Origin of the sequence: Nitratireductor alexandrii, assembly GCF_004000215.1 — a bacterium.
Classification (GTDB): domain Bacteria; phylum Pseudomonadota; class Alphaproteobacteria; order Rhizobiales; family Rhizobiaceae; genus Mangrovimarina; species Mangrovimarina alexandrii.
In genome coordinates this window covers 678,375-736,045 of the sequence record NZ_RBVY01000001.1, presented here as the reverse complement: position 1 = coordinate 736,045, position 57,671 = coordinate 678,375, and the positions used below count along the sequence as shown (strand labels likewise).

Here is a 57,671-nt window from a genome sequence, read left to right as displayed (position 1 = left end):
GTCGACGCGCCGGCCGCCAAACGCGAGGCGACGGCGGGTTATGGCGCGCGCGTGATCCTGAGCGAGCATGGCGCGCGTCCGCGCGAGGAGGTCGCCGCCGAACGGGCCGCCGCCATCGCCGCGGAAGAAAATCTGGTGCTGCTTCATCCTTTCGACGACCCCGAAATCGTCGCCGGACAGGCGGGCGCCGGGCTGGAGGCGCTCGAACAGCTTGCCGACAGGAACGCCCGCGCAGACTTGGTGCTGTGCCCGGTCGGCGGCGGCGGACTGATCGGCGGGGTGGCGCTCGCCTTTCACCACCTTGCGCCCGACACGAAACTCTTCGCCGTCGAGCCGCAGGGCTTCGACGGCATGGGACGCTCGCTCGCCGAGGGCGCGATCGAGCCGCGTCCGGCCGGTGCGGCGACGATCTGCGACGGGTTGATGGCGCGCGCGCCGGGCGCGGCCCCCTTCGCCGCGGCGGCGGCGGCCGGCGTCACCGGATTGGCCGTCGCCGACGCGGCCGTGCGGCGCGCCATGCGCATCGCCTTCGAACGGCTGAAGCTGGTTCTGGAACCCTCGGGGGCTGCGGCCATCGCCGCGCTCCTGGAGGCCGGGCTCGACCTATCCGGCAAGACGGTGCTCGTCATCGCCACCGGCGGCAATGTCGCGCTCGCCGATTTCACCCGGCATGTCGGCGATGCGTGAAAGCCGGCATCGCCTCTCGCCCCAACCTTGCAGCGGGAGTATCAGCGCCAATGCTTGAAGCCGATTACGTGATCGTCGGGTCCGGTTCGGCCGGCGCGGCACTCGCCTACAGGTTGTCGGAGGACGGGCGTCACTCCGTGATCGTCATCGAATATGGCGGCACCGATATCGGCCCGCTCATCCAGATGCCGTCGGCCCTGTCCTTCCCGATGAACATGAGCCTTTACGACTGGGGCTACGCCAGCGAGCCGGAGCCGCATCTGGGCGGACGCGTTCTGGCCACGCCGCGCGGCAAGGTGCTCGGCGGCTCGTCGTCGATCAACGGCATGGTCTATGTGCGCGGCCATGCCCGCGACTTCGACCATTGGGCCGAGACCGGCGCGACCGGCTGGAGCTTCGCCGACGTGCTGCCCTACTTCAAGCGCATGGAAAATTCGCATGGCGGCGAAGCGGGCTGGCGCGGCACGGACGGCCCCTTGCATGTGCGCCGCGGCGCGCGCAGGAACCCGCTCTACGCGGCCTTCATCGAGGCCGGCAACCAGGCCGGTTTCGAACTCACCCAGGACTATAACGGCGCCAAGCAGGAAGGCTTCGGCGCGATGGAGCAGACCATTCATCGCGGCCGGCGCTGGTCGACGGCCAATGCCTATTTGCGGCCGGCGCTGAAGCGCAAGAACGTGAGTCTCGTCAACGGCTTCGCGCGCAAAGTGATCATCGAGAATCAACGCGCCACCGGCGTCGAGGTCGAGCTTCGCGGAGCGATTCAACAAATTAAGGCGAAGCGCGAAGTCGTGCTCTGCGCCTCGTCGATCAACTCGCCCAAACTCCTGTTGCTGTCGGGCATCGGGCCGGCCGCGCAGCTGGCCGAGCACGGCATTGATGTCGTCGCCGACCGGCCCGGCGTCGGCGCCAATCTGCAGGACCATCTCGAACTCTACATCCAGCAGAAATCTCTGAAGCCGGTCACGCTCTATTCGGTGCTCAATCCGCTTTCCAAGGCGCTGATCGGCGCGCGCTGGCTGATGTTCAAATCGGGCCTCGGGGCGACCAACCATTTCGAGGCGGCCGCCTTCGTGCGCTCGCGCGCCGGCGTCGACTATCCCGATATCCAGTATCATTTCCTGCCGGCGGCGATCCGCTACGACGGCAAGGCGGCGGTGCCCGCGCACGGTTTTCAGGCTCATGTCGGACCGATGCGCTCGGCCTCGCGCGGCACCGTCACCCTGCGCTCGGCCGACCCGCGCGCAAAGCCCGTCATCCGTTTCAACTATATGGCGCATGATCAGGACTGGGTCGATTTCCGCCACTGCATCCGGCTGACCCGCGAGATTTTTTCGCAGTCCGCCTTCGACGAGTTTCGCGGCGACGAGATCGCGCCGGGCAGCCACGTCGAAAGCGACGCCGAACTCGACGACTTCATCCGCGAGCATGTCGAGAGTGCGTATCACCCCTGCGGCACCTGCCGCATGGGGCATGCCGACGATCCGATGAGCGTGGTCGATCCCGACTGCCGGGTGATCGGCGTTGCGGGGCTGCGCGTCGCCGATTCCTCGATCTTCCCGCGCATCACCAACGGCAATCTCAACGGTCCGTCGATCATGACCGGCGAAAAGGCGGCCGACCACATTCTGGGGCGCGCGCCTCTGCCCCCCTCGAACCAGGAACCGTGGATCAATCCGCGCTGGCGCGACTCCGACAGGTGATCGGTCGGCGATCCGACAGAGCCCGCCGCGCCGTTCCGTTCCGATCAGGCCGAGCGCCCAGGGCGTCTGTTCGCCGCGCCCCCTCGCGCCGGACGCCCGGAAACGATAAGGGAAGGCCAACGCAGGCCCCGCCAAAAGGATCAGACCATGAAAGCTCAACCCAAGGCGTCGCACTACATCAACGGCAGCTATGTCGAGGACCAGGGCGGACAGACGCTGGACGTCATCTACCCGGCCACCGGCGAGGTGATCGCCCGCCTGCACGCGGCCACCGACAATATCGTCGAGCTTGCCATCGAGGCCGCCCGTGCCGCGCAGGGGGCCTGGGCGCGCATGAGCCCGACCGAACGCGGGCGGGTTTTGCGCCGCGCGGCCGACCTGCTGCGCGAACGCAATGACGAAATCGCCCGGCTGGAGACGTTCGACACCGGCAAGGCGATCCAGGAAACGCTGGTCGCCGATCCCGCCTCGGCCGCCGACGCGCTGGAATTCTTCGGCGGCGCGGTCGCCGCCTATAATGGCGATTATGTCGATCTCGGCGGTCCCTTCGCCTATACGCGGCGCGAGCCGCTCGGCGTGTGCGTGGGCATCGGCGCTTGGAACTATCCGATCCAGGGCGCGGGCTGGAAGGCCGGCCCGGCGCTCGCCATGGGCAACGCGATGGTGTTCAAGCCGTCCGAAAACACCCCGCTCTCGGCGCTGGTCCTGGCCGAGATCTTCACCGAGGCCGGGCTTCCCGACGGGTTGTTCAACGTCGTCCAGGGTTTTGGCGATGTCGGCGCCGCGCTCGCCGGCCATCCGGTGGTGGCCAAGGTGTCCCTCACCGGCTCGGTGCCGACCGGCCGCAAGGTGCTTTCGCTCGCCGGTTCGCAGATGAAGCACGCCACGATGGAGCTCGGCGGCAAGTCGCCGCTGATCGTGTTCGACGACGCCGATCTCGAAAACGCCGTCGGCGGCGCCATGCTCGCCAATTTCTACTCCACCGGCCAGGTCTGCTCCAACGGCACGCGCGTCTTCGTCCAGGACGGCATTCGCGAGCGCTTCCTTGCGCGGCTGATCGAGCGCACCAAGAAGATCCGCATCGGCGACCCGCTCGATCCCGAAACGCAGATGGGACCATTGATCAACAAGGCCCAGCACGACAAGGTGTGCGGTTATATCGAGATCGGCAAGGCCGAGGGCGCGACGCTCGCTCATGGCGGCGGCGTGCCGAAACTCCAGGGTTTCGAAGGCGGCTTCTTCGTCGAGCCGACCGTCTTCACCGAGGTCAGGGACGACATGCGGATCGCCCGCGAGGAGATTTTCGGGCCGGTGATGAGCGTGTTGTCGTTCAGCGAGGAAGCCGAGGCGATCGCGCGCGCCAACGACACCGAGTTCGGCCTGTCGGCCGGCGTGTTCACCCGCGACCTGGCCCGCGCCCACCGCGTCATCGCCGACCTGCAAGCCGGCACGTGCTGGATCAACCACTACAATCTGTCGCCGGCCGAGATCCCGTTCGGCGGCGTCAAGCAGTCGGGCATGGGACGGGAGAACTCGCTCGCCGCGCTCGGCCACTACTCGCAGATCAAGACGGTCTATGTGGAGACCGGCGACGTCGACAGTCCGTATTGAGGTCGCGGCGTCACGCCTTGCCCGAAGGGCGGAACCGGCGCGCGGCCTACCCGGCCGCCTCGTCGGCCCCGTCCGTCTTGTCCAGATAGCGCGTCAGCGCGAACACCAGATGGTAAAAGATGCTGGCGGGCACCTCGCGCGCCACCGAGCGCCCCTTTTCGTCGACCCGGTCGATCCACAGGCCGGTCGGCGCGGGATCGATATGCCAGCGGAACAGCCGCCCGACACGCGCCTCGATTTCCGGCTTCAGGTCCGGACCGCCGGCCCCGTCGAGCGCCATCGCCGCCTTGATCGCCTCGGCCTGCGGCCATGAGCGCGACAGCTGGTCGAGCGGCATGCCCGAGCGCGACACCGCGGCATAGGCAAGCCCGGTCGCCCGGTTCAGCCCGTTGGCGACCGCCGAGGCGTAGAGCTTGCGGGCGATGCCGACCAGATCGCCCTGCCCGGTCTTGTCGGCGAAATCGACCAGCAGCGAGGCCCATTCGAAATGGTGGCCCGGCTCCGTCCACTGGCCCTTTTCGCCCGCGGCCGGAGTGAAATCGTCGTCGAAAAACTCGCCGACCGTCCAGCTGTCGGGATCGAAGAACCGGCTGCGGAACAGATCGATGATGCGCGAGGCGCGGCGCAGGTGGACGCGCTCGCCGGTCACGTCGTACCAGGCCAGGAACGCCTCCAGAAGGTGCATATGCGGGTTCGACCGGCGCAGGCCGTTGCCGCCGGGAAACTCCAGAAACCCGGTCAGCCGCTCGTCCTCGAGATGGGCGTCGATGAAGGCGAATGTCTCCGCGCCGAGCGCGCGCGCGGCCTCGTTGCCCGACAGATGGGCATGCGCCAGCGCAAGCAGCACGCAGGCATGGTCGTAGGCGTCCTCGACCGGGTCGACCACCGCGCCGTCGACGCCGATCGCGCGCACCCAGCCGCCGTTTTCGCTGCGGCCCCTGGCGGCGATGAAATCGATGCCGTGGGCGATGATCCGGTCGGCCGGCCCGTCCCAGCCGCGCGCCTTGGCGACGGCGAAGGCATAGATCTGGCGCGCCATGGTGCGCATGCGCTTGGGCTTGCCGAGCGGCCGGCCGGCGAAGTCGAGCGCCTCGTGGAAGCCGCCGCCGACCGCGTCGACGCCGGCCGTCGCCCATAGAGGCAGGGTTTCCTCGAACAGCCAGTGACATACCCGCCGGCGATGCGCGCCGACGACCAGAACCCGGTCGTGGCTGGGGGTGAACCGCGTCTCCAGCCGACCGCTCTGTTCCAGCCGCTCGACGATCTTCTTGACGTTCTGGCTCTGGGCCACCGGCGCGACGAAGGTTGCGTCCTGGGTCGCCACGATGGCGACGTCGCGCATGCCGATCACCGACAACAGCCGGCCCTCGCTGCGCAGATAGGAATGGGCGGTGTCGAAGGCGACGACGTCGCCGATCACCACGTTGCCGTTCTCGTCGGAGGCGCCGACGTCGAGCAGCGATTGCCACGAGCCGAGATCGTTCCAGCGGAAGCCGGCCGGTACCATGGCGATGCGCGCCGCGCGCTCCATGATCGCGTAGTCGACCGAGATCGCCGGAATGTGCTCGTAGAGGTCGAGCGGCAGATAAAGCCCCGACAGATCGCTGGATGCCGCGGCGAGTGCGCGCTCCGCGCCCGCCCAGATATCGGGCGCGAACTCCAGGAAGGCGTCGCGCATGGCGCTTGCCCGAAACAGGAAGATGCCGGTGTTCCAGTAGAAATTGCCAGCCGCCAGATAGGTCTCGGCCGTTGCAAGGTCGGGTTTTTCCACGAAACGCAGCACGTCGCGCACCGCCTCGCCGCCATCGCCGGCAGCCTCGATATAACCGTAACCGGTCTCGGGTTGGCTCGGCTTGATGCCGAACACCACCAGGCGCCCGTCGCGCGCTGGCTTTGCCCCGGCCGCGATCGAGGCCCAGAACTGGGTGTCCGTGGTGATGGCGTGGTCCGAGGGCACGACCAGAACCAGCGCGTCGCCATGATCGGCCAGGGTCTGCAGCGCGGCCACGGCGACGGCGGCGGCGGTGTTGCGTCCGATCGGCTCGAAGATCGGCCGGCCGCCCGAAAGGTCCAGTCCGGCGAGATCGGCGCGCAGGCGCTCGGCGTGGCGCTCGGAGCCGATCAGATAGACCGGCCAGCCGCCATCGCCCCCCGCCTTCAGCCGGCGCAGGGTCTGGGCCAGCATCGAACCGGCGCCGGACAGGTCGTGGAACTGCTTGGGGTTGTCCTCGCGCGACAGCGGCCACAGCCGGGAGCCGACGCCGCCGCTCATGACGAAGCTGACGATCTTTTCAGTCATGGCGTCTCCGGCCCGCTCGCGTCGTCACAGGGTCTGGTTGTAGGCGCCCACCTGCGGGTGGGCGCGCAGCACGGCGTCGAGCGCGGCGAACATGTCCCGCTTGCGCTCCTCCGACACGGGGCTTTCGACCACCACCACGAGTTCCGGCTTGTTCGACGAGGCGCGGATCAGCCCCCAGGTGCCGTCCCGGTTGGTGATCCGCACGCCGTTGACCGTCACCATGTCGGCGATCGGCTGGCCGGCGAAATGCGCGCCGCTGTCGCGCAGCCCCTCGAGCTGGGCAACCACCTTGTCCACCACGGCGTATTTTTCCTCGTCGGCGCAGTGCGGCGACATGGTCGGCGAGCCGAACGTGTGCGGCAGGTCGCGGTAAAGCTCGGCCATCGACTTTTGCGGGTTGCGGTCGAGCATGTGGCAGACCGCGATCGCCGTCACCAGCCCGTCGTCGTAACCGCGCCCGATCGGCGGGTTGAAGAAGAAATGGCCGGATTTCTCGAAGCCCGCGATCGCGTCCAGTTCCTTGACCCGGCGCTTGATGTGGGAATGGCCGGTCTTCCAGTAATCGGTCCGCGCGCCGTTGGCCTTTAACACCGGATCCGTCAGGAACAGGCCCGTCGACTTCACGTCGACGACGAAGCGCGAGCCGGCATGTTCGCCGGAAATGTCGCGGGCAAGCATCACGCCGACCTTGTCGGCGAAGATCTCGCCGCCCTCGTCGTCGACCACGCCGCAGCGGTCGCCGTCGCCGTCGAAGCCGAACCCGACATCCGCGCCGGTGCGCAGCACCTCGTCGCGAATCGCATGCAGCATTTTCATGTCTTCGGGATTGGGGTTGTAGCGCGGAAAGCTGTGGTCCAGGTCGCAGTCGAGTTCGATCACCTCGCAGCCGATGCGCCTCAGGACTTCCGGCGCAAAGGCGCCGGCGGTGCCGTTGCCGCAGGCCGCCACCACTTTCAGTTTACGAGCGATTTTCACGCCCGAAACCAGATCGTCGACATAACGCTGGCGAAAATCCGGCACGAATTCGTAAGCGCCGCCGCCGGACAGGTCGAAATCGGCGTCGAGCACGATCTTTTTCAGCGCGTCCATCTCGTCGGGACCGAAGGTCAAGGGCCGGGCCGCGCCCATCTTGACGCCTGTCCAGCCGTTTTCGTTGTGCGAGGCCGTCACCATGGCGACCGAGGGGGCGTCGAGCGCGAACTGGGCGTAATAGGCCATCGGCGACAGCGCCAGGCCGATATCCTTGACCCGCGCGCCGGCGGCCTGCAGCCCCGACACCAGCGCCAGCTTGATCGCCATCGAATAGGAGCGGAAATCGTGGCCGACGACGATATCGGGTCCGGCGCCGAGCCGCCTGATCAGCGTCCCCAACCCGATGCCGAGCGCCTGAACGCCGATCAGATTGATCTCCGGCGCCTTGTCGGACCCGGGATGGCCGAACCACCAGCGCGCGTCATATTCGCGAAACCCGGTCGGCTTGACCAAAGCTCTGGTTTCGAAGGCAAAGCTGTTCGGTGTCGCGTCGGCGAGCGGTTTTTGCATGGCGATGGCGTGGCTCCGGTCACTGGTGATGGCGCCAACCTAGCAGCGATCGCTTACCGTCGGCTTAAATCGTCGCCGGGGCCGGACCGGTGGCGACAGGGCACGGTTTTCAACCCGCTCTGCCCGCCATCCACCAAGCGCGAATTCGCTGCCGTTTCATGCTTGCAGGATCGCGGCACGAACGCTATAGACCGCCGGTCTGGTTTTGCGGAGTGTAGCGCAGCCTGGTAGCGCACCTCGTTCGGGACGAGGGGGTCGCAGGTTCAAATCCTGCCACTCCGACCAGACGGCGCACAAAAAACGCGCACAGCCCCCCTGAATCCCATCCTCCCAGCAGCGTTCTGCCCTCCACAGATGGAGACAGACGATGCGCATTATTTCGTCAAAGGAGACGGCCGGGGCACTCTTGTCGCCGCCGTAGATGATGCCAAGCACCGCGCCGCTGCTGTGTTTGGCAACACGGGAAAAACACTGATCGATATGATTTCTCGCCAGGATTGGGATTGGTGGGACGCCAGCGGTGAAAAACCCAACGTCGGTGACCGATCAGGATCAACCGCAGCCCCCCTCGCCCCTGTCGAAGGCGCCTCTTGGAGCTCGACCGGCCGGTGCAAGACGGGGAAGATCGTGCAATGTCCCAAATGCAGGGCGATTGCAGCGTTTTAGCCGGTGAAAGACATGGACCATGTATGAGAAAGCGCTTGTGTTTGCGACCACGGCCCATGCGGCGGTTGGACAGCAACGAAAATATACCGGGGAGCCTTACATCGTCCATCCGATAGCGGTAGCCGAAATCGTAAAATCGGTGCCGCATACGCCCGAAATGGTCGCAGCCGCCCTGTTGCATGATGTCGTCGAGGACACCCTTGTCACAATCGAAGAAATCGAGGCCCAGTTTGGCGCGAAGGTTGCCGAGCTTGTCGGTTGGCTGAGCGATGTTTCGAAGCCGGAGGACGGCAATCGTGCAACGCGCAAGGCGATGGACCGCGACCACATCGCCAAGGCTCCACCAGAAGCCAAGACGATCAAACTCGCAGACCTGATCGACAACACGGCATCGATCAAGGCGCGCGATCCCGATTTCTGGAGGGTCTACAGGCGCGAAAAGACAGCGCTGTTGAATGTGCTTCAAGAAGGCGACAAGAGCCTTTGGGAGCGTGCCGCCTTCCAGTTGGAGGACAATGACGATCCACACGCTCGTAACTCGGATGGATAGAGCGGCGGAGTCCCAGTCCGCAGGCCGCGGGTTCAAGTCATTCTATCCCCGCCATTATCTGACCTCGCGCTGTCGCCCTTCGGGCTTCGCTCCAGTCGGGGCCTCGCATCAGCTCGGACGGCCCTTTGCCTTGCGAACCCTGTAGGTTCGAAATGTCTCCCCAATCGCCGCTACTCCGACCGGATTTCCAAAAAATATCAATGAATTGATCGATCATTCCAACCCCAGTTCCTCGACCATCGCCTTGCGCATGAGGAATTTCTGCGGTTTGCCGGTCACCGTCATCGGCAGTTCGGACTTGAAGCGCACATATTTGGGGATCTTGTAGTGGGCGATCTGGCCGCGGCAATGGTCGCGGATCTCGCCCTCGCTGGCCTGCTCGCCCGGCTGCATCACGATCCAGGCGGCCAGTTCCTCGCCATAGGTCGGGTCCGGCACGCCGAACACCTGCACCTCGGCCACCTTGGGATGGCGGTACAAGAATTCCTCGATCTCGCGCGGATAGAGGTTTTCGCCGCCGCGGATCACCATGTCCTTGACCCGGCCGACGATGCGGCAATAGCCGCGTTCGTCGAGCGCGGCGAGATCGCCGGTATGCATCCAGCCGCCCGGATCGACCGCCTCGCGGGTGCGCGCCTCGTCGTTCCAGTACCCGCGCATCACCGAATAGCCGCGCGTGCACAATTCGCCCTGCGCGCCGACGGCCACCGTGCGGCCGTCCTCGTCGACGATCTTGACCTCGACATGCGGGTGGATGCGGCCGACCGTCGACACGCGGTCGTCGAGCGCGTCGTCGGGGCCGCTCTGGAAGGAGATCGGGCTGGTTTCCGTCATGCCGTAGCCGATCGTCACCTCGGGCATGTGCATGTCCTTGACCACGCGGCGCATGACTTCGATCGGACAGGGCGCGCCGGCCATCATGCCGGTGCGCAGGCTCGAATAGTCGCGACTGGAGAATTCGGGATGGTCGAGCATGGCAACGAACATGGTCGGCACGCCGTAGACGGCCGTGCAGCGCTCGGCCACGATCGCGTCCAGCGTGGCGCCGGCCTCGAAGGCCTCGCCGGCAAACACCATCGCCGCGCCCGCCGTCACGCAGCCGAGCGTGCCCAGCACCATGCCGAAACAATGATAGAGCGGCACGGGAATGCACAGCCGGTCGGCCTCGCCGAACCCCATCGCGCGCACGGTGAAGGCGGCGTTGTTGACGATGTTGTAATGCGTCAGCGTCGCGCCCTTCGGCGCGCCGGTGGTGCCGCTGGTGAACTGGATGTTGATCGGATCGTCGGGATCGAGCGCGCGGCTGATCGCGTCGAGGCGCATCATCTGCGCCGGCCCGGCGAGGGTCGGCACCGCGTCGAAGTTGAACATGCCGGGCGATTTCTCCGCACCCATGCGAATGACGATCTTCAGCGCCGGCAGCTTTGCCGCGGCGAGCCGGCCCGGCGCGCATGTGTCGATTTCCGGGGCCAGCGTGCGGATCATGCCGAGATAGTCTGACGATTTGAACGCGGCGGCGGTGACCAGCGCCTTGCAGCCGACCTTGTTGAGCGCGTATTCGAGCTCGGAGAGCCGGTAGGCGGGATTGATGTTGACCATCACCAGCCCGATCCTGGCGGTGGCGAACTGGGTGATCAGCCATTCCGGCCGGTTGGGCGACCAGATGCCGATGCGGTCGCCGCGCTCCAGCCCGAGGCTGAGCAGGCCGGCGGCGAACGCGTCCACCGCCCGGTCGAGGTCGTAATAGGTGTAGCGCTTGTCGAACTGGCGAAACACCGCCGCCTCGCGCGGTCCGAACCGCGACACCGTGTCGGCGAACATCGCCGGAATGGTGACATGGCGCAGCGGCATGGTGCGTTCGCCCGAAACGTAGGACTTGCCGTCGCGCGGCGCGATCTGCGCCGGCGCCGGTTCGGTGGCGTCGTTGGCGTCCCACAGGCTTTGCGAAAGCCTGCCGGCCAGGGATTCCGACAAGATCGTCATCGCACGCTCCCCTTCACATGGCACGCCAGTCGCCGAGGCTTTCGAAGGCGGACGCCGCCCGGTAGATCGTGCTTTCGCCGTAATTGCGGGCGACCAGCATCATGCCGACCGGCAGCCCCTCGCTCATCGCGCACGGCACGTTCATGGCCGGATAGCCGGAGGCGTTGAAAGGCGCGGTGTTGCCGACCATCTCGAAGGCGCGCTGCACGTAGAGATCCAGCGGCGCGTCGGCGGGCGGGATCGGCTGCGCCTTCATCGGCAGGGTCGGCATCAGCACCAGGTCGTATTTGGCGAACACGGCGTCGTAACGCATCGCCAGCCGGCGCATCAGGTTCTGCGCCTTGCCGTAGAAGCGGCCGCGATAGCGCGTCTGGAAATATTCGCCGAGGAACATGCAGATCTTGAGGCTCGCCGACAGCTCGTCGGCGCGGCCCCGCCAACTGGCGAAATGGTCGACCATGGACGGCAGGAACAGGCCGCGATAATTGGTGCCGGCGCAGTTGCCGTGCATCATGAAATCCTGCAGCCCCTCGACGGTGATCGCCGTCCAGTAGTCGGGCGCGGCCAGATGCTCGGGCACGGAGATCTCCTCGACCTCGGCGCCCAGCCCCTTGAAGGCGTCGGCCGCCGCCCTGACCTTCAGGTCGACGTCGGGCTCGCTTTCGGGCCGCGCGAACCCTTCCGCCAGGACACCGATGCGCAAGCCCCGGCAACCGCGCCCGACCGCGTCCGTGTAGCGCTCGACCGTGGGTTTGTACTGGCGCGGATCGAGCCCGTCCTCGCCGGCCAGCACCTCCAGCAGCAGCGCGTTGTCGGCGACGTTGGCGGTCACCGGGCCGACATGGTCGATGGTCTGCTCCACCCCCATCACGCCCGAATAGGGCACCAGGCCGTGCGTCGGCTTCATGCCGTAAGTGCCGCAATTGCTCGACGGGATGCGGATCGAGCCGCCCTGATCGCCGGCGATCGCCATGTCGACCTCGCCGGTGGCGACCAGCACCGCCGAGCCGCTCGAGGAGCCGCCGGCCATGTAGCCGTGCTTGTAGGGATTGTGCACCGGGCCGGTGGCGCTGGTGTGGCTGCCGCCCGACAGGCACAGATTTTCGCAGGTCGACTTGCCGACGATGATCGCGCCGGCGTCGAGCATGCGCGTGACGATGGTGGCGTCGATCTCCGGTACGTAGCCCTCCATGACCGCCGAGCCGTTCATCATCGGAACGCCGGCCACGCACACCGTGTCCTTGACCACGATGCGCTTGCCGGCCAGCGGGCCGGTCGGCGCGCCGCGGATCTCGGTCTTGTAGTACCAGGCGTTGAGGGGATTGTCGGCCGGGTCGGGGCGGTGGCCGGGCGCGCGCGGATAGTTCACCTGCGGGAGGAAGTCGGGCGTGGCGCTCAGCCGGTCATAGCCTTGCAGATAGGGCTCCATGACGGCGAGATAGCGGGCGAGCTCGTCGTCGGCCATCGAGAAGCCGAGCGTGTCGCGCATGGCGCGCATCTGGTCGAGGCTGGGTCGTTTCACGGTCATGGCTTGTGCTTTCGCCGGGTCCCTCGCCGGGACGGGGTTGGGGATGGACAATGCGGGCGCACGGGTGCCGCCCGGCACCCGCGGCAGGGCCGAGGCCGGCACGGCGTGGCGCAGCGGCGCGTCGAAAACGCGCGCGGCAGCCGCCGCCGGCGGGCGCGGCGCGTCGACCGCCCCGGCCGGGGGAGCGCTGCCTGGGCGGGTGCGGCGCGCGGCGCCAAAACCCAGAAACGCTTCCACCTGGCGCGGATCGGCGAGGGCTTGGGCGTCGATCTCGGCCTTGATGGCGCCGCGTTCCAGCACCAGCACGCGGTCGGACAGGGCGGAGATGAAATCGAAATTCTGCTCGACCAGGAGGATGGTCAGGCCCCGTTCGGCGCGCAGCCTGGCCAGCGTCTCCTCGATCTCCTCGATGATCGAGGGCTGGATGCCTTCCGTCGGCTCGTCGAGCAGGACAAGCCAGGGATCGGCGATCAGGCAGCGGGCCAGCGCCAGCAATTGCTGCTCGCCTCCCGACAGCGAGCCGCCCGGCCTGTCGAGCAGGCGCTCGATGCGCGGAAAGTCGCGCAGCACCCCGGCAAGCGCGTCGGGCTCGCCCGCCTCGCCATAGTCGCGCCAGGCCAGCCGGAGATTGTCGCGCACGCTGAGTTGGGGAAAAATCCCCCGGCCCTGCGGCACGTAGCCCAGGCCGAGCCGGGCGCGTTCGTGCGGCGACAGGGTCGTGATATCCGCCCCGGCCAGGCTGACCGAACCGCCGGTGGCCGGCAAGAACCCCATCACCGCCTTCAAAAGCGTCGATTTGCCCATGCCGTTATGGCCGAGAATGCCGACGATCTCGCCCTCGCCGACCGCAAGGTCGATGCCGTGCAGGACGGGAATGCGGCCGTAGCCGGCGGCCAGCGCCCTGACCGAGAGAGCGTCGGAAGCGTTCGCCATGCGCTATCCCTTCTTGCCCAGATAGATGTCGCGCACCCTGGGATCGGCCATGACGGCGTCGACATGGTCCTCCATCAGAATGCGGCCCTGCGCGAACACGGTCACGGTTCTGGCGATCGCGCGGATGAACTGCATGTCGTGCTCGACGATGATGATGGCGGCCTGCCTGCCGATCTCGGCGATCACGGCGGCCAGCCGCTCGATCTCGTCGGCCGTCATGCCCGCCGCCGGCTCGTCGAGCAGCACCAGCCACGGACGGGCGGCGATCACGATGCCCAGTTCGACGCGCTGGCGCTCGCCATGCGCCAGCCGTCCGACCGGGCGCGCGGCCAGATCGCCGAGATCGAGCCGCTCGAGCGCGTCGGCGACCGCGCCGTCCGCTCCCTGCCGCCCAAGCACGCGCAACGCCGCCAGCCAGATGTTCTCGCGCACGGAAAGCCCGTCCATGACGCTCGGCACCTGGGTCTTGATGCCGATGCCCAGCCGGGCGATCTCGTGCGGATGCCAGCCGGTCGTCTCCTGGCCGTCGATCAGGATTTCGCCGGCGCTCGGCGTCAGCATGCCGGCCAGGCATTTGAAAAACGTGCTCTTGCCGGCGCCGTTCGGACCGATCAGGCAGCGCAGCTCGTCGCGGCGCAGCGAAAAGTCGACCCCGTCGACGGCGTTGACGCCGCCGAACCGCATGGTCACGCCGCGGGTCTCAAGCACGATGTCAGCCATCGGCGCCTCCCCGGGCGGGGCGCAAACGGCGCCGCGGGGCGCGCCTGGGCCGGCGCCGGCGCGCCAGGCCGGCCCACTGGCCGAGCGTCGGCACCACGCCGCGCGGCAAAAGCAGCACGGACAGAACCAGAACCAGGCCGAGCACGAGCGTGTTGTCGATCAGCGCCTGCTGGCCGAGCGCGAATTTCAGATAGCCGAGCAGCATCGCGCCGACGAACGGGCCGACCAGCGTGCCGAGCCCGCCGACGATGCACCAGATGATGATCTCGGCCGACTGGCCGAGCGAAAACAGCCCCGGCGTGACGATTTCGGCCCAGTTGGCAAACAGCGTCCCGGCCAGGCCCGCCACCGCGCCGCCGACGGCAAACAGCGCCGTCTTGCGCAGCCGGGCGTCGTAACCCATCAGCTCGACCCGCGCCTCGTTCTCCCGGATCGCGACCGCGACCCGGCCGAACGGGCTGGCCAGCAGCCAGCGCAGCAGGGCGTAGACGACGAGGACGATCGCCACGACGAGATAATAAAAATCGTCGCCGAAGATATAGGCGTCGGGATCGCCGGGCACGTTGAGCGTCTGATAGCCCGGTATGCCGTTGAAACCGCCGAGCCGCGCCTGGCCGATCGCATATTCCGGGCCGGCGGTGGAGTTCATGAATTTGAAGAAGATCAGCGTGACGACCAGCGTGATGACGCCGAGATAGACGTCCGACAGGCGCCCGTAAAACATCATCGCGCCGAGCACGCCGGCGAACAGGAACGGAACCACAATGCCGAGTACGAAGGGCAGCGTGCTTTCGCCGAGATTGATGGCGGCGATCGCGTAGCTATAGGCGCCCAGCCCGTAAAACGCCGCCTGGCCGAAGCACAATATGCCGCCGAATCCCCAGACCAGGCCGAGGCTCATCGCCAAAAGACCGTAGATCAGAAGGATGGTCAGCGTGTAGGTTTCCAGCACGGCCGGCGCGACCAGCGCCAACAGGGTAAAGACGACGAGCACGGCCAGCGTCGCGCCGATATCCGGACGCCCGCTCACAGGCGCCCCCTGAAGAAACGGCCGGTGATGCCCTGCGGCAGAAGCCGCAGCAGCACGACGGCGGCGACCAGCAGCGCCACCTCGCCGACCACCGGGCTTGCGGCGAAGGTGAAGAGCTGGGACACCAGCCCGAACAGCGTCGCGCTCGACAAAAGCCCGACGATGATCGACGCGCCGCCGGAGATCACGGTGATGAAGGCCTTGGCGATATAGGTGCCGCCGGTGGTCGGCACGAGACCGACGAGCGGGGCGAGCAGGCCGCCGGCGAGGCCCGAGAGCGCCGAACCGCAGAAAAAGGTGACCATGTAGACCCGGTCTGGACTGTAGCCGAGCGCGGCGGCCATGTCGGCGCGCTGCATGGTGCCGCGCGCGACCAGCCCGGCCCTTGTGCCGGCCAGCAGCGCGTACATGGCAACGAGCAGCAGCGCAGCGACGACGATGATGAAGAAATTGTAGCCGTTGACCTGGTAGCCGCCGATGGCGAAGCCGGCGATCGGCGGCGAGATGCCGGTGGTGGTGTTGCCGAAGATCATGGTGGCGAGCCCGATCATCACCAGGCTCAGCCCCCAGCTCGCCAGCATCGTGTCGACGAGGCGACCGTAGAGATGGCGGATGACGAGGCGCTCGACCACCAGGCCGATCAGGCCGACGACGAGCGGGGCGACGATCAGCATGGCGACATAGATGTTGATGCCGGCATTGACCGCGACGATGGTGGCGTAGCCGCCCGCCATCATGAACTCCCCATGCGCCAGGTTGATCACGCGCATCATGCCGAACACGACCGCCAGACCGGCGCTGATGACGACCAGCACGGCGATCGAATAGAAAATTTCGACGATGAGGACCGTTGCGAGGTCCATGCGGGCCCGCTCCCTTTTCGCGTTGTCCTGCCCGGCCGGCGGCCGCAGCGGTCGCGACCGGCCCGATCGGCCGGCCGCGCTCGCGTCAGATCTTGATTTCGTATTGCGTGTTGTCGTCGGGGTTGGCGACGAGATCGCACACGCCCTGGGTGTCGACGGGCTGGCGCTGGGCGAAGCTTTCCAGAACCTTCAGCTTCTGGCCGGCGAACTCCATCAAATGCACGTCGAGCACGGCATGGTGGGTCTTCGGGTCGATGGCGACCATGCCGCCGGGACCGTCGATCGACAGACCCTGCGTCAGCGCGGCGATCACCGCGTCGCGGTCGAGCGTGCCGGCCTTGCGCACGCCCTCGGCCCACACATGCACGCCCTGATAGTTGGAGACCGCGATCTCGTGGATCAGGCTGGTGTCGCCGTATTTGTCGGTCCAGCCCTTCAGGAACCGCTCATTGGCCGGCGAGGCGATCTCGGGCGAGTAATTATAGGCGACCAGAATGCCGTCGCCCTCCTCGGCGGTCAGCACCTTGTGCTCGTTGCCGACCCCGAGCGTGGTCGAGGCCATCGGGATCTTCGGCTTCATGCCGGCGGCGGCCCATTGTCGGTAAAACGACAGATGCGCACCGCCGACCAGCGCCGAGACCACGATGTCGGGCGCCGCACTCTGGATCTTGGCGATCGTGGAGCCGAAATCGGCGACGTCGAGCGGAAAGAAGTCGGTCCGCACCACCTCGCCGCCGGCCTCCGCGGCATATTTCTGCATCCAGCGCGCGGTGATCTGGCCGTAATTGTAGTCGGCGGCCAGGATGTAGATCTTCGGCCCCCATTTCTTGATCGCGGCCGGCACCACGATCTCGACCTGCTGGGCCGGGGTGACGCCGGTGACGAACAGGTTGCGGTCGCACACCCCGCCTTCGTAGAGCACGTTGTAGAAATAAAGAACCTCGCTCTTGCGCAGCGTCTGGCGGATCGCCTCGCGCGAGGCCGACAGGATGCCGCCATGCACGACGTCGACCTTGTCGCGGCGGGCCAGCTGCTGGCCGAACTGGGTGTAGAGCGCCATGTCGGACTGGGTGTCGTAGGCGGTGACCTCGACCGGACGGTCGAGCAGGCCGCCGGCGGCGTTGATTTCGTCGATCGCCAGCCGCATGGCCATGTCCATCGGCTTGCCGTAAGCGTCGAAAATGCCCGACATGTCGAGGATCGAGCCGAACTTGATCGGGTCGGCGGCGCGGGCGCCGGGCACGGCGGCGAACAGGCCGCTCGCGGCCAGGGCGGCGCTGCCTGCAAGGAATTCGCGTCTGCTGGTCATCTTTCTCTCCCCTGTGGTGGTCGCGGCGGCGTTCAGCCGTCTTTCTTGGGCCGGGTCGCAGCGGCGGCCCGTCCGGCGGCGTCGGCCGTGCGGCCGGCAAGCTGGGCGTCGAAATCGAGACCGATCTCGTCGCCGAGCTTTTTCATGAAGGGCAGTTGCACCGACATGCCCAAAATGGAGTCCAGCGCCTGGCCGAACGGCGTGCCGTCGCCCTCGCCGGCGCCGTTGCGGCCGCCCAGACCGCCGATCTGGTTGATACGGATCGAGTCGATCTTTTCGACCGGCTTCATCATCTGGGTGGCGATCTCGGGCAGACGGTCGATCTTGTGCATCTCAACGCGGGCCCGCAGCACGGCGTCGGATTGCTGGTTGTCGGCCTGGATTTCTGCCGAGCGTCCCTCGGCCTCGGCCACCAGCCGGTCGCGCTCGGCCGCGGCGCGCAATTGCACGGCCTCGCTCTCGGCCTTTGCCGTCGACAGGATCGAAGAGACTTTCGATTTCACGCGGGCATCGTCGGTCTCGCTGTCCTGCTGCGCCTTCAACTGGGCCAGCTTGCGGCTGCGGTCGGCGGCCGCCAGGTCGCGCGAGGTCTGTACCTGTTCCTGCGCCTCGATCAGCCCAACGCGCGCAGCCTCGGCTTTGGCCTGTTCCTCGGTCTCCTCGCCGCGCTTGGCCGCGATGCGGATCGCGTTGTCGATCTTTGCCGCTTCGACCTCCAGCAGCGCCTCCATCTCGCGCCGGCGCAGGGCCAGGTCGCGGTCGATCTCGGCCTGTTTGAGGTCGCGCGCCTTGGCGATGCGCTGCTCCTCGGCGAGCCGTTCGGCTTCGGTCCGACTGGTTTCCAGCTCGCTGTTGTGGCGGATGCGCTGGCGCTCGATCTCGAGCTTGCTGACGATCTCGAATTCCTGCTGCTCGCGCTCGATGGCGAGCCTTTCCTTGGTCTGCTCGAGCTGGCGCCGCCTGACCGTCGTGTCGGCCTCGGCCTCCACGTCGACGCGCGCCTTGCGGTTTTCCGCAATCGTTTCGGCGAGGCGGCGCATGCCGACCGCGTTGAAGGCGTTGTTGTCGTCCAGATCCGAAAACGGCGTCTGGTCGAGATGGATCAGCGACACCGAATCGACCACGAGCCCTGACTTGGCCAGATTGGCGGCGAGCCGCGCGGCGACCGCCTCGGAAAAGCCGCCACGGTCGACATGCAGCGCGTCCATGGTGCGGCGCGCGACCTCGGCCTGGACGGCGTCGACGAGCTTGCCTTCCATCAGCGCCTGCATCTCGTCCTCGCGAAAGGCCTTCGAGCCGAGCGCCTGGGCGGCGGTGGCGATGCCGTCCGGCGTCGGGTCGACCCGCAGGTGGAACTCCATCGTCAGATCGACCCGCAACCGGTCTTCCGAGATCAGGGCCCGGCCGCCGGTCCGCTCCACCTGCAGGCGCACCGAACGCATGTTCATGCGGTCGACGCGGTGCAGGATGGGCAGCGCCAGGGCGCCTCCGTCGATGATGATTTTACGGCCGCCGGCGCCGGTGCGGATCAGCGCCGCGTCGCGCGTCGACTTCACGTAGAACCGGTTGAGAAACAGGATCGCAACCGCCGCCACGACGATGATGAGAATGATACCAAGCAGCCAAGCCACGCGACCCTCCCCGGCCTTGCGTGCGATTATTATTTGAATTGGAAAATATCCTAAGACGATTTATTTTCCAATTCAAGTAAATTTTGACATCAGGTCCGGCTGGGCGAGCGTCCCGCCGGCGGCCCGGAGCGGACGCGGCGCAAACCGCGACAGGCCGGGATCGGTCAGGACAGGCGGTCGAGGATCGAGAACTGCAATCCGTCGGCGCGCGCGAGATAGGTCGGACAGACCTTGCGGTCATTGGTGTAAAACACCCCGCCTCGGGCGCTGGCATAAGAAATCGGGCCGGGTGCATCGCTCTCGCGCCGGCGCATCAGGCCGGCATAGAAGCTGATGCCTTCGTACATGGACTGGCCGAGCGAATTGAGAGCGGGCGCGGCCCCGTCGTGGATGGCGTGGTAGCGCTCCTTGAAAGACAGGTTCTGCTCGGTCGCCAGCGCCGAAAAATACGACGCCGCGGCGAACAGGCGCTTGGTGTTGGCCGCGCCCGTCGCCATCAGCACGTTTTCCTCGATCGCGGTGGAAAAGCGGAAGACGCTGCGGTCGAGTCCCATGTCGCCAAAACAGCGATTGAATTCGACCGCGTCCTGCCCGACCAGCGAGATCAGCACGATATCGGGTTCGGTACGCATGATGCGTTCGACCAGCCAGGCCGGCTCCTCCAGGCCGAACGGCACGTAACCCTCGAACGTCACCGTCCCGCCCTGAGCGGCGATGCAGGGCTTGGCGATCGCGTTGGAGGCGCGCGGCCACACATAGTCGTTGCCGATCAGTGCCCAGCGCCGCGCCGACAGCATGTCGGACAGCCGCGCGATCGCCGGCACGAGCTGGTCGCTGGGCGTCTCGCCGATGGCGTAAACGTTGGGGGTGTGCTCATGGCCTTCATAAAGCGGCGTGTAGATATGCGGCACGCGCCCGGCGAGCACCTTGTTCAGCCGCTGGCGCACCGAACTGACGCTCATTCCGACGATGCCGGCGACCACGCCGTCCTCCACCAGTCCGCTCAGCTCGTATTCGAGATCGCTCACCGAGCTGTCGTCGGAATTGAGGAAAACCGGTTCGAGCGCGACCCCTGCGATGCCGCCGCCGGCATTGACCTCCGAAATCGCCAGTTGCGCGCAGGAAATGCACGACGGGCCCCACAGCCCAGCCGAGCCGCCCATCGGCACCAGAACCGCGACACGATGCGTCCGCGTTCCGCCGATCGGCGACAAGCGATCCAGATCGCCCGGACAAACCAGGCCGGGCGGCGGAAAGGATTTTCCCCTCAACTCGATCATTCTCGCCGCGGTCAATCCTTCTTGCCTCCCAGCAATTGACCCGCTTCATTTTCCAAGTAAAATAACGGAATAAAGCGGTCAAATCAATCGCCGCGAAAGCGCACGCTTCGCGCACAACGATTTTCCGGACGAGGACGGGACCAGCGACGTGCCGACGCCTTCCATCGAGATGTATTTGACCTACCAGCTCGCGCGGGCGCATCGGCGCCTGCATGCCGAGCTCGAAGCGCGGCTTCAGGCCGAAAAAATCTCGGTGGAGCAATGGCGCGTGCTGGAAATCCTCGCCGACCGCGCCGGCCGCTCGATGGGAGCGCTCGCCGAACAGGTGCTGATGAACCATCCCGCTCTGACCAAGCTTGCCGACCGGATGGTGGCGAGCGGGCTTATCCACCGCGTCGCCGACCCCGACGATCAGCGCCGCGTGCTGGTTCATATCACCGACCGGGGCCTGGCCATTCAAGCGCGGCTGCGCCCGATCGCCGACGCGCACGGCCGGCGGATCGAGGAGACCTTCGGCGCGTCCAAGGCGGCTGCCCTGCGCGCGCTTCTGGAAGACTTGGCCGACGGACACGAGGCCCTGGCGCGCGGCTGAAGCGGTTTCGTCGGGTCGCGCGGTCGAAAGCCCGAGTTCGGCGGGGCAGAGACACGTTGCGCGTTTCGAGGCTCCTTTAGGCGGAGGCGGGTTGCGCGGTCGCCGCGTTTGGCGCGCAGGCCTTGCCCGGCTTCGAGCCCGGCGCACCAGCGCCCGAACCGGCCGCCGGCGCCGGCGCCGGTGGGACAGCCATACACCTGCGAGCCAGCCCAGGTTGTATCAGCCATTAGCATTGCGTGATGGGCTGCATGCTCTAGTGGCGCTATGTGTACCCTGTGCGCCCCTCTCGCATTTCGCCGCCTCGCCGCCTGCCGGTCCGGGGCCACGGCCGTGGAGTTCACCATCCTGGCGCCGCTGTTCCTGGCCATGTTCCTGGGCATGGTGGCGTTCGGCATCCATCTCGCCGCCGCCCACTCCCTGCAGCAGATCGCCGCCGACGCCACCCGCACGGCGATCGCCGGGCTCGATCTTACCGAACGGCGCGCTTTGGCGACCAGTTTCGTCGACGCGAACGCCAGTTCCTATCCGTTCATCGATCGTGACAGCCTGGTCTTCTCGGTCGTGGAAAACCCCGCCAATCCGAACCAGTTCACGGTCTCGGTGCTTTACGACGCGCGCGCGCTGCCGATCTGGAACCTGATGAAGGGGCTGCCGATGCCGCCGGCCGAGATCCGGCGGGTTTCGACCATTCGCGTCGGAGGGTTATGAGATGGCGTCGTCGCGCCCGAAGCGTCTGCGCCGCGCCGCCGGTTTTCTGACCGACCGCAAGGGCAATCTCGCCACCATGAGCGCCTTTCTGGCGCCGCTGGCGCTGGCCATGGCCGCCTTCGCCATCGACGCCGGCGCGCTCTACAACGAAAAGCGCGAGGTGCAGACTTTGGCCGACATCGCCGCGATCGCCGGGGCCAGGCGCCTCGATGCGGCCGAGGACGCGGTGATCGCGGCGCTTCGCGACAATCGTCTGGGCTCGATCACGGTGATCCGCGACGGCGAGCACCCCGACATTCCCGCGGCGGGCGAAAACCTGCTCACCGTCGAAACGGGCCTTTACAAGCCCGACCCCGATCTGCCGGTGTCGGTCCGCTTCGAGCGCGATCACGCCAACCCGAACGCGGTGCGGGTCACCCTGACCCGCACCGGCAAGCGCTTCTTCGCCGAAACCCTGATGGGCAGCCCGACGATCGCCGTCACCTCGACCGCCAGCGCGACGCCGAAAGCCGCCTTTTCGATCGGCTCGCGGCTCGCAAGCCTGAATGGCGGGCTGGTGAACGATCTTCTCGGCGGGTTGCTCGGCACCAATCTGTCGCTGTCGGCGATGGACTACGACGCCCTGCTCGACGCCGACGTGTCGCTGTTCGGGTTCCTCGACGCGCTGGCCTCCGAAATCGACCTCGATGCCGGCACTTATTCGCAATTGCTGGCCACCGAGGCCACGATCGGCGACATCGCCAAGGCGGTGGCGGCCACCGACGGTGCGAACCCGGCGCTCAGGACGGCCTTGCACACCATTGCCACAAGCCCGAACGCCGCCACGATCGAGGTGCCGCTGTCGCACATGATCAATCTCGGCGAAGCCGCCTCGCTGGCGCTCGGGAGCGGACGCGGCGCCTTCGACGCGACTTTGGGCGTGATGGAGCTGATCACCGGCAGCGCGGTCGCCGCCAACGGCCAGAACCAGGTCGCGCTCGACCTCGGCGCGGCCATCCCCGGCCTGGCGCGGGTCACGGCCGCCGTGGCGATCGGCGAACCGATGCAGCAAAGCGGCTGGTTCGCGCTCGGCGAACACGGCACGGTGGTGCGCACGGCCCAGACGCGGGCGCGCATCGACGTCCAGATCGGCGGAACCGGCATTTTGCGCGGCGTCGCGATCAAGCTGCCGCTGTTCCTGGAGGTCGCCTACGCGGAAGGCCGGCTGAAACGCATCGCCTGCCCGGACGGCACCGCCTCCAGCGCCCAGGTCACGGTCGCGACGCGGCCGGGCATCGCCGAACTGCGCATTGCCGAGACGTCGAGCGCCGGTTTCGCCGACTTCACGCGAACGCTCTCCTTCCAGGACGCCGACATCGTCTCCGTGCCGCTGATCAAGGTGCGCGGCCAGGCTCGGGTCAATATCGGCAACGGCCGGTCGACCGATCTGCGCTTCAACGCGACCGACATCCGCAACGCGACGGTGAAGACCGCCTCGACACGCGACATCACCAGCTCGCTGACGGCGTCGCTGCTTGGAGAGCTCGACCTGGAGGTGCGCGTGCTCGGCCTCGGTCTCGGCCTGGGTGCCGTCACCAACACGCTGGCCGGCATTCTGGGCGCGGTGACGCCGGCGATCGACAATCTTCTGGCCGACCTTCTCGGCGTGCTCGGCGTGCGTCTCGGCGAGGCCGACGTCAAGGTCAGCGGCGTGCGCTGCGCCCGTTCCGTCCTCGTCCAGTAGGTCCTGGCCACGGCCCCGGTCGCCAGTTCCCGCCCGGCGCGAGAAACATCGCCCGGCCATCTCCAGCGCCCGGCCTTGTGCGCTTGCCGGCGCGGCAAGGATTGTCGAAAGGCCGATTGCCGGCATAAGGTCGAGCGCCGGCGAGCCGGCGAAACTGCGAGACCTCGATGATCCTGTGCTGCGGCGAAGCGCTGATCGACATGCTGCCCCGACCCGTCGATGACGGCGCCGTCGCCTATGTGCCGCAGGCCGGCGGAGCGGTGTTCAACACCGCCGTCGCGCTTGGCCGGCTCGGCGTTGCAACCGGTTTTTTCGCCGGCCTTTCCACCGATCCGTTCGGCGCCCTGCTCGACGGCGCGCTGCGGGCGAGCCGGGTCGACACGCGCCACGTGCGCCGCTCGGGCCGGCCGACCACGCTCGCCTTCGTCACGCTCGGCGACGGTCAGGCGCAATATCTGTTCTATGACGAAAACACGGCCGGCCGGATGCTGGAGCTACAGGATCTGCCGGTCCTCGATGACGCGGTCGAGGCCTTGCATTTCGGCGCGATCAGCCTGGTCTCGGAGCCGTGCGGATCGACCTACGAGGCGCTGATGGCGCGCGAACGGACGCGCCGGGTGATCGTGCTCGACCCCAATATCCGTCCCGATTTCATCGCCGATCCGCAGCGCCACCGGGCGCGCCTGCGGCGCATGATGGCGATGAGCGACATCGTCAAACTGTCCGACGAGGATCTTGCATGGCTCACCGGCAGCGACAGTGACGACGCCGCCCGCGGCCTGCTCGATCTCGGCCCCAGCCTGGTGGTGGTGACGCGCGGCGCAGCCGGCGCGAGCGGCCATGTCCGCGACCGCACGGTCACGGTCCCGGCGCGACCGGTTTCCGTTGCCGACACGCTCGGCGCCGGCGACACGTTCAATGCCGGGCTGCTGGCGTTTTTGTCGCAAAACGGGCTGCTGTCGAAAGCCGCGCTGTGCGGGCTCGGCCATGAAGCGCTTATGGGCGCGCTTGGCCTTGCCGCACGCGCGGCCGCCGTCACCGTATCGCGCGCGGGCGCCAATCCGCCCTGGCGCGCAGAAATCGGCTGAGCCGGGCGGAGGTCCTTCGCGTGCGCCGTCAGCGGCCGGGATCGGCCGGCAACACCGCCCCGCCCATGGCGATGAACCAGGGATTGGCCCATTCCTCGCCCCGCACCGGCCGTCGCCCATAGGCGAGATCGCCACCGCCAACCTCCACGGTGCGCCCCCCGGCCGCGCGCAGCACCGCGTCGCCGGCGGCCGTGTCCCACTGCATGGTGCGCGAAAAGCGCGGATAAAGATCGGCCGCGCCCCGGGCGAGCAGGCAGAATTTGAGCGAGGAACCGACCGAGACGGTCTCCGTCGCGCCGCAGGCCGCGATATAGTCGGAGGTTTCCCGGCTGAGATGCGAGCGGCTCGCCACCACCAAAGGCGGCTCGGCCGCCGGCCGCACGGCGAGCGGCGCGCGCGCGCCGATGGCGCCGTCGGCGGCGATGCGCGCATGCTCGGCATGGCCGGGCCTGGCCGCGTAGAGCTCGCCGGTGGCCGGCGCCGCCACCACGCCGATCACCGGTGCGGCGTTTCTGATCAGGGCGATGTTGACCGTATAGTCCGGGCGTCCGCAGACGAATTCCTTGGTGCCGTCGAGCGGATCGACCAGAAAGAAGGTCTCGCCGGTCTCGGCATCGGCGAGACCCGCGCTCGCCTCCTCCTCGCCGATACAGGCAATTGCGGGAAAAGCCCGGCGCAATCCGTCCAAAATGGTCTTTTCGGCGCGCCGGTCGGCCTCGGTCACGGGCGAAGCGTCTTTTTTGCGTTCCGTCACGATCCCGCGCCGCGCGACATCGAGAATGTCGCGGCTGGCGAGAACCGCCAGCCGTTCCATCTCGCGCAGAAGCTCTTGGTCGTCCGCCATGATGGGACGGCTCTAGCGCGCCCCATGCGGCCGCACAAGGGCACAGGCCTCGACATTCCCCGCGACGGGACACAGCTCTTGGCCGTTGCCACGCGGGGCCGGGCTTCGTAAAGCTGTCACCACGGACCGCGCGTTCCGGCCGCCTGGCTGCCCGGACGCGCCGAACCCCTGGCGGCGCGCAAGCGGGGCGGCCATCGGGGAGCGCCCCTGCCCCGCGGAGCCGGGCCATGCGCGTGGCGAACCGAAAGAGAGTGCTGGTCACCGGCGGCGCCGGTTTCATCGGCTCGCATCTGTGCCAGAAACTGCTGGCCGAGGGCAGCGACATTCTGTGCGTCGACAATTTCTATTGCGGCGTGAAGGACAATCTGGCCGGCTTCGCGCAGGATCCGCATTTCGAGCTGATGCGCCACGACGTGACCTTCCCGCTCTATGTCGAGGTCGACGAGATCTACAATCTCGCCTGCCCCGCATCGCCGGTCCACTATCAGTTCGACCCGGTCCAGACCACCAAGACCAGTGTTCACGGCGCGATCAACATGCTGGGGCTCGCCAAGCGCACCAAGGCGCGCATCCTGCAGGCCTCCACCAGCGAGGTCTATGGCGACCCGGAGATTCATCCGCAGCCGGAAACCTATTGGGGCCACGTCAATCCGATCGGCGTGCGCTCGTGCTACGATGAGGGCAAGCGCTGCGCCGAAACGCTGTTTTTCGACTATCACCGCCAGCACGGCGTCGACATCAAGGTGGTGCGGATCTTCAACACCTACGGTCCGCGCATGCACCCCAATGACGGCCGGGTGGTCAGCAATTTCATCGTCCAGGCGCTGAACGGCGCGGACATCACCCTTTATGGCGACGGCTCGCAGACGCGCAGCTTCTGCTATGTCGACGACCTGGTCGACGGCCTCACGCGGATGATGGCCGCGCCGGCAACGCTGATCGGGCCGCTCAACATGGGCAATCCGAGCGAGATGTCGATCCGCGACCTGGCCGAGAAAATACTCAGCCTGTGCGGCGGGCGTTCCAAGCTGGTGTTCAAGCCGCTGCCGCATGACGATCCCAAACAGCGCCAGCCCGACATCGCCCAGGCCCGCGACCGCCTCGGCTGGCAGCCGCGGGTCGGGCTTGAAGACGGGCTGAAGGAAACGATCGCCTATTTCAAACGGCAGATCGCGGCGTGAGGTTTCCGCCCGACTATTGCCTGTTAAACGACAGGCACTTTCAACGACCGGCTCAGCGTATCCTCGTTGACGGAAGTTGCGTACCGTGTCAATTGACAGCCCTCGGGTGGTCAACCTGCACGATAATTACCCGTAATCGGAATCATCTGCCGCCTTCTGTCCCTGTTGATATAAGGCATTGTGCGCTGCGCTCTTAAACACCACCGGACAAAATCATGACGATGGATACCCAGGAAAGGCCCCGAAACCAGCCCGACTGGTGCCCACGTATTTCGATTGTTTGTCCATTCTACAACGAGGAACAAATCATCGAGCGAGCTACACTCGACATGTGCAAGCGCCTGCAAGCAGATTTCCCCGGTGATTTCGAACTCATTATGGTGAATGACGGATCCACAGACGCGTCACATGAGCACCTGATTAAGGCATTGCAGGCCGCGCCCCCCAGCCCGATCCGAGTGCTCAGCTATCCCTTCAATCAGGGTCGTGGACGCGCGCTTAAAACAGGCATCGATGCGGCCCGTGGCGACATCATCGTAACGACCGAGGCGGATGGTTCCTGGGGCGAGGATATAGTGGAGCGTCTGGTCTCCTTCCTCGATACATATCCTGCCTACGATTTCGTAGTCGCCTCGCCGCACAGGAAAGGTGGCGCGCTCGTAAACGTCGATGCGCGCCGCGCCTTTCTCAGTCGCGCCGGCAACTGGCTGATCCGTAAGCTGTTCGAAAGTAATGTGACGATGAACACCGGCATGACACGCGCCTATCGGCGAAGTGTGATCCAGCCTTTGGTGGTGTTCGAAAGCGGCAAGGAATTCCACCTGGAGGTTCTCCTGAAGCTCCTTGCTCTCAATTTCGTTGCGGGTGAGCTTCCGGCCGTGTTGACTTGGCAGACGCACCGGCTCGCCCGAGACCCTAACGCCAAACGCAAGTCATCGACGCGCATCCGGCGCACGATCTTCACCCATCTGCGGTTTTTGGTGATGGCACAGCCTGTGCGCCACTTTGCCGTTCTCGGCGCTGCCACGTCGCTGCTGAGCCTGATCTTCCTCATCCTGGCAACGCGCAACCTCTTCATCGGCGAACCGTCCGGATTGTTCGCGCTCGTCGGCCTGAATCTTATCCTCTTCACGCTGATGCTGATTGGGACGGCGGTGACGCTCTATCAGGTTCGCGAGGTGATGATCGAAAACTGGATGAAATATTACCCGAAACCCCATCCTCCATCCGCACGCCCGCTCGAAACCGAGCACGTTTTCACGGCCGACTGACGCGGGAAAACAATGTGTGGAATTGCCGGATACGCGGGAATTGACGACCCCGAACTGATCGGACGCATGTGCGCCGCTCTGGTGCACCGCGGCCCTGATAACGGCGGCTCGGCTGCGTTTCCGGAAGCCGGTTTCCATATCGGCATGCGGCGCCTTGCCGTTATCGATCTGGAAACCGGCGATCAGCCGATGTTTGCCGCGGAAGGTCGGGTCGGACTGGTTCACAATGGCGAAATCTACAATTACCGAGAGGTCCGCCACGAGCTGCTCGCGCTCGGGCACGACTTCGTTACCACCAGCGACACCGAGGTCGTGCTGAAGGCCTATCTCGCCTGGGGAGAAAAGGCATGGTCGCGCTTGCACGGCATGTTCGCGATCGCGATCGCGGATCTCCGCGACGGAATGCCTGTCCTCAAGGTCGTCCGTGATCGCGTCGGAATAAAGCCGCTCTATTACGCTGTTGATGCCGACCGTTTCCTGTTCGCCTCCGAGATCAAGGCCTTGATGACATGGGATGGCTTTGACCGGACGGTCGACCTCGCAGCCGTTACGGACTACCTCGCGCTGCGATATGTCCCCGGCCCCCGCTCGATGTTTCGCGGCGTACAAAAACTTCCGCCGGGCCACGAACTCGTCTTCGCCGGCGGGCAGGCCCATCTGCGCCGCTACTGGTCTCCTCCGGGACCCGGCGTCCAGATAACCGATCGAGCCCCCGCCGACGCGGTTGCCGATTTCGGTGAGGCGATGCGCGCGTCGGTGCGCCGCCATATGATCAGCGATGTCCCTGTTGGCGCCTTCCTGTCCGGAGGGGTCGATTCCAACACGATCGTCGCGCTGATGGCGGAACAGAGCGGAGAGCCGGTGCGAACGTTCTCGGTCGGCTTCGCCGGGCATCCAGACGCCGATCTGCGCCGCGCCGCGGCCACCGCTCGAATGATCGGCGCGCGTCATACGGAGATCGAATGCGGAATCGAGGACTTTCTGTCTCTGCCGGATATCTGCTGGACTCTTGACGAGCCCCTCGGCGATGCGATTGTTGTGCCGATGTCGGTACTGGCGCGAGAAGCCCGCAAGCAAGTCACCGTTGTCCTGTCCGGAGAAGGCGCCGACGAATTGCTTGGCGGGTACATGTTTCACCGAAAAATCGTCGACCTCTGGCACTGGCGCAACCGCCTGCCCCGGCCGGCTTGGTCCCTTGCTTCGGCCCTGGTCGAGCGGCTGCCGGTCACCCTTCTCGACCGCGCTTTCGACTATCCCGGCAAGCTGGGCAGCTCCGGTCGGAAAAAGATCGCCGATCTCGTCCGACATACCGGCAGTGGCAATCTGGCCGAACTCTATCGCGCGTCGATCTCGCTGTTCGACGCCAAGGACATTCTGCAGGCAGCTGGTTCGGCGCTACCCATGCCGGCGCCTCTTGCGGCTCCGCCAGACAATGGCACCGTCCTGCAGCGCCTGCTCGGACTGCAATACGCGCACTGGCTGCCCGACGACATTTTGATGAAGTCTGACAAGATCACCATGGCGCATTCGCTGGAATGCCGCGTGCCGTTCATGGATGACCTCGTGATTCAGGCGGCCGCCCGATGTGCGGACGACGTCAAGCTACGCGGCGGCGAAAACAAATGGGCGCTGCGCCGTTTCGGCGAGACATTGCTAGGCCCCGAGGCGGCAGCGGAGCCGAAGCGGGCCTTCTACGCACCGCTCGACCAGTTCATGCGCGACCGTCGCTTTCGCGATATGCTGCGCGGTATGCTTGATCCAGAACGACTGAAACGGCGTGGGCTTGTTGACCATCGCTATGTCGCTCAGCTGCAAGGCGCTGGGGAAGACGACGGCTTTTTGCTGGAGAAACGGCTTTTCGCGATTTTCATGCTCGAATTGTGGTTTGAAAAATTCGCGCCCGATGCAAGCTGGGCATAAAGGAAAAATTACGTGAAGATCGTTGTCCAGAATTTCAAGACGGGTGTGTTGTCCGTTTCCGACGCGCCGCCTCCCTCCTTGTCCTCAAACGGCGTTCTGGTCCGTGTTCATACGTCTCTGATCAGCGCCGGAACCGATCGCGCCATCATCGGATTGGGCCGTAAATCCTATCTCGGCAAGGCGCTCGACCGACCTGACCTTGCGCGAAAAGTTATCGACCGCGCACGCACAGAGGGGCTCTGGCCGACCTACAAGGTCGTCAAGAACCTGATCGCCGAGCCCATTCCGCTCGGCTATTCCCTCGTCGGAACAGTGATCGCCATCGGACGCAACGTCAACGACATCGCGATCGGCGACAGGGTCGCCGGGGCCGGCCTCGGCCATGCCAACCATGCCGAAGTGGTGTCGGTGCCGCGCAATCTGGCCGCCCGCGTCCCGAAGGCGGTCAGCGACGACCAGGCAGCCTACGTGACACTGGGCGCCATCGCCATGCACGGCATCCGCCAGGCCGACCAACAGATCGGCGCGATCGTCGTTGTCGTCGGCCTGGGACTGGTCGGTCTGGTCACGCTTCAGATCGCCGCCGCCGCTGGTCTGCGCGCCATCGGCGTCGACATCGATCGGCAAAAGCTGGAGCTTGCCCGTGCCAATGGCGCGACGGACGCGTTCTTGATGTCGGATCCCGCGCTCAAGGCCACGCTGGGCGAAATGACGAGCGGCCGGGGCGCGGACGCTATTCTTTTAACAGCCGGATCGCGCAAGTCAGGTGCGGTTTTCGAAGAGGTCGCGGAGCTCTGTCGCGACCGGGCCCGAGTGGTGGTGGTCGGCGACGTCAAGATGGACCTGTCGCGGCGCAGCTATTTCGAGAAAGAAATCGAGATCCTGCAGTCCCGCTCCTACGGGCCGGGCCGTTACGACCCGGAGTACGAATTAGAAGGTAAGGATTATCCGATCGGCTATGTCCGCTGGACGGAACGCCGCAATCTGGAAAGCTATCTGCAACTCGTTGCCGACGGCCGGTTCGACCCAGCCAAGCTGACGACCCATCGCTTCCCGATCGAAAAGGCCGTCGAGGCATATTCCCTTGTAACTGGCGAAGCCAAGGACGAGGGGCTGAGCGTCGGCATCCTTCTCGACTACGACCGGACGAGCACGGTCGACGAGACGCCTCCGGCGCCTGCGGTCAAACGCGCGGTCAAGGCCGACAGGATCGGGCTTGGCCTCATCGGCGCCGGCCAATTCGCCAAGGGAATCCTGCTTCCGGCGATGATGGAGTCCGGAGCGTTCACCCTGCGCGGCGTATCATCGGCGCGCGGACTTTCCGCGATCTCCGTCGCCGAGCGATACGGCTCCGACTACGGTGTCTCCGACAGCGACAAGGTGCTCGACGACGACAATATCACGGCGGTTTTGATCACGACCCGCCACGACAGTCATGCCCGCTACGCGGTCGCTGCGCTCGAAAGAGGAAAGCACGTTTTTGTCGAGAAGCCGCTGGCTCTGACAGCGGGGGATCTGGCCGCTGTCGAGGCAGCTTGCAGAAACTCCGCCGGCACTCTCACGATCGGCTTCAACCGGCGCTTTTCTCCGATGGTCACTCAGGCCGCCGCGCATTTTGCCGACCGCCGTGAACCGCTCAGTATGCTCTATCGCGTCAATGCCGGGCGCGTTCCGCTCAAATCCGAGATGGGGTGGGTGCACGATCCGGCCACAGGCGGTGGGCGTATAATCGGCGAAGGTTGCCACTTCATCGATACCTTCCAGGCTATAAGCGGCGCCTCCCCGGTCGAGGTCTCCGCCGTTGCGGCCAATCCGCGGAGGGCGACGCTATCGGGCGACGACACGGTGAGTTTCACGATAGGATTTGACGACGGCTCGATCGGTACAGTGCACTATTGGGCCAATGGTGACCCGAGCTATCCGAAGGAATATATGGAAATCTTCGGCGGCGAACGGGTCGCGATCCTAAACAATTTCCGGCAACTCGACCTTGTCGCTGGCGGAAAGACGAAACGGACGAAGAGCTTGAGCTCCGACAAGGGATACAATGCCGAGGCGCGCGCCTTCGCGGAGGCATGTCGAACCGGGGTACCGTCCATCGCGCTCGAAAGCCTGTTGGCGACGACACGAGCGACATTTGCTGTCAAGGACGTGCTCCGCGGCCTGTCGTCCAGCATGGATACGGATAACGGATAGACCGGCGATGCAGACCCCCACTCCTTTGAAGCCGCGCCCAGACGAAGACCCGATGTGGGCGCTCTGGCAGGCCAAGGCGCCCGAGATCTACGAACGAATATATTACCAATCCAACCCGGTGGTGGCCGCCATCAACCTTTCGGGCCATAGGTTGATCGAGCGGACCTATCCCAACGGAACACATTTCGGGCGCGTCCTTGAGGTTGGAGCTGGTACCGGCATCCATCTCGACTTCGTCCGTCACTCTTTCGACGACTACCTTGTTACGGACATCAATGCGGACCTCCTCGACAAGGCCAGAGAGCGCCACGCCGGCGACCCGCGTCCGATTAACTACGAAATCGCGGATGCGCTGGCGCTACCCTATCCCGATGCTTCTTTTGACCGGGTCGTCTCCGTCTACAATCTCGAGCATTTGCCCGAGCCACACCGTGTCCTGGAAGAGTGGCGACGTGTTTTGAAGCCGGGCGGCGTGCTGTCGGTCGCCATACCGGCGGAAGGCGGAATACCCTGGAACCTTGGCCGTCACCTGACCACACGACGCTCATTTGCCCGCGAAGGCCTCGATCTCGACTACATCATAGCGCGCGAACACATCAATGCGTGCTACAGACTTGTATCGCTCCTACGACACTATTTCGAAGACCGGGACGAACGTTGGTATCCGGTGCGCATTCCGACCCCGCACCTCAATTTAGTTTTTGCCTGCAACTGCCGTACCAAGGTTAGTGGCGCACCGGCAGACCCGTTCCACGCCACCCGGCCAGAACGCACGGGAGTGGCCTGACCGTGTCGAACCTGGCTCTGGTAACCCTCGTCGGTGTATGCATCGGCTTCGGCCAATTTTGCTTCGCCCTGTTCGTTAGGGGATTGCCACCCACGCCGGAACTGGTTCCGCTTGTCGTCGCGACGTTGCGTTCGCCGTGGCTCTACGGCACCGTCGCGCTCTATGGCAGCGGTGTCGTCTTCTACGGATTGCTGCTGCGCCAAGCGACGCTGATTTCCGCAAACATCTCGATCATCGTGATCGTCGCCGCGTTGAGTTGCGTCTTTAGCCTGATGCTTGGAGAAAAGCCGAGCATGGCGCAATGGATCGGCGTCGGCCTCGCGATCCCGAGCATCGTATTATTGAGAGGGTAAGCGTTGAGCACGGTCTACCTCGACGCGATCAAGCCCCTGCTGGGACGAACCCTGTCCATGCTTGACTGGGAGCCGACCTCGCCCTCTCATGGCAGTTTCGACCGAACCTGGTGGTGCTGGAAATTCACCGACTTCTCTGCGTCACGCTTCCAGGAAGGCGCTTACCTTCTGGCCTGGCTCTTGACCTCGCCGCACGCGCCAATACCCGTCCACGGACGCGAACGTCTTCGCGACGGCGCCGCCGCGGCGATCCGTTTCTGGAGAAGCCTGCAGCACGCTGATGGCAGCTTCGACGAGGCCTATCCGTTCGAGCGCAGTCTCGCCGCCACAGCCTTCACAGGGTTCTATGTCGGATGCGCGGTCGAGCGGCTTGGCGACCTGTTGAATGTGGATGAACGCGAGCACGCCCTGGCCGCGCTCGAGCGCGGTGCCCGGTGGCTTGCCGCAAACGGGGAATATCATGGCATCCTATCCAATCACCTCGCGGCGGCGGCGGCGGCGCTACAACTGGCTGGCGACCTGACCGGCACCGACCGCTTCCAGGCCGCTAGGGATCGCTATCTGGAAACGATTCTGCGCGAGCAGCAACCGCGGGAAGGCTGGTTGCGCGAATATAGCGGCGCCGATCCCGGATATCAAAGCCACGCCATGTTTTACCTCGCGGAAATCCAACGCCGGACCGGCGACGACATCCTGCTCGACAGCCTTTCCAAAGCGTCCGACTTCCTGGCCTGGTTCGCCCATCCCGACGGCACGCTGGGCGGCGAGCATACGAGCCGCGGAACCAAGTTTTTCTATCCCGCCGGTCTGGAGATGCTGGCCAAGCGAATTCCGTCCGCAGCCGCGATAGCCGCCCATGCCCGCGCATCGCTGTCCAAGGGTCGCGGTGTCGGCGCGGCCGAAATGGACGCCTGGAATCAGTTTCCGCTCCTCAACAACCTTTTGTTTGCCGCCGAGGCAGCCACACCACTTGCAGACGCCCCGCCTCTTCCCTGGCAAGCCCCAGGCGCGCGAAAGACCTTTCCCGAAGCCGGGCTTGCCGTCGCCCGTCGGGGTGATCGAGTGCTTGTCGTCGGCGCCAAGGCGGGCGGCGTGGTGAAATTGTGGAAAAGCGACGGCGACCTGCTATACGAAGATTGCGGCTACGTGGTCGAAAACGCTGGCGGCTGGACCGCAAGCCAGGGCGCGTCTACCTGCCTCGTTCGAGAGGCCTCCGCCACCCTGACGATAGAGGTGAAAAGTGACTTCGCATGCCTAACGGCAGAGCGGCTTGCGCCATCACGCTTCATTGCCTTTCGACTTTTCACCACGACGATCGGCAGGCTTCCGGTGCTCGCGCGCTGGTTGAAATCGCTAATGGTAAAAAAACTCGTCTCGACACGAGCCAAGGCCAACGGCACTCTCCACCGACACATTATCTTCCAGGAGGATGGGACTCTGGTCGTCGAAGACAACGTCGAAGGCGTCGCCTCTATGCCGCAACCGGCAAGCCGGCTGGTGCCCTTTCACATGGGCTCTTCACGATATGCGGACGCTACCGATGCGTTGGGCGCGAAGCTGGCATGCCCGCCGCTCGAAGAGGCTGGCAAAGGGCGCTTTCATCGTCGCTTCGTGGTTTCGACATCAGGACTCTCGCGACGATGATCATTCCGCTTTCGCCAAAACAAGAGCGACTGACGATCATTGCAATTGCGGTCACCTGGTACATTTTTCACCTGCACGCGCTCAATGTTGTCCCGCTGGCTGGAGCAGACGAAACGAGTCTTCTCAATATCCCGTTCCGGTTCGTCAAACTCGGCGACTGGCGCTATCCGCTCATCTATTCAGACACCTACAATGCCGGAGACGTCAGGGCGTATCCGTTCCTGCTCTCCTTTGCGCCGCGGGCGTTGTTTCACGAACTGATCGGGTTTTCGCCCGGACTGTCCCGCTGGTTTTCCGCGCTGTTGATACTCGGAACGGCGATGATGACAGTGGTGTTGGCGGTACGTCATTCCGGCTCGCGGCAGATCGCACTCGCCATCGCGGCCGTATTCGCGGCGAGCCCCACCATATTCCATCTCTCGCGTAGCGTGCGGTTCGAGCAGGAAACCGTCTTTTTCGGCGTCGCCAGTGTGGCCCTGCCATTCCTTCTGTTAAACCGCGCCCACAATGCGGGCGCGACCCCACGGCCCTGGCGCGGGGCATTTGTCTGGGGTTTGGCCTCCGCCTCGTGTGCGCTTGCCGCCGGCGCGCACCCGCTTCCGCTCGGTTTCGGACTGCCCCTCGCCGTCAATATCTTCCTAGGCCACGCCTACTGGGCACCGCGTGACGGCCTGAATAGGATTGGCCGACTTGGCTGTGTTCTCGCGGGCGGACTTCCATTCGTTCTCGCTTCGGTGGCTCCACTCACCTACGTGAACGGCGGCTACGCCAACTATCTGGCAGCGATGGCGGGCTTCGTCGAACAACGGAACAACACCTTTATCGACCTTTACGCGGCTATCACGCCGAGCTTCTTGTTTTTGCTGGGTCGTTCCGCCGCAGTTGAGATCACCGCGATCGCCGAGACTACCTTTGCCTGGCGGAACGAGATCAAGGTGTTGTCGCTCGGCGCTAAGATCAGCCCGTTCATCATCATCCCCATCTTGCTCACCGCCGCTTTCAAGTCCCAGCGACGTTTGCTGCGTGCCGACGGCCTGCCTGGGCTTGTCGGGCTTTCCACGCTTGTCGGACTTGTCGCGGTCAAGGTGCTTTATTCACCGAGCACGCACTACGGCGTCTATGTCGCAGTGGGGTGCCTGCTCGCCTCCGCCATGCCACCGGCGATAATTGTCGACGGCCCCATCATCTGGCGCAAATTGCTGTTTGGCGCCCTTGCGCTGACGGGAGCGAGCAGTTTCCTCACCTCAATACCGCATGCAGGAGACGTCATAACGGCCAAGCTATGGAATGCGTTTACCCTCGATCGCAAACTCGCTTTTTTGCGCGAAGAGGGTGAAAGGACCTTCGGCCCGATCCAAAACGCCTCGCAGCATTCACCCCAGCTTTATACCGATACCGTCGCCTGGATGGCCGCCTTTCCACAGGAGCATTCCTACCTAGAAATCCTTTCCGGTACCAACACGGGCCCGGTCGACGGCGTCGCCGTCGACGTGGTTTCGCTCGACTGGTTCCTGAAAAACCTTCCAGTGGCAGAGGGAACTGCGGCGGCGCAGGAACTCAAGACCGAGCGTTTCCTTTCAGCCATCAGGCCGCTTCAACTGGCGACCATCATCCATGCACGCCCCTATGGGGAGGATACGCTGCTTTACAGCCGGGGCCTCAATATGAACACGCCACTGCGGCTGCGGTATATAACCGGAAACGGGGACATTGCCCTTGAGGCCGACCTATCATTCCCGCTTACTCGAACCGGAAACGAATGGGTTTTTCCCGACAGCGTAGCGCCGGGATGCTATGTTATTGCCGCTCGTCCGTCCGGTATCGATCCGTATCCGCCGACAATGATCGGTGCGACAGTGCCGGACGAGCCCGAGCAACTTGCTCCACTCGGCATGGGCCTTAGGACAGGTGTCGACATGCTCTTCACGCTTGTCATCAGCAGCACTACGCCACCCCGTTCCCTATCCGCGCCGGGCATCGAACGGATCGACGCATATCGCCTTTCGCCTGCCCCTACAATCTGCGCGAAGCTGTAAGACCGCACCAGCTATCAGAGGTGGTGCCGCCTGGTGAGACAGCTTGGCAGCCTGGCTAAGGTGGATCGGTTTCGTTTCTACGCCGCCAGTTGCGTCATCGTTTCTGCCGTAGCATAGACCTCGTCGGGTGTCCTGCCGGTGAAGGTCGAGTGCGGGCGTCGCCGGTTGTAATAGTCCACCCAGGAACCGATGCCGCTGCGGGCGTCGCTGCCGGTCTCGAAGGCATTAAGGAACACGCACTCGTATTTGAAGCTACGCCACAGCCGCTCGATGAAGACATTGCCCATCCAGCGGCCGCGCCCGTCCATGGAGATGCGGATACCGGCGTCCTTCAGCGACGCTGTGAAGGCGAAGCTGGTGAACTGGCTTGCCTGATCCGTGTTGAAGATGTCGGGCCTGCCGTGTCGGGCAATCGCCTCTTCGATGGCGGCGACGCAGAAGTCGGCCTCCATCGTGTTCGACAGCCGCCAGGCGAGCACCTTGCGGCTGAACCAGTCCATGATGGCGACGAGGTAAAGGAAGCCGCGCCGCATCGGGATGTAAGTCACGTCGGCACACCAGATCTGATCGGACCGCTCGATCGCCAGATGCCGTAGCAGGTAGGGATAGATGCGGTGCTGCGGATGCGGCTCGCGGGTCTTCGGGGCCTGGTAGATCGGCGACAGGCCTCTTCTGCGCATCAGCCGCCGGACCCGCTTGCGGCCGCGCACCAGCCCTGACACCGCAGGCGCCGCGCCATCTGCCTGGAGCCATACCAGGGCGTCTCAATGAAGACCTCGTCGATGAGACGCATTAGTTCGAGGTTATCCAGGTTCTCGCCGGCGGTCTGTCGGTAGAACGAGGCCCGCGAGATCGACACCAGTTCGCACTGGCGGCGGATCGAAAGCCGTTCATGATCGGGATTAATCATCATTCTCCTCCGATCCAGGCTCAGCGATCGAAGGCTTTGGCCAAAAAATCGCGCTCGACGACGAGCTGGCCGATCTTGGCGTGCAGCTTCGTCACCTCGGCTTCCCGGCCGGCCTGCACATCCGAAGCCTTGTCGTCGAACGCCTTGGCCAGGTTCTCGACGGCCTGCCGCTTCCACTGCGTGATCTGGTTCGGGTGAAGCTGGTGCTTCGTCGCCAGTTCCGAAATCGTCCGCTCGCCGCGGATCGCCTCAAGCGCGACCTTGGCCTTGAACTCGGCCGTAAACCGTCTGCGGGTCTTCATGCTGGATCGTCCTTTCCATCGGGCGATCCACCTTATGCCCCTGTCTCAGAAACCGGCACCACCTCTCTGCGCCTCTTGATCCGTGTTGAAAATCTCAGGCCTGCCGTGCCGGTCGATCGCCTCTTCATGCGCGGCAACACAGTATTCGTCATCCATCGCTTTCAAAAAGAAATCGTTCACAAAATGGGAAATTCTGGTATATTTCAAATATATAATATAATATATTTAAACATTGTTTTATCCCTACCATTCACCTTGAAATACGGCGCGAATCCCCTCATTCTACTATTGGTGGGATTGCCATGGAAAACTGGACCTATGTCGTGGCGTTCTTGGCCGGTCCAGCAGTGGGGCTGGGTTTAAGCTGGCGCGTTCGGGACGTTCCTGCACAAACAGCCTTTGTATGCGGCTTGTGCGTTTTCGCGCTGCTTCTGGCGGCCAAACTCCATGCGCCTTTCGTCACCGACCTTCCCGATGAATGCGTGTTCGGGCTGTTTCAGACCAGCGACAAAACGCGCTGTCATGCGACGACCTCGTCCGTCGATCACCGGCAAGCGCGGCGCAAACGCCAATGATGATGCCCTGGCGGTGAAGACGCGACGCCGCCTCCATTGGCGGTCGAAGGGCGATTCGGCGACGCGGCGCGACCGGCGGCGACGCCGGCCCTTGGGCCGCGCTTGACGGTTTTTTGACGCCCGGCATGCGGCTGGAACCGGGCGCGTTGCGGGCATTCAGCACGTTCTAATCCACAGTTACGGCAGCGGCACCGGCGCGCGCGGTTGCCCTGATGCTGTTCAGTGTATAAACAATCTTCAAGGTGGCGTCCGCCGCCGGCTGTCTCCGACGCACCAGAACAGCGCCTCGCTCACGAGCCCTTCGGGCTTCGGGGCTGCGGGAGACATGACGCGCCGCACCCCGTCCGCGATGGGGTGCGAGACAGGGAAAAATCATGGTGAAGCCTCACTGCTGATTTCGATATCTCGGCGTTTTTGCAAAGCCGTTGCCGCGCCGGGCGAACGGCTGGCGGCGCTGCGCACCTGACCGTCAGTTTTCAACCAACCGAAAAGGAGAGTTCGTTGCTTAAATCAATCATCAAGGTGGCCCTGGCCGGCATCGCGGGCAGCCTCGTGGCCGCCACCGTTCAGGCCGGCCCCCTTGCCGAACGTATCGAGGCGGGCGAGCCGATCCGGCTGGGTTTCGCCGCCGCACCGCCATGGGCGTATCCGGGCGAGGACGGGTCCGCCCAGGGCTTCGTCAACGGCATCACGATCGATGTCCTCAAGAAGATGGGCTACACCAATATCGAACCCGTCCTGACCGACTGGTCGGCGCTGATCCCCAGCGTGAACGCCAACCGGGTCGATATCGTGACCGGCGGCATGTACGTTCTTCCCGCGCGCTGCGCGAACATGGACTTTTCCGATCCGATCGGCGCGTTCGGCGACGTGTTTCTCGTGCCCGCCGGCAATCCGAAAGGCATCGAGACCTATCAGGACCTGATCGACCAGGACCTGACGATGGTCGCGACGGCGGGCTACAACACGATCGCGGACGCGAAGGCGGCCGGCGTTCCCGACAGCAAAGTGATGGTGGTCCCCGATTCGACGGCGGCCCTGGCCGCCTTGCGCGCAGGCCGGGCCGATGCCCTGGCCACGACGATCCTCGAGGCCAACGACATGGCCGGCAAGGCCGACGGGATCGAGGTAACCGATCCCGATGCGTTCACCGGACGCAAGAAACAGGTGGTGGCGGTCGGCTTCCGCCCCGCCGACGACGATTTCCGTCAGGACTTCAACAAGGCGCTCGCCGGTTATATCGGCTCCGACGAGATGATGGAGACCGTCGCCGCCGACGGTTATGTCGACACCTACCTGCCCGGCGATGCAAGCACGCAGCAAGCCTGCCAAGCCGACTGACGCACACTGAAAACAGGATCGGGAGCCGGGCAGCGATGCCGTCCGGCTCCCTCAACACGTCAGGCCCGCGAAGGGCGGCTGGGAATTGATGTCTTATCTGGAGTTTCTAAACACATATGGCGAGGCGCTGATCGGCGGCTCGCTGATGACGGTCGCGCAGTTCGTGCTGGCCGCGCTCGTCGCCGTGGCGGCCGCGCTCGTCGCCGGGTTGATGAAGCTTGCGCCGGTCAAATCCGTGCGCGGCATCGCCACCGTCTATATCGAGCTGTTTCGCGGCACCTCGCTGCTGGTGCAGCTTTACTGGGTGTTTTTTGCGCTGCCGCTGTTCGGCGTGAGCCTGCATAAATTCACCGCGGGCTTTCTCACGGTCGGACTGTGTTTCGGCGCCTATGGCGCCGAACTTGTGCGCGGGGCGGTCGCGTCGGTGCCGAAGGGGCAATGGGAGGCGGCATTGGCGCTCAACCTGTCGCCGGCGCGACGGATGTGGCGCATCATCCTGCCGCAGGCCTTCATCATCATGCTGCCGCCGTGGGGCAACCTGATGGTGGAGATCCTGAAGGGCACGGCCCTGGTCGCGCTGATCTCGGTTGCCGACCTGATGTTCGAGGCGCGCCAGATCAACAGCGCCACCTATCTTTCGGCCCAGGCCTTCGGCACGGCGCTGATCCTCTACTACATCTTCGCGCGGTTTACGGTCACGCCGCTGATGCGCTGGCTCGAGCGCACCATGGCGCGCCGGATCGGGAAGGGTTGAGACATGCTCGAATGGAAATGGGATTTCACCTGGACGATCCTGCCGCGCCTGATCGAGGCGACAGGCAAGACCGTGCTGGCCGCCGGCGGCGGCTTTGCGGTCGCGCTCGTGCTGGGACTGGTGCTGACCTTGGCGCAGCGCACGCGTTTTCGCCCCTTGACCGTGATCACGCGCGAACTCGTCGAACTCGTCCGCTCCACGCCGCTGCTGCTGCAGGTCTTCTTCGTCTATTATGTCGGACCGCAGTTCGGCCTGCGCCTGTCGCCGTGGACGGCCGGCCTGATCGCCATCGGCCTGCACTACGCCGCCTATCTTTCGGAAGTCTATCGCGGCGGCATCGAAAGCGTGCCGAAGGGACAGTGGGAGGCCGCCAAGGCCATCAACCTGTCGGTGATCAAGACCTATCGCCGCATCATCCTGCCGCAGGCGCTGCCACCCGCACTGGCAGGCGTCGGCAATTATCTGGTCGGCATCCTGAAGGATACGCCGATGCTGTCGGTGATCGGCGTGGCGGAGCTGATGCACACCGCCAACGCCATCGGCGCCGAAAACTATCGCTATCTGGAGCCCTACACCATCGTCGGCCTGGTCTTTCTGGCGCTCTCGCTGCCCCTGGCCTGGCTGTTTCGCCGTTTCGAAACCACGGTGCGGCGCAAACTTGGATTGATCAAATGACGGAAGACATGACCCAATACCCCTTGAGGCTGGAAGGCGACGACGCGCCGATGATCCGGTTTCAGAACGTCACCAAGAAATATGGCGACCTGACCGTGCTCGACCGCCTCGATCTCGACGTGGCGGCAGGCGAGATGGTGACGATCATCGGGCCTTCCGGCTCGGGAAAAACCACCGTTCTGCGCATGCTGATGACACTCGAGCAGATCGACGCCGGCGTGATCTATGTCGACGGCGAACCGCTCACCCACATGGAAAAGGGCGGCCGGCTGGTGCGCGGCGACGCCCAGCATCTGCGGCGCATGCGCGGCAAGATCGGCATGTGTTTCCAGCATTTCAACCTGTTTCCGCACATGACCGCGCTCGGCAATTGCATGGAAGGCCCGGTGCAGGTTCTCGGACTGTCGAAAAGAGAGGCCGAGGAACGCGCCCTGGAACTGCTGGACATGGTCGGCATGGCGGAAAAACGCGACGAGCATCCCTCGCGGCTGTCCGGCGGACAGCAGCAGCGGGTGGCGATCGCCCGCGCGCTGGCGATGCGCCCGCAGGTCATGCTCTTCGACGAGGTGACGTCGGCGCTCGACCCGGAGGTCATCAGCGAGGTGACCAGCGTGATCCGCGCGCTGGCCGATCAGCACCAGCTGACCATGCTTATGGTCACCCACCAGATGGGTTTCGCCAAGGAGATTTCCGACCGCGTGGTGTTCTTCTACGACGGCAGCATCGAGGAACAGGGAACGCCCGACAAGCTCTTCGACAGTCCGGACAAGGAACGGACCCAGCAATTCCTCAGCGCCGTCCTGGAGGCGACCTAGACGGGGTTTGCGCAAGCCGGTCGCGCTGCCGGGGCCGTCGCGACCGGGCCGGCGGCTGGCCGCGGCGATGTTTGGGTTTGCCGGGACCGACGGTCCTGCTACAGCAAGTCCGGCATGGAAGCGAGCGACCCAAGCGCATGGCGGAAACGGATATAGTCGAAGGAACGTCCGAGGGTGCGGACGCGCCGCTTGATCCCGGCAAAGCCACGATCGGCATAATCGGGCTCGGCTATGTCGGCCTGCCGCTCGCCGTGGCGTTCGGCAAGCGCGGCCGGGTGATCGGCTTCGACGTCAACCCGGAGCGCGTGGCCGACCTCAACGCCGGACGGGATGCTACCCGCGAGGTCGACGCGGCCGCGCTCGCGGCGGCCCGCCACCTCACCTTCACCAGCACGGCGGACGACCTCGCCGCCTGCTCCGTCTTCGTCGTGGCGGTGCCGACCCCGGTCGACGCGGCCAACCGGCCCGATCTCAGCCGGCTCGAACAGGCCAGCGAGACGGTCGGCGGCGTTTTGAAAAAGGGCGCGCTGGTCGTCTACGAGTCGACCGTCTACCCAGGCTGCACGCGCAGCGTCTGCGCGCCGATCCTGGCACGGCGTTCCGGCCTCGTCCCCGACCGCGACTTTTTCGTCGGCTACAGCCCCGAGCGGATCAATCCGGGCGATCCGGCGCGGCGCCTGGGCGACATCGTCAAGGTCACCAGCGGGTCGACGCCGGCGGCCGCCGACGCCGTCGACGCGCTTTATGCCGCGATCGTGCCGGCGGGCACCCACAAGACGTCCTCGATCGAGGTCGCCGAGGCGGCCAAGGTGATCGAGAACACCCAGCGCGACCTCAACATCGCGCTGATGAACGAGCTGGCCATCGTCTTCCACCGGCTCGGGCTCGACACGAAAGAGGTCTTGCAGGCGGCTTCGACCAAATGGAATTTCCTGCCGTTCACGCCCGGACTGGTCGGCGGCCACTGCATCGGGGTCGACCCATATTATCTCACCCACCGGGCCCAGGAGGTCGGCTACCATCCGGAGATCATCCTGGCCGGCCGGCGCATCAACGACCGCATGGGCGGCCACGTGGTCGAGCGGGTGGCGCGGCTGATGATGAAAAACCGCCTGCCCGTGGTCGGCAGCCGGGTTCTGGTGATGGGGCTCGCCTTCAAGGAAAACTGCCCCGACGTTCGCAACACACGCGTGATCGACATCGTTCGCGGGCTCGCCGAGCTCAACGCCGACGTCGAGGTGTGGGATCCCTGGGTCGATCCCGCGACCGCGCAACGGGAGTTCGGGCTTGAAATCCTAACGAGCGCGCCGCAAGAGAGGCATTATGACGCCATCATCCTCGCCGTTGCCCATCGTGACTTCGTCGACCTGGGGGCGGCGTGGCTGCGCGCGCGCGGCAGGCCGGGCGCGGTGATCTTCGACGTCAAGAGCGTTTTTGCCAAACACGACAGCGACGGACGGCTCTAGACCATGAACGTGCTCGTCACCGGCACCGCCGGCTTTATCGGTTTTCACGTCGCCAAACACCTGCTGGAACGCGGCGACACCGTGGTCGGCTTCGACGTCGTCAACGATTATTACGACCCGTCCCTGAAAGAGGCCCGGCTCGGCGTCCTGGAGGGGCTGGCAGGCGCCCGGCAAGGATCGTTCCGGTTCGTGCGCGCCGACCTCGCCGACGCGACGGCCGTCGAGGCCTGTTTTACCGAACACCGCTTCGACCGGGTCATCCATCTCGCCGCGCAGGCCGGCGTGCGCTATTCGCTCGACAATCCGCGCGCCTATGTGCACAGCAACATCGTCGCCTTCACCAACCTGCTGGAAGCCTGCCGGTACGCCAAGGTCGCGCATCTGACCTATGCCAGCACGAGCAGCGTCTACGGCGCCAACACGGCGATGCCGTTTTCCGAAAACCAGGCCGCCGTGCATCCGCTGCAATTCTACGCCGCCACCAAGCGCGCCAACGAATTGATGGCCCATTCCTACAGCCATCTGTTTGGGCTGCCGACCACGGGCCTGCGCTTCTTCACCGTCTACGGTCCGTGGGGGCGGCCCGACATGGCGCTGTTCAAATTCACCAAAAACATCCTGGCCGGCGAACCGATCGAGATTTTCAACAATGGCGACCATATGCGCGACTTCACCTATGTCGACGACATCGTCGAGGGCGTGGTGCGCACCAGCGACCGGATCGCGGCGCCGGATCCAGGCTGGGACAGCGACGCGCCCGCGCCCGACAGGAGCAACGCGCCCTACCGGATCTTCAATATCGGCAACAGCCAGCCGGTGAAGCTGCTCGACTATGTCGAAGCGATCGAGGCGGCGCTGGGCAAAAAGGCCGAGCGTCGCTTTCTGCCGCTGCAGGCCGGCGACGTGCCGTCGACCTGGGCCGATGTGAGCGCGCTGCAGACCGCGGTCGGCTACCGTCCCGCGACCTCGGTGCGCGAGGGCGTTGCCCGTTTCGTGGCCTGGTATCGCGACTATTACGGCGTTTGAGCGAGCGCGCGCACGCGCGCGCGACACTCCTCGTTTCGCTCAGATGCCACCGCCGTCGCCGAAATGCTGGCCGGAAATGTCGCGCGCTGCCAACCAGCGCTCGATCTCGGCGATGGCGTCGTCCGGCCGGCTTTCCTGGGTGCGAATATGGATATCGGGGGCGTCCGGCGCCTCGTAGGGCGACCCGATGCCGGTAAAATTCAAGATCTCGCCCTTGCGCGCCTTGGCGTAAAGCCCCTTGGGATCGCGCGCCGCGCAGTCCTCGAGCGGCGTATCGACGAATATTTCCGCAAAGGCCACGTCGCCCATCAGCGCGCGCGCCATGGCGCGCTCGGCCCTGAAGGGCGAGATGAACGACACCAGAACGATCAGCCCGGCATCGGCCATCAGCTTCGCCGTCTCGGCGACCCGGCGGATATTCTCGACCCGGTCGGCCTCGGAAAAACCGAGGTCGCGGTTCAGCCCGTGGCGGATATTGTCGCCGTCGAGAATATAGGTGTGCCGCCCCTCGGCATGCAGCTTGCGCTCGAGCCGGTTGGCGATCGTCGACTTGCCCGACCCCGACAGGCCGGTGAACCACAGCACCGCCGGCTTCTGCCCCTTGATCGCCGCGCGCGCGCCGGCGTCGACGTCGAGCCCTTGCCAGTGGATATTGTCGGCGCGGCGCAGCGGATGCGCAATCATGCCGGCGCCGACCGTGGCATTGGTCATGCGGTCGATCAAGACAAACGCGCCGGTGGCGCGGTTTTCGCCGTAGGGGTCGAAGGCGATCGGCGCCTGGGTGGCGATCTCGGCCACGCCGACCTCGTTGAACGCCAGCGTTTTCGCCGGCTGGCGGGCAAAGCTGTTAATGTCGACCCGCGCCTTGAGTGCGCTGACATGCGCCGGCACCTCGTCGGTCTCGGTACGCAGCAGATAGGAGCGGCCGGGCACCAGCGCGCTTTCGCCGAACCACACGATATTGGCGGCGAACCGGTCGGCGACATGCGGCCTGGCCGTCGGCGCAACCAGCATGTTGCCGCGCGAGACCTCGACCTCGTCGGCCAGCACCAATGTGACGGCCTGGCCCTCGCGGGCACTATCGAGATCGCCGTCGCGGGTGACGATGCGCGCCAGCGTGGAGGCGCGGCCGGATTTGGCCACGACGACCTCGTCGCCGACGGCGACCGAGCCCGAGGCGATCGTGCCGGCAATGCCGCGAAAGTCGAGATTGGGCCGCACAACATATTGGACGGGAAAGCGGAACGGCCGCGCGGCGGCGGGCGGGTCGATGGCGACGGTTTCGAGATGGTCGAGCAGCGTCGGCCCGCCGAACCAACCCAGACGCTCGGAGGGCGCGCTGACATTGTCGCCGTAGCGCGCCGAGATCGGCAGCGCGGTGACGGTTTCGAAGCCGAGTTCTTCGGTCAGCGCGGCGTAGTCGTCGGCGATGGCGTCGAAGGCGGTCTTGGAAAAATCGACCAGGTCGATCTTGTTGACGGCGAGCACGATGTGGCGAATGCCGAGCAGCGCGGCGATGTAGGTATGGCGCCGGGTCTGGCGCATGATGCCGGCACGCGCGTCGACCAGGACGATCGCCAGGTCGGCGGTCGAGGCGCCGGTGGCCATGTTGCGGGTATATTGCTCGTGGCCGGGCGTGTCGGCGACGATGAATTTGCGCCGCTCGGTGGCGAAGAAGCGATAGGCGACGTCGATGGTGATGCCCTGCTCGCGCTCGGCCTCCAGCCCGTCGACCAGCAGGGCGAAATCGATCTCCTCGCCGGCCGTGCCGTGCCGGCGCGAATCGTTTTCGAGCGCGGCGAGCTGGTCCTCGAAAATCAGCCTGGCGTCGAACAGCAGCCGGCCGATCAGCGTCGACTTGCCGTCGTCGACCGATCCGCAGGTCAAAAACCGCAGCAGCGACTTGCGCTCCTGGCCGGCGAGATAGGCGCGCACGCCGTCGCGCTGTTCGATGGCGCGGGGGGACACATGTTCCATCGTCAAAAATAGCCTTCGCGCTTTTTCTTCTCCATCGAGCCCGCCTCGTCGCGGTCGATCAGCCGGCCCTGGCGCTCGGAGGTGCGCGCGACCAGCATCTCGCCGACGATCTCTTCCAGGCTGGTCGCCTGCGACTCGATCGCGCCGGTGAGCGGGTAGCAGCCGAGCGTGCGGAAACGGACCATAAGCCGGCGCGGGACCTCGCCCGGCCGCAGCTTCAGCCGCGCGTCGTCGACCATGATCAGCATGCCGTCGCGCTCGACGACCGGGCGCGGCGCGGCGAAATAAAGCGGCACGATCGGGATGTCCTCGCGCAGGATGTATTGCCAGATGTCGAGTTCGGTCCAGTTCGACAGCGGAAAGACGCGGATCGATTCCCCCGGGCTGACGCGAGTGTTGTAGATCTTCCACATTTCCGGGCGCTGGGTCTTCGGATCCCAGCCGTGCTGGGCGTTGCGGAAGGAGAACACGCGCTCCTTGGCGCGCGATTTTTCCTCGTCGCGCCGCGCGCCGCCGAAGGCGGCGTCGAATTTATGGGCGTCGAGCGCCTGGCGCAGCGCCACCGTTTTCATGATGTTGGTGTGGACGCTGGAACCGTGGTCGATCGGGTTGATGCCCTCGCGCAGGCCGTCCTGGTTGACGTGGACCAGAAGATCGAAGCCGAGTTCGGCCGCCATCCGGTCGCGAAAGGCGATCATCTCGCGGAATTTCCAGGTGGTGTCGACATGCAGGAACGGAAAAGGCGGCTTGGCCGGATAAAAGGCCTTCATCGCCAGATGCAGCATGACGGCGGAATCCTTGCCGACCGAGTAGAGCATCACCGGCCGGGAGAAGGCCGCCGCGACCTCTCGGAAAATGTGGATCGCCTCGGCTTCGAGCCGATCGAGATGGGTGAGCGTGTCGTGGCCGCCGCGGTTCTGGAGCATCGGGTTCGCGCTTTCGAAGCAACCGGGATCTCGCATCCCGGCATCCGGCCCGAACCTGCCGCTCCGGGCGGCACTTCTCAAGGCGCGCGATCCTCCGCGGCAGCGCGCAGGCGAAGCATTTTTTTGCGTTTGGGCGTCATCGTGGAAACTTCGTCGCCGACGCGCCGCCCTCGCGCGCCCGGCATCCCGAGCAGTCGGACTGGAGCGGTGCCGACGCGGCGGTTGCCGCTCAGCCGCGCGCCGCGCCCTCGTTGCCCTTGTCGCCGCTGTCGCGCCCTGCGGCCAGTTCCTCCAGCGCCTCCAGCATCAGGTCGGCCTGCTTGGTGCGGTGGAACTGCGCCGAGGCGGCCACGCCCGCCGCCGACAGGGCCTTGCGCCGTGCGGGATCGTTGGCGAGCGCGGTGACGGCATCGGCAAGCGCGCCGGCATTGCCGGCCTCGACATGGACCGCGGAACCGAGCGGCGTCAAAAGCTCTTCCAGCTCGCCCTTCACATTGGTGACGATCGGCGTGCCGGTGGCCATCGCCTCGAAGATCTTCGAGGGGATCACGGTGCGAAACAGCGGGTGATCCTTCAGCACCACCAGGGTCATGTCGCTGAGGCGCCAATAATCGGGCACGGCATCATGCGCGACGCGGTCGACGAACATCATGTTTTCGAGCTGCCGCTCGGCGGCCATGGCCTTGAGCCGCTCGCGCTCGGCGCCGCTGCCGACCATCAGCAGCGTGACCTGCGGCGCCTGCGCGGCCAGCCTGGCGGCGGCCTCGATCAGCATGTCGAGGCCGTGCGCCATGCCGATCGTGCCGATATAGGACACCACGATGCGCTCGCTCAGCCCCAGCTCGGCGCGCAGATCGTCGGCCGGCCCCGGCGAAAACCGGCTCAGATCGGCGCCGTTGCGCACGACGCGGATTTTCTCGGGATCGATGCCGGTCTCGGCCAGGTGGCGGCGAAAGGCGTTGGTGACGGAGACGATCAGGTTCGCGCGGCGATAGAGAAAATATTCCAGCTTGCGCACCATGCGCAGCAAGGCGCCATCCTTGAGCGCGCCGACGGCGATGATGGAATCGGGCCACAGATCCCTGAGCTCGAACACGAAGGGCCGCCGGCGCAGCACCGACGTCATCCAGCCGGCCACGGCCGCAAAGAATTGCGGCGAGGTGGCGACGACGATGTCGGGGCGCTTCACGAACGGCGCGGCGACCGTCGCGCTGACCATGTAGCTGACGAAATCGGCAATGCGCTTGGCGGTGCCGGCATTGGGAAAGATCAGCGTCGGGACGCGGATCACATCGACCCCGTCGACGGTCTCGCGCTTCCACAGCGACTGTTTGTATCCGGCAAACAGCTTGCCTTCGGGAAAATTCGGGAAACTCGTCACCACCGTGACCTGGTGGCCGCGCTCCACCCAGCGACGGGCATGCGCGCTGCTCCTGAGCGCGGCGGCGTTGGTTTCGGGCGGATAATTGTCGGAAAGCAGGAGAATGCGCATCAGGCCAGGAACTCGACCGAAACTTCGATGGGAAGATCGCGCGTCACGCGCCAGACCAGCACCGGGCGCGGCCTGCATATGCCGAATTCGGGCGCGTAGTGCCCGGGTTCGATCGCCAGCCCATCGGCGCCTTTGACGGCGACCGTCACCACCCGCCCGTCGGGCATGGCGAGGCAGAAACCGCCGTCGGTCTGCTCGACCCGGTCCACGTCCGGATGGAGCGGAAAACGGCCGACGGCCGCGTGGCGCCCCCCGCCCTCGATGCGGTCCACGATCCTGACCGCGCCGGCAGTGACCTTGACGTCGCGCGCGTGCAGCGGGCTGCCAGCGAGAAAACGATACCCGTCATGACCGCCTTGCGCGTGCACCGCGCCGTCGGCCACCTTGGTCGTCACCGCGCCGGGACGGGCGCGGCGGCCGACCCGGAAACTTGCCCACACTTCGGAGGAGTTCGCGCCGTCGAGCTCCACGGTGGCGTGGGCGCTGGTCGCTCGCTCGGCCTCGCGCTCGGGGCCCGGCGCATAGGTCGAGGTTCCGGTGTTGGTGACGAGGCGCGCGCCGGCCAGCGAGATTTCGAGCGACAGCGTGTCGGCATGCGCGTGGCCGGGAATATAGTCGGGACCGACCGGCGCGGCGTCGAAGAAAACGCACCAGGGCCCCTCCTGCAGCCGCACATAACCGCTGTCGGCCAGATGGGCGAGCGCCGGCGGCGATGCCGGCGCGGCAATGCCGACCCGGCCGGCATAGGCGCTGAGCTGCGCCAGGTTGCGGGCCTGGCCGAGCGCGGCATCGTTGAAGAAGGCGATCTCGCCGTCGGGATGGCTCATCGCGGCCAGCCAGGCGATCATGCGCGCGGCGCGGCCTTGCCAGTCCTGGTCGGCGGCGGCCCGGCCGAGCGCGTCGGGATAGATCGCGGCAAGCTGGACGAGATCGATCACGTCTTCCAGGATCAGCGCATGATACATCGGGCTGAGCTCGAAATGCCCGCCATCGGCCAGCACCTGCTCGTCGAGTTCGCGGGCCATGATGGCCAGCCCGGCGTTCAGCCAGCGCTCGGCCTCGGGGCCGGAAAAATAGGCGCCAGCGAAGATCAGCGCCTTGGCATTGGCGAACAGATGGTTGCCGAGCAGGTGGAACTCGAGCGATCCGGCGAGCGCGCGCGTCTGCCGGGCGAGACTGTCGAGCGCCTTGGCGTCAAGCGGCAGGCCGGCCAGCGCGGCGGCGATCCAGTTCACGATACGCCGCGACAGCGTGTAGGGCTCCCAGCCATTGCCGGCAAGCGGCGGATTGTCGTCGATCCAGCGGTCGACCAGCGCCAGATGCCAGGCCCTGCGAGCGGGCGCTTCGTCGGCCACGAGGTCGTCGAAATAATGCAGATTGTAGAGCCAGAGCTTGGGCATCGAAGCGTCGTTCCAGCCCGTCAGCGCGTCGAGGCCGGCCTCGCGCGCCAGGAACCGGAACCGCGACGGGCCGACGAGGCTCGGCGGCCGGCCCGCGCAGGGTGTCCAGCCGGCCGCGGCCGCGCGCAGGGGCGGCGTCGCCCCGCCGACCTTAGGGGCGGCACGCAGGCGGCGGCCGACGCGGTCGGAAATCTGGCCCGGGCGCAGATAACGCACGGTCCGCAACAGGCGCCCGGCCTTGGATAGGGAAGCTCGCATGCAGCTCTCGGTGGAACGGTTCGGGAGACCGGCTTTCCCAACCACAGGAAATCGGCAATTGCAAGCATCGGCGCCGGCCGCAGCCCACCCGGCGGCCGACAGCGACCGGATGGAACGCAGGCCGCCGGCGCCGGCGCGCCGGCCATCCGCTCAGCCGAACATCCGGGCGTTCATCAAGACGCCGAGCTCGGGATCGAGATCGACATGGCCGAAGACGATCTTTGGCAGCGCGAGCCACACCGCGCCCGACAGCGGCAGCTTGAGCTGGGCGAGATCGTAGGCGTAGCCATACTGATTGGGAACGTTGTGGACGCAGATATGCGTCCAGCCGTCGCCATTGGCGATCGTCTGGGCCGCCTTGGGCTGGGCGACGCCGTCGCGGCTGGCGCGCACGACCCGGCCGCTGTCGAGCGTCAGCGCGGCGGTGCCGGTCTTGACCTTGACGTGGTAGGCGAAGGTAAGCCGCCTCGGCAAGGCGGTGAACAGGGTGGTGAAGGCGAGGCCGTAAAGCGTGCCGCCGATATCGACCGGCTCGCTCATCGTCCCCGACGCCTTCTGGGTCACCTCGATCACGTACCATTCCGGCCCGAACCGGCGCGCGCCGGGCGGCCGGATCGCCTCGACCAGCGCCTTGACCTCGGCGTCGAGCGCGCCGGCCGCGCCGCCGTAATCGTCGTTGTCGTGGATGAACTTGGCGTGGGCGGCGAGCCCGGCGCCGGAGGTCGGGCTCAGATAGGTCGGCGCGGCATAGGCGATGCCGCTGAAGGCGGTGTTGTTGGCGTTGCCGTTAAAACGGCCGGAATCCGGCAGCACGTTCTGCACCATGTCGCGGCCGACGCGCAGATGGCCGATCACCGCCTCGCCGGCGGCGCGGTCGCCGCGCAGGATTTCGGTCCAGGCGGCGCCGTCGGGCGAGACGCGCACGGAGAAATCGTCGTCGCCGACCAGGCCGAGCTCGGCGCGGCCCGACCAGGCCGATTGCATCAACAGCGACAGCACGTCGGCCTCGCCCTCCTTGTTGAGCGTGTAGCGCAAATCGCCGTCGCCGCCCTCGGCCGCCGGTCTGGCCGTCCACAGCGCCTTGTTGAGCTTGGCCGAAAACGGGTTTGTCGCGTCGGCCGTCGTGCCGAGGCCGAGCAGGGCAAGGTTCTGCAGCGTGGTGATGGCGCCGGCGACGTCGGCCCAGGCCGTGCCGGTCCAGTAGCAAAGAAGCGCCTCGTCGGCGACGAAGGCGAGCCAGCCCTCGCCCGGCCGGTAGAACGCCCAGGCGCCGTCCTGTAAGGCGGCGATGCGGCCCTCCTGCCCGGCCCAGGCGCCGGTCGCGGTGGAGGCCACGATATACCGGTCGCCCTCGGCGGCGCCGCCGGGCGGCGCGGTCAGGTCGCGGTCGATGACGGCAAGCTGCACCACCGCGTCGAGCGCGCGCAGCGCCTCGTTGTGGGTGACGTGTTTTTGCGCCTGCGCCGGCGCGATCACGGGAAGCGAGAGATTTGCGGTTGCGTCCATGGAGCCCTTCCTGCGGAAAAGCCCTTAGGGTAGCGCGCGGCGCAAAAGGGGTGGATGGATGGAAGCATCTCGGCCCCATCAAGATCGGCTGGCTTTTCCACCGATCCAATATTCGTACCAACAAACGAGATTGTATACGGTCCACAGCTGAAGGCTTAGGTCGACGCGTCCTCCCCGATGTTCCCGAAACATTTCCCGTAGATAGTCGAGGTCGAGGAAATCGCGCTCACCGATTTCTGAATTGAGAATTTCGCTTTCGACCTTCCGGCCGAAATCGCCGCGCATCCATTGCGCCATTGGCGCACCAAATCCCATTTTCTTACGATAAATCAGATCGTCGGGGATAAGCCCCTCCACCGCCTTCTTCATCAAATATTTCCGGTCACCATTCTTGACCTTAAGATCGCCAGGAATCGAAAAAGTGAAATCAACTAAATCCCGATCCAAGAAGGGCACGCGCGCTTCCAATGATACCGACATGGTAATTTTATCCACACGCATCAAAAGAAGTTCTGCCAGTCGTAGACGAAATTCGTTGTAAGTCATGCGCGTTAGCGCATCTGCGGAGGGACAAGCGGCATCAAACTCACCATATAGCGCCTCAATAACCGCGAAACTGTCGGGAACCAAGATGCTGGGATCCAAAACACCCGCGTCAATCATCCTCTGGTAATGCGGGCCAGGTTTTAATCTGTCATATTTTACAAGCTGATCCTTGCGGGAATTCCACAAAGACATGGACAATATCCAAAAATACTCACGATCTCGGGCTGCCCGATCTAGCGTGTCCGCGACAAGTCGAGCTTTCGGATGCACCCAAGACAGACCGCGCGCACTCTTGGCTGCGAAGGACTGCACTCCCTTCGGCACATGTTTCTGCCATGGCTGCCAGAAACGATTATGGAGCTTCAGATAGCGAAGATAACCATCATATCCCGCGAACTGCTCGTCAGCGCCCTCTCCAACCTGTACTACGGTCACGCCGGAATCATGAGCAAGCTTGGAGACAAAATAGAGGGGGATGCAGACATAATCCGCCAGCGGTTCATCCTGATGATGAACCAGTTGATCAAGATAGCCGATCATGTCGTTTTCGTCGATCAGCACCTCGCGATAGTTCGCTCCGAACTGTTGCGCAGCCTGCCTAGCGAAGTCGAGTTCGTTCAGTTCTGGATGTCCCTTAAAACCAACAGTGAAAGTGTTCACCGGCTGATTGGTATATTTGCTCATGAGCGCGAGATTTGTGGTCGAATCGATACCACCGGACAGGAAGACCCCAAACGGCACATCCGACATCATTCGACGTTCGATCGATTCATCAAGTCGTTGTCGGATACCGTCTATAAAGAAGCGCTCAGTAGCAGCCGGGCTTAACCCTTTCAATTCTCGCTCGAGATCACAATTGCCCGGACTTGGTGAATAATAGCGTTTGAGTTCGATCCTTTTGTCTGCGCCGACCTTCAGCCAGCAACCGGCAGGCAATTTGTAAATGCCTTTAAACATAGTCAAAGGTGCTGGTGTGGTCAGAAAGCTGAGATAATGCACCATCGCTAAGGGATCGATATCGCGCTCGGCACGTGGGTGTTCGAGAATAGCTTTGATTTCCGAGGCGAACACGAACTCGCCATCGATTTCAGCGAAATAGACCGGCTTTACACCAACCGGATCACGGGCGAGATAAAGCGCTTGATCTTTCGTGTCATAGATGGCGAAAGCAAAATCACCCGACACTCGCTTGAGCAGGCCGCCAATGCCCCATTCTTCGAAGCCATGCACGAGCACTTCCGTATCGGAGTGATCGGTGACGAAGCGATGCCCGCTCTGAACGAGTTCCGGTCGTAAATCTGCATGATTGTAGATCTCACCATTGTAGGTCAGCCAAACATCCTTCTTTTCGTTTGGCATGGGCTGGTCTGCAAGACTGCTTAAATCAAGAATTGAAAGACGCCGGTGAGCCAAACCGACCGTCCCGTCTTCGGCGAGCCACAAGCCACCACCATCAGGCCCGCGATGAACCATCGCATCTCGCATCTTCGGCAGATATTCTAGAATGAAATCACCCTTGGAAGCCCAAGTGCGCATACCAACAATTCCACACATGCTAAAATCCTCTACTTTTGATTAAGTGCGTATATTAAATAAATTCACTTCAAAGTTGAAGGATACAATCCAAAATAACCAATTACTTTTGATTTTAACAGGGTTATATATATTATAATAGAAATAGTCACAGCGCCTCCATATAGCAAAATTAGAAACGGAGAATACATCAACGGTATAGAGAAAAACAAAAATATCTTATTTCCTATAAAGATCGGAGAATTTCCAAACGTAAGAATCTTTTCCGTTGCGGCGAAAGCCAACGCGAACAGAGCTGGAAATACTGCAACACCACCCCAACCCCAATTGTGATAGATATCTACAGCCAATGCCATTGGGGAATTACCGGCCTGCCCGCCTCGATTCGCCTCCGACAAAACATTGGACAGTTGTTTTTGCGTCCCTGGCTTCACGCCGCCTAGATCAGTAACCCAACCCTCACCATAGGTTGGAGCATCCAAAGCCCAAAATTCGTACGAGATACTGTTTTCTCGAGGCACGGCGATGATTGCCCTATGAACAAGCGCGACGATAACTGCAATCGGTTTCGGAAGCTGATAGGAGTCAGAAGTTGGGCTCTGCACCAGATCAGTCTCCGTGTCGGCAGGCGCCGAGACAGGCGCATCGACACTAGCTTCCGAAGGCCCGGTATCCGCCAATTTGCCATTAGCTAAATTCCTCTGACCTGTTTTTTCGGACTGAGGAACACTCATCCTCGTTTCCGTATTCCTGGCAGGAGCTACATCGGGCGAGAGCGCCATATCCAAACGCCCGAGCATCACGGTCAAGAACACCATTCCAGCGACGGACGTCACCCCCATTGAGCCGGAAAGAAGCAGAGAAAACCGTGCACCTCGCCCTCTGGAGAAGAAATCTACAATGACAGCGGCCAATATGCACAGAAAAAACTGTAAAAAAACCAATCTTTGGCCAGAAAGAAACCCAGAGACGGCAACAAAAAAGAATGACACAAATAGGATTACATTAATAGTTCTCCCAAATCTAAAAATTATTACAGAAATCAATAAAATTGGAAATAAAATATCTCTAATCTGCTTTATATATCCAGGATAGAAATAGCCATACTCCCCACTAGACATGGCAACACGAGCTGGCGTAAGCGATATTTCATTCAAAATTATAGATCTGTAATAAAGATCAAAAATATCTTCATTGAAATATATAGAAAACATAAAAGCTATACTTACAACGATGCATAGCAAAAGCCCGCAAATTACAGCAAATCGTTCACCACTGCCGATAGAAATCTGACGGATTCGCTCCGCGAGGGAAAGATCGACAGCCCCGCCCAACAGCGTACGCGCCGAAACAGAGGCACCAAGCGTACCCGAGATGCCTGCCAAAAGCCCGATATGAGCAACTTCAGACGAATACTCTATCGCCTCGACCCAAACCACGACAGATCCAGCAGCAAACAAAAAAACACCGATTACAAACGAGTCTAGCAGCGGAAGGCCAAAATTCCGTATCGACGGTCGCCACATTAGGTATAGAATCAAAACAAAAGCATACAAAAAGCTCAAAATATAAATCATTCAACAACCCCTTCGCCTGTCCCGCCCCTATATACCCTTACACCCCAGAAGAAATGCCTTTGAATCGGACTTTACCTTTTCCCACGAGTACACCTCTTCATAATAAAGACGCGCTTCGGCGCACGCATCATAATATGTGTTGGGGGCCGCGACCATGTCACGCAACCGATCGGCGGCCAAGCCAGCGTCCTTGTAGCTGGTGTTGATGACGCAATTTAGACCGGTCATTGCCTTCGCGACTTCGAGTTCTTCATTCATCAATACGGGCCGCCCAATTGCCATCGCTTCAGCCAGCTTGTTAGAGGCCGCGAATCTGTTGATTTCGCGGCTCGGATCATAGAGAACCGGCACGAAGTGACACCTCCGGGTTTCCTCGATGACATCGCTTGATCTGAGAAAACCCAAGAAGGTTGCCGTTTTGCAGCGCTCAATCTCGGCGACTATGTCTTGCGAGCCTTCGCCTGCGATCCGAACGTCAAAATCCGGCTCCTTTGAAAGCTGGAGAAGCGCGGTCAACCCTCTTTGGCGATCAAGCCAGCCGCCATAAAAGATGCGTATCCTGGTATTTTCCAACGGCGGGGGAGGCGCCTGTTCGTTTTCGGCAGGAACGTTCGGGATCACGCGAACCCTTGAACGGCACCAAGTCGGCAACGCCGCTCGCCGGAATTCCTCTGGCACCGTAGCGCCATCTGACAAAACTACAGCAATTCCTTCAACGACATTCAACAATTTCTTGATGATTGACGGCAATGCATAGCGCTGAGCCAAGTTGTCGTGAATATTGTAAACTAACCGACATTTGCTCGTCATCCTGTAGAGGTACGACGCGGGGAAAGTCTCAATATCAGAAGCATGAACGACCCGTGGTCGTTCCAAACGAAGCTGCCGAAAGAAACCTCGATTGCAGGAGGCTAGCGCACGAAGATAAAGCCATGGCCGCTTTCCGTTCAGAAGCGGAAAGGGCGATCCGACACGGGTTATTGAAAATCCTTCCCATTCGTCGTGCAACGGCAAATTGCGATCACGATAGGCCCCGACGAACTTTGCTTCCAGCCCGGCATCCCTAGCCACCGCCATCATCCGCGTTACCCGAGGAACCGGTCGACTCGCCATTCGAAGAAATACTGCAACCTCACGAAGCTTCTTCACGTGCACCACGATATATAGGGTCCTTCTGAACGAAGTAACTTAGCACGAGGGCGCTCACAGCCATACACGCACCACTAGCCACCAAATACAATTCAATCGAAAACCCCATAAAATAAACAACAATCATATAAGAAATAAGCACACTAAATATCGATACGAGAGGCTCTAGCCATACAAATTTTGTAATCTTAAAAATATTTGTCATGTTCATACCAAACATAAAAATTACTGCAGACAAAATTATGCGCCTAACCTCTAATTTATAATCAGAATACTCAAAACTGAACAGAATGGAAACAATTTTCGGCATAATTGCATATCCCGCAACAACAAGTATTATTAAAATCGATACAGACTCCATAATAAACATTATATGCTTGGCGCCAAATTGCGACTCGTGGGACAATTTGGGAAACCAACGCAGCCAGGATGACAGGAAAATCATCCCGAGTATCGTGCAAAACGAAAGCGTTACACCCACCACGCCCAACATATCTCCGGCAAAAAGATGATCCGCAAGGATACGTGGCGAATTACTCGTAAAAGCCACAACTAGATAACTTACTGCGAACCAGCTAGCGCCTCGAGTTAAATTAGCAGAACGCCGAATTTGTCCGACTCCAACTCTAAAAGAGCGGTCTCCCCACGCGTTTCGATAAAGCCAATACCATGTAAACACACATGACAGGCTGGCACCAACCAAGAGATACACGATTATATCGCCTGCTAAAAAGTAGATGAATGCCACCGGAACAATAGTGGCAA

Annotated in this window: 45 protein-coding genes, 1 tRNA gene and 1 pseudogene (2 of these 47 cut by a window edge); 25 read left to right on the top strand and 22 right to left on the bottom strand. The window is 64.0% G+C overall.

What is annotated here, in order from left to right; genetic code table 11:
* From EP380_RS03445 to betB, 3 genes are all read left to right on the top strand, one after another.
* On the top strand, nucleotides 1-687 hold the 3' portion of the coding sequence (locus tag EP380_RS03445; protein ID WP_127596792.1) for a pyridoxal-phosphate dependent enzyme. The gene continues 315 nt to the left of window position 1, outside the view; the window shows 687 of its 1,002 coding nt (coding positions 316-1,002); the start codon falls outside the window, past its left edge; its stop codon occupies nucleotides 685-687.
* Nucleotides 688-737: 50 nt separating this feature from the next.
* Nucleotides 738-2,390 (top strand): choline dehydrogenase, encoded by a 1,653-nt coding sequence (betA, locus tag EP380_RS03440; protein ID WP_127596613.1) that lies wholly within the window; start codon nucleotides 738-740, stop codon nucleotides 2,388-2,390.
* A 147-nt stretch (nucleotides 2,391-2,537) separates the two neighbouring features.
* Nucleotides 2,538-4,001 carry a betaine-aldehyde dehydrogenase gene (gene betB, locus EP380_RS03435; protein ID WP_127596610.1) on the top strand — a complete coding sequence of 488 codons (1,464 nt, stop codon included), beginning with the start codon at nucleotides 2,538-2,540 and terminating at the stop codon, nucleotides 3,999-4,001.
* Nucleotides 4,002-4,047: 46 nt separating this feature from the next.
* On the opposite strand, the gene EP380_RS03430 is transcribed toward betB, so the two are convergent.
* Nucleotides 4,048-6,300, bottom strand: a complete 2,253-nt coding sequence (locus EP380_RS03430; RefSeq protein WP_127596607.1) for an AGE family epimerase/isomerase — start codon at nucleotides 6,298-6,300, stop codon at nucleotides 4,048-4,050.
* A 24-nt stretch (nucleotides 6,301-6,324) separates the two neighbouring features.
* Nucleotides 6,325-7,842: a phosphomannomutase/phosphoglucomutase gene (locus EP380_RS03425; RefSeq protein ID WP_127596604.1), complete on the bottom strand. Its 1,518-nt coding sequence runs from the start codon at nucleotides 7,840-7,842 to the stop codon at nucleotides 6,325-6,327.
* A gap of 208 nt (nucleotides 7,843-8,050) precedes the next feature.
* Between EP380_RS03425 and EP380_RS03420 the strand changes: the two genes are divergently transcribed.
* Together EP380_RS03420 and EP380_RS03415 are read left to right on the top strand one after the other, a co-directional pair.
* A tRNA-Pro gene (locus EP380_RS03420) sits at nucleotides 8,051-8,127 on the top strand.
* Nucleotides 8,128-8,527: 400 nt separating this feature from the next.
* Nucleotides 8,528-9,058, top strand: a complete 531-nt coding sequence (locus EP380_RS03415) for an HD domain-containing protein (RefSeq protein ID WP_127596601.1) — start codon at nucleotides 8,528-8,530, stop codon at nucleotides 9,056-9,058.
* 213 nt (nucleotides 9,059-9,271) lie between these two features.
* Here the strand turns inward: EP380_RS03415 and EP380_RS03410 are convergent, their stop codons facing one another.
* From EP380_RS03410 to EP380_RS03375, 8 genes are all read right to left on the bottom strand, one after another.
* Nucleotides 9,272-10,909 carry an AMP-binding protein gene (locus EP380_RS03410; RefSeq protein WP_238719706.1) on the bottom strand — a complete coding sequence of 546 codons (1,638 nt, stop codon included), beginning with the start codon at nucleotides 10,907-10,909 and terminating at the stop codon, nucleotides 9,272-9,274.
* 145 nt (nucleotides 10,910-11,054) lie between these two features.
* The gene (locus tag EP380_RS03405) at nucleotides 11,055-13,502 is read right to left on the bottom strand and encodes an amidase (protein ID WP_127596595.1); all 2,448 of its coding nucleotides are present in this window, start codon (nucleotides 13,500-13,502) and stop codon (nucleotides 11,055-11,057) included.
* Nucleotides 13,503-13,505: 3 nt separating this feature from the next.
* Nucleotides 13,506-14,222: an ABC transporter ATP-binding protein gene (locus EP380_RS03400; RefSeq protein ID WP_127596591.1), complete on the bottom strand. Its 717-nt coding sequence runs from the start codon at nucleotides 14,220-14,222 to the stop codon at nucleotides 13,506-13,508.
* Nucleotides 14,215-15,252, bottom strand: a complete 1,038-nt coding sequence (locus EP380_RS03395; RefSeq protein ID WP_127596587.1) for a branched-chain amino acid ABC transporter permease — start codon at nucleotides 15,250-15,252, stop codon at nucleotides 14,215-14,217. The genes EP380_RS03400 and EP380_RS03395 overlap by 8 nt, the downstream gene beginning before the upstream one ends.
* Entirely contained in the window at nucleotides 15,249-16,115 is an 867-nt protein-coding gene (locus EP380_RS03390; protein ID WP_106571161.1) for a branched-chain amino acid ABC transporter permease, read from the bottom strand. Before EP380_RS03390 ends, EP380_RS03395 begins: the two co-directional genes overlap by 4 nt.
* An 85-nt stretch (nucleotides 16,116-16,200) precedes the next feature.
* A complete protein-coding gene (locus EP380_RS03385; protein WP_127596584.1) occupies nucleotides 16,201-17,424 on the bottom strand; it encodes an urea ABC transporter substrate-binding protein in 1,224 nt (407 codons plus the stop codon).
* Nucleotides 17,425-17,456: 32 nt separating this feature from the next.
* Nucleotides 17,457-19,055: a flotillin family protein gene (locus EP380_RS03380; protein WP_127596581.1), complete on the bottom strand. Its 1,599-nt coding sequence runs from the start codon at nucleotides 19,053-19,055 to the stop codon at nucleotides 17,457-17,459.
* A 164-nt stretch (nucleotides 19,056-19,219) separates the two neighbouring features.
* Nucleotides 19,220-20,350 carry a substrate-binding domain-containing protein gene (locus EP380_RS03375; RefSeq protein WP_127596578.1) on the bottom strand — a complete coding sequence of 377 codons (1,131 nt, stop codon included), beginning with the start codon at nucleotides 20,348-20,350 and terminating at the stop codon, nucleotides 19,220-19,222.
* A 133-nt stretch (nucleotides 20,351-20,483) separates the two neighbouring features.
* Here EP380_RS03375 and EP380_RS03370 point away from each other — a divergent pair, with 133 nt between their 5' ends.
* The 4 genes from EP380_RS03370 (at nucleotide 20,484) to EP380_RS03355 (ending at nucleotide 24,446) form a co-directional block, all read left to right on the top strand.
* Nucleotides 20,484-20,927, top strand: a complete 444-nt coding sequence (locus EP380_RS03370; RefSeq protein ID WP_127596575.1) for a MarR family winged helix-turn-helix transcriptional regulator — start codon at nucleotides 20,484-20,486, stop codon at nucleotides 20,925-20,927.
* A gap of 330 nt (nucleotides 20,928-21,257) precedes the next feature.
* Nucleotides 21,258-21,635, top strand: a complete 378-nt coding sequence (locus EP380_RS03365) for a TadE/TadG family type IV pilus assembly protein (RefSeq protein ID WP_238719690.1) — start codon at nucleotides 21,258-21,260, stop codon at nucleotides 21,633-21,635.
* Between the two features lies 1 nt (nucleotide 21,636).
* Nucleotides 21,637-23,358 (top strand): TadG family pilus assembly protein, encoded by a 1,722-nt coding sequence (locus tag EP380_RS03360; protein ID WP_127596571.1) that lies wholly within the window; start codon nucleotides 21,637-21,639, stop codon nucleotides 23,356-23,358.
* Between the two features lie 167 nt (nucleotides 23,359-23,525).
* A complete protein-coding gene (locus EP380_RS03355; protein ID WP_127596569.1) occupies nucleotides 23,526-24,446 on the top strand; it encodes a carbohydrate kinase family protein in 921 nt (306 codons plus the stop codon).
* A gap of 28 nt (nucleotides 24,447-24,474) precedes the next feature.
* On the opposite strand, the gene cysQ is transcribed toward EP380_RS03355, so the two are convergent.
* Entirely contained in the window at nucleotides 24,475-25,290 is an 816-nt protein-coding gene (cysQ, locus tag EP380_RS03350) for a 3'(2'),5'-bisphosphate nucleotidase CysQ (RefSeq protein ID WP_127596567.1), read from the bottom strand.
* 227 nt (nucleotides 25,291-25,517) lie between these two features.
* Here cysQ and EP380_RS03345 point away from each other — a divergent pair, with 227 nt between their 5' ends.
* The 8 genes from EP380_RS03345 to EP380_RS03315 all read left to right on the top strand — a co-directional run bounded on the left by EP380_RS03345 (nucleotide 25,518) and on the right by EP380_RS03315 (nucleotide 36,678).
* Nucleotides 25,518-26,471, top strand: coding sequence for a UDP-glucuronic acid decarboxylase family protein (locus EP380_RS03345; RefSeq protein WP_106571170.1), 954 nt, complete (start codon nucleotides 25,518-25,520; stop codon nucleotides 26,469-26,471).
* A 215-nt stretch (nucleotides 26,472-26,686) separates the two neighbouring features.
* Nucleotides 26,687-27,742, top strand: a complete 1,056-nt coding sequence (locus tag EP380_RS03340; protein WP_127596564.1) for a glycosyltransferase family 2 protein — start codon at nucleotides 26,687-26,689, stop codon at nucleotides 27,740-27,742.
* 12 nt (nucleotides 27,743-27,754) lie between these two features.
* A complete protein-coding gene (gene asnB / locus EP380_RS03335; protein ID WP_127596561.1) occupies nucleotides 27,755-29,662 on the top strand; it encodes an asparagine synthase (glutamine-hydrolyzing) in 1,908 nt (635 codons plus the stop codon).
* Nucleotides 29,663-29,674: 12 nt separating this feature from the next.
* A complete protein-coding gene (locus EP380_RS03330; protein ID WP_127596558.1) occupies nucleotides 29,675-31,858 on the top strand; it encodes a bi-domain-containing oxidoreductase in 2,184 nt (727 codons plus the stop codon).
* 7 nt (nucleotides 31,859-31,865) lie between these two features.
* On the top strand, nucleotides 31,866-32,645 hold the full coding sequence (locus EP380_RS03325; RefSeq protein ID WP_164749738.1) for a class I SAM-dependent methyltransferase: 780 nt from the start codon (nucleotides 31,866-31,868) through the stop codon (nucleotides 32,643-32,645).
* Nucleotides 32,646-32,647: 2 nt separating this feature from the next.
* Nucleotides 32,648-32,998: a hypothetical protein gene (locus EP380_RS03320; RefSeq protein ID WP_127596551.1), complete on the top strand. Its 351-nt coding sequence runs from the start codon at nucleotides 32,648-32,650 to the stop codon at nucleotides 32,996-32,998.
* Nucleotides 32,999-33,001: 3 nt separating this feature from the next.
* Entirely contained in the window at nucleotides 33,002-34,642 is a 1,641-nt protein-coding gene (locus EP380_RS23495; RefSeq protein WP_164749737.1) for an ulvan lysase-like protein, read from the top strand.
* Complete coding sequence (locus tag EP380_RS03315; protein WP_164749736.1) at nucleotides 34,639-36,678, top strand: phospholipid carrier-dependent glycosyltransferase; 2,040 nt, start codon at nucleotides 34,639-34,641, stop codon at nucleotides 36,676-36,678. The genes EP380_RS23495 and EP380_RS03315 overlap by 4 nt, the downstream gene beginning before the upstream one ends.
* Before the next feature lie 77 nt (nucleotides 36,679-36,755).
* On the opposite strand, the pseudogene EP380_RS03310 reads toward EP380_RS03315, so the two are convergent.
* Both EP380_RS03310 and EP380_RS23850 read right to left on the bottom strand, forming a co-directional pair.
* A pseudogene (locus EP380_RS03310) lies at nucleotides 36,756-37,890 on the bottom strand (IS3 family transposase).
* A gap of 45 nt (nucleotides 37,891-37,935) precedes the next feature.
* The gene (locus EP380_RS23850; RefSeq protein ID WP_275068978.1) at nucleotides 37,936-38,070 is read right to left on the bottom strand and encodes a hypothetical protein; all 135 of its coding nucleotides are present in this window, start codon (nucleotides 38,068-38,070) and stop codon (nucleotides 37,936-37,938) included.
* Nucleotides 38,071-38,192: 122 nt separating this feature from the next.
* Between EP380_RS23850 and EP380_RS03305 the strand changes: the two genes are divergently transcribed.
* From EP380_RS03305 to EP380_RS03275, 8 genes are all read left to right on the top strand, one after another.
* Nucleotides 38,193-38,465 (top strand): hypothetical protein, encoded by a 273-nt coding sequence (locus EP380_RS03305; RefSeq protein ID WP_127596543.1) that lies wholly within the window; start codon nucleotides 38,193-38,195, stop codon nucleotides 38,463-38,465.
* Nucleotides 38,466-38,790: 325 nt separating this feature from the next.
* Nucleotides 38,791-38,931 carry a hypothetical protein gene (locus EP380_RS23490; RefSeq protein WP_158264339.1) on the top strand — a complete coding sequence of 47 codons (141 nt, stop codon included), beginning with the start codon at nucleotides 38,791-38,793 and terminating at the stop codon, nucleotides 38,929-38,931.
* Nucleotides 38,932-38,966: 35 nt separating this feature from the next.
* The gene (locus tag EP380_RS03300; protein WP_106571183.1) at nucleotides 38,967-39,806 is read left to right on the top strand and encodes a transporter substrate-binding domain-containing protein; all 840 of its coding nucleotides are present in this window, start codon (nucleotides 38,967-38,969) and stop codon (nucleotides 39,804-39,806) included.
* Nucleotides 39,807-39,894: 88 nt separating this feature from the next.
* A complete protein-coding gene (ehuC, locus tag EP380_RS03295; RefSeq protein WP_106571184.1) occupies nucleotides 39,895-40,560 on the top strand; it encodes an ectoine/hydroxyectoine ABC transporter permease subunit EhuC in 666 nt (221 codons plus the stop codon).
* A 3-nt stretch (nucleotides 40,561-40,563) separates the two neighbouring features.
* Nucleotides 40,564-41,235, top strand: a complete 672-nt coding sequence (gene ehuD, locus EP380_RS03290) for an ectoine/hydroxyectoine ABC transporter permease subunit EhuD (RefSeq protein WP_106571185.1) — start codon at nucleotides 40,564-40,566, stop codon at nucleotides 41,233-41,235.
* An 8-nt stretch (nucleotides 41,236-41,243) separates the two neighbouring features.
* A complete protein-coding gene (gene ehuA, locus EP380_RS03285; protein ID WP_338036287.1) occupies nucleotides 41,244-42,050 on the top strand; it encodes an ectoine/hydroxyectoine ABC transporter ATP-binding protein EhuA in 807 nt (268 codons plus the stop codon).
* Nucleotides 42,051-42,187: 137 nt separating this feature from the next.
* Nucleotides 42,188-43,516, top strand: coding sequence for a nucleotide sugar dehydrogenase (locus EP380_RS03280; RefSeq protein WP_106571187.1), 1,329 nt, complete (start codon nucleotides 42,188-42,190; stop codon nucleotides 43,514-43,516).
* A gap of 3 nt (nucleotides 43,517-43,519) precedes the next feature.
* Nucleotides 43,520-44,542: an NAD-dependent epimerase gene (locus EP380_RS03275; protein WP_127596540.1), complete on the top strand. Its 1,023-nt coding sequence runs from the start codon at nucleotides 43,520-43,522 to the stop codon at nucleotides 44,540-44,542.
* Between the two features lie 39 nt (nucleotides 44,543-44,581).
* Here the strand turns inward: EP380_RS03275 and cysN are convergent, their stop codons facing one another.
* The 9 genes from cysN to EP380_RS03230 all read right to left on the bottom strand — a co-directional run.
* Entirely contained in the window at nucleotides 44,582-46,519 is a 1,938-nt protein-coding gene (gene cysN / locus EP380_RS03270) for a sulfate adenylyltransferase subunit CysN (protein WP_127596537.1), read from the bottom strand.
* 2 nt (nucleotides 46,520-46,521) lie between these two features.
* Nucleotides 46,522-47,445, bottom strand: a complete 924-nt coding sequence (cysD, locus tag EP380_RS03265; RefSeq protein WP_127596534.1) for a sulfate adenylyltransferase subunit CysD — start codon at nucleotides 47,443-47,445, stop codon at nucleotides 46,522-46,524.
* 229 nt (nucleotides 47,446-47,674) lie between these two features.
* Complete coding sequence (locus tag EP380_RS03260) at nucleotides 47,675-48,937, bottom strand: glycosyltransferase family 4 protein (RefSeq protein WP_127596532.1); 1,263 nt, start codon at nucleotides 48,935-48,937, stop codon at nucleotides 47,675-47,677.
* The gene (locus EP380_RS03255; protein WP_127596529.1) at nucleotides 48,937-50,595 is read right to left on the bottom strand and encodes a heparinase II/III family protein; all 1,659 of its coding nucleotides are present in this window, start codon (nucleotides 50,593-50,595) and stop codon (nucleotides 48,937-48,939) included. The genes EP380_RS03260 and EP380_RS03255 overlap by 1 nt, the downstream gene beginning before the upstream one ends.
* Before the next feature lie 150 nt (nucleotides 50,596-50,745).
* A complete protein-coding gene (locus tag EP380_RS03250) occupies nucleotides 50,746-52,101 on the bottom strand; it encodes a DUF2793 domain-containing protein (protein ID WP_127596525.1) in 1,356 nt (451 codons plus the stop codon).
* Between the two features lie 78 nt (nucleotides 52,102-52,179).
* Nucleotides 52,180-54,201: an asparagine synthase (glutamine-hydrolyzing) gene (asnB, locus tag EP380_RS03245; RefSeq protein ID WP_238719689.1), complete on the bottom strand. Its 2,022-nt coding sequence runs from the start codon at nucleotides 54,199-54,201 to the stop codon at nucleotides 52,180-52,182.
* 44 nt (nucleotides 54,202-54,245) lie between these two features.
* A complete protein-coding gene (locus EP380_RS03240) occupies nucleotides 54,246-55,757 on the bottom strand; it encodes a hypothetical protein (RefSeq protein WP_127596522.1) in 1,512 nt (503 codons plus the stop codon).
* Between the two features lie 27 nt (nucleotides 55,758-55,784).
* Nucleotides 55,785-56,870, bottom strand: a complete 1,086-nt coding sequence (locus tag EP380_RS03235; RefSeq protein WP_420845833.1) for a glycosyltransferase — start codon at nucleotides 56,868-56,870, stop codon at nucleotides 55,785-55,787.
* Between the two features lie 19 nt (nucleotides 56,871-56,889).
* Nucleotides 56,890-57,671, bottom strand: the 3' portion of a protein-coding gene (locus EP380_RS03230) for a polysaccharide biosynthesis protein (RefSeq protein ID WP_127596516.1). It continues 463 nt past the right edge of the window; 782 of the gene's 1,245 nt are visible here — the last part of the coding sequence; the start codon falls outside the window, past its right edge; its stop codon occupies nucleotides 56,890-56,892.

Excerpts from the sequence above, each read along its gene's own strand:
- betA (WP_127596613.1), top strand. The coding sequence starts at position 738 with ATGCTTGAAGCCGATTACGTGATCGTCGGGTCCGGTTCGGCCGGCGCG.
- betB (WP_127596610.1), top strand. The coding sequence starts at position 2,538 with ATGAAAGCTCAACCCAAGGCGTCGCACTACATCAACGGCAGCTATGTC.
- EP380_RS03430 (WP_127596607.1), bottom strand. The coding sequence starts at position 6,300 with ATGACTGAAAAGATCGTCAGCTTCGTCATGAGCGGCGGCGTCGGCTCC.
- EP380_RS03425 (WP_127596604.1), bottom strand. The coding sequence starts at position 7,842 with ATGCAAAAACCGCTCGCCGACGCGACACCGAACAGCTTTGCCTTCGAA.
- EP380_RS03415 (WP_127596601.1), top strand. The coding sequence starts at position 8,528 with ATGTATGAGAAAGCGCTTGTGTTTGCGACCACGGCCCATGCGGCGGTT.
- EP380_RS03410 (WP_238719706.1), bottom strand. The coding sequence starts at position 10,909 with ATGCCGCTGCGCCATGTCACCATTCCGGCGATGTTCGCCGACACGGTG.
- EP380_RS03405 (WP_127596595.1), bottom strand. The coding sequence starts at position 13,502 with ATGGCGAACGCTTCCGACGCTCTCTCGGTCAGGGCGCTGGCCGCCGGC.
- EP380_RS03400 (WP_127596591.1), bottom strand. The coding sequence starts at position 14,222 with ATGGCTGACATCGTGCTTGAGACCCGCGGCGTGACCATGCGGTTCGGC.
- EP380_RS03390 (WP_106571161.1), bottom strand. The coding sequence starts at position 16,115 with ATGGACCTCGCAACGGTCCTCATCGTCGAAATTTTCTATTCGATCGCC.
- EP380_RS03385 (WP_127596584.1), bottom strand. The coding sequence starts at position 17,424 with ATGACCAGCAGACGCGAATTCCTTGCAGGCAGCGCCGCCCTGGCCGCG.
- EP380_RS03360 (WP_127596571.1), top strand. The coding sequence starts at position 21,637 with ATGGCGTCGTCGCGCCCGAAGCGTCTGCGCCGCGCCGCCGGTTTTCTG.
- EP380_RS03355 (WP_127596569.1), top strand. The coding sequence starts at position 23,526 with ATGATCCTGTGCTGCGGCGAAGCGCTGATCGACATGCTGCCCCGACCC.
- cysQ (WP_127596567.1), bottom strand. The coding sequence starts at position 25,290 with ATGGCGGACGACCAAGAGCTTCTGCGCGAGATGGAACGGCTGGCGGTT.
- EP380_RS03345 (WP_106571170.1), top strand. The coding sequence starts at position 25,518 with ATGCGCGTGGCGAACCGAAAGAGAGTGCTGGTCACCGGCGGCGCCGGT.
- EP380_RS03340 (WP_127596564.1), top strand. The coding sequence starts at position 26,687 with ATGACGATGGATACCCAGGAAAGGCCCCGAAACCAGCCCGACTGGTGC.
- asnB (WP_127596561.1), top strand. The coding sequence starts at position 27,755 with ATGTGTGGAATTGCCGGATACGCGGGAATTGACGACCCCGAACTGATC.
- EP380_RS03325 (WP_164749738.1), top strand. The coding sequence starts at position 31,866 with ATGCAGACCCCCACTCCTTTGAAGCCGCGCCCAGACGAAGACCCGATG.
- EP380_RS03315 (WP_164749736.1), top strand. The coding sequence starts at position 34,639 with ATGATCATTCCGCTTTCGCCAAAACAAGAGCGACTGACGATCATTGCA.
- EP380_RS03305 (WP_127596543.1), top strand. The coding sequence starts at position 38,193 with ATGGAAAACTGGACCTATGTCGTGGCGTTCTTGGCCGGTCCAGCAGTG.
- EP380_RS23490 (WP_158264339.1), top strand. The coding sequence starts at position 38,791 with ATGACGCGCCGCACCCCGTCCGCGATGGGGTGCGAGACAGGGAAAAAT.
- ehuC (WP_106571184.1), top strand. The coding sequence starts at position 39,895 with ATGTCTTATCTGGAGTTTCTAAACACATATGGCGAGGCGCTGATCGGC.
- ehuD (WP_106571185.1), top strand. The coding sequence starts at position 40,564 with ATGCTCGAATGGAAATGGGATTTCACCTGGACGATCCTGCCGCGCCTG.
- ehuA (WP_338036287.1), top strand. The coding sequence starts at position 41,244 with ATGACCCAATACCCCTTGAGGCTGGAAGGCGACGACGCGCCGATGATC.
- EP380_RS03280 (WP_106571187.1), top strand. The coding sequence starts at position 42,188 with ATGGCGGAAACGGATATAGTCGAAGGAACGTCCGAGGGTGCGGACGCG.
- EP380_RS03275 (WP_127596540.1), top strand. The coding sequence starts at position 43,520 with ATGAACGTGCTCGTCACCGGCACCGCCGGCTTTATCGGTTTTCACGTC.
- cysN (WP_127596537.1), bottom strand. The coding sequence starts at position 46,519 with ATGGAACATGTGTCCCCCCGCGCCATCGAACAGCGCGACGGCGTGCGC.
- cysD (WP_127596534.1), bottom strand. The coding sequence starts at position 47,445 with ATGCTCCAGAACCGCGGCGGCCACGACACGCTCACCCATCTCGATCGG.
- EP380_RS03260 (WP_127596532.1), bottom strand. The coding sequence starts at position 48,937 with ATGCGCATTCTCCTGCTTTCCGACAATTATCCGCCCGAAACCAACGCC.
- EP380_RS03255 (WP_127596529.1), bottom strand. The coding sequence starts at position 50,595 with ATGCGAGCTTCCCTATCCAAGGCCGGGCGCCTGTTGCGGACCGTGCGT.
- EP380_RS03250 (WP_127596525.1), bottom strand. The coding sequence starts at position 52,101 with ATGGACGCAACCGCAAATCTCTCGCTTCCCGTGATCGCGCCGGCGCAG.
- asnB (WP_238719689.1), bottom strand. The coding sequence starts at position 54,201 with ATGTGTGGAATTGTTGGTATGCGCACTTGGGCTTCCAAGGGTGATTTC.
- EP380_RS03240 (WP_127596522.1), bottom strand. The coding sequence starts at position 55,757 with ATGATTTATATTTTGAGCTTTTTGTATGCTTTTGTTTTGATTCTATAC.
- EP380_RS03235 (WP_420845833.1), bottom strand. The coding sequence starts at position 56,870 with ATGGCGAGTCGACCGGTTCCTCGGGTAACGCGGATGATGGCGGTGGCT.